This window comes from Campylobacter showae CSUNSWCD (assembly GCF_000313615.1).
GTDB classification, from domain to species: Bacteria; Campylobacterota; Campylobacteria; order Campylobacterales; family Campylobacteraceae; genus Campylobacter_A; species Campylobacter_A showae_A.
In genome coordinates, this window is record NZ_AMZQ01000001.1 from 1 (window position 1) to 57,240 (window position 57,240).

Genomic DNA, 57,240 nt, shown 5'->3' on the forward strand with positions numbered 1-57,240 from the left:
CTTGTCCGCCAAACCCGCACCTTCGCGGCGTAAATTTATCTCCAAACGATATCAAGTTTAATCTCACGAAGTCATGTGTATCATAAACTATGAGAAGTTTTCATTCCCCCTAGTGATAGTTTGTACAAGGGAGGCTATGAAGGATATGCAGACATTTGGCAGATCGGTTTTAGTCTGCGAGTTTTACAAGAATTTTAGCGGGCAAACGATAGTCGCAAGCCGCACGCTAAATACTAAATTTATAGGCAAAAAAGAGCAGATGGACGATACTCTTTTTAACGATGAATTTAGAGTTTTTACAGACGACAAGGTCGAAGCAAGATATCTTTTGACGCCTGCGTTTATGAAGTGCTTGAGAGAGTTCAAGATAAAATTTGCAGGAGAGATGGGAGTGAGCGTGGCGTTTATGGATGATAAATTTTATCTATTTTTAAACGGAGCGAAAAACAAATTTGAGACGACGCTCTTTTCGCCGCCGCCGAGCCTTTATGACGTAAAGCAGATAAAAAAGGAAATTTCAGAACTTTTATCTATCATAGACGAGTTAAATTTACGCCTTGAGATTTTTAAGTGATGGCAAATTTGACGGCTGCGGTTTTTGCAGGCAAAGTTAAGGCGAGAATTTATGAATCAGCTAATATGCTAGTCGCTAGCCTTAATCCGTTTTTAGGCTTTTGATGATATAATTTCTCAAAAATAAGACTTTTGCGGTTTGAGGCGAGGTTTAAAAATCAGCAAATTTAATCAGCTTAAATTTAACGCCCCCAAAGCGCAAATACTCTAAAATTTATCAAAAAAGGAGCCAAAATGAAAACGCTAGTAGTTTTATCCCATCCAAATTTCGCCGCCTCTCGCCTAAACAAGGCGCTGGCAAACGCCGCTAAAAGCGCAGGCGCCCAGGTTCGCCACCTAGAGGGACTATATGGCACCGACGCCCTAAAAATCGATGTCGCGGCTGAACAAGAGGCGTTTTTGCGCACGGATCGCATCGTGTTTTTGTTTCCGATGATGGGCTTTAACGTGCCCTCCATGCTAAAGGCATACATCGACTACGTGCTTAGCCGCGGCTTTGCCTACGGCGATGGCGCGAAGATCGCGGGCAAACAGCTACAAATCGCCGTTAGCGCGGGTGGCGGACTGGGCGAATACTCCAAGCACGGCGCGATCAAATTTACCCTAAACGAGATTTTGCTGCCGCTTCAGTGCTGCGCGAACTTTTGCGAGCTCGTTTACGGACGGATTTTCGCTAGCTGCGGCGTGGAGCCGGGCGTGCCAGATAGCGCGATAGAGGCGCATGCAGCGAGATTTACGAAGCTCTTAAACGACGAGCTTGAAGAGCACGAATATCAAATTTAACGAAGCAAAATAGCGCGCTTGCGAGCTTAAATTTGCTTTTCTAGCGGCGATTTTCTGCGCGGAGTCGCCGCTTTTTCAAATTTAACCGCGTAAAATGCCCGCTTTGGTTTGAGCGAGCGGTTCGGCGTGTTTTTGACGCTTTTGCGTTGTAGTTTTTTGGGCGAGTTTTGCTAGGCGGCCCAGACCCGCACCTTTTTGGTGCGTTGCTTTGGGGCGGATGTATTTTACGGCGCGGATTGGTCAAATTTGCGGTATCGCAGAAAAGCTCGCGACCGTATCTTTTGCCGCGAGCGGTGATTTTGGTTTTATGAAATTTTTACGCATTGGGATTTGGCTTTAAATTTTGGTCGTTTTAAAACGGCGCAAATCCTTATAAATTCGGAGTTTTTATGATTTTTGGCAAGATTGATTATCTAAATTTGCTTCCTTTTCACGTATTTTTAAAGCGCTCGCGCCTAAGCTCGCAGGATAAAAAAATCATCGAATTTAAAAAGGGCGTGCCAAGCAAACTAAACCGTGATCTGCGCTGCCGAAGGATCGACGCTGCCGTGGTCTCAAGCATCGAAAGCCGCAAAAAACGCTATAAAAAAGTGAGTCTGGGTATCGTCGCAAAAGGCGACGTCAAAAGCGTACTCGTGCGAAAGGGCACCGCCGCGCGTCCCGACCCCGCGTCTGCGAGCTCAAACGCGCTAGCCGAAGTGCTGGGGCTTGAGGGCGAGGTGCTCATCGGCGACCGCGCGCTAAAGGCGTATCTGCGGGAGGGCGAGGAGACGTTTTTTGATTTGGGGCGGGCGTGGCGCGAGCGGACGGGCTTGCCGTTTGTTTTCGGGCGATTTTCCTGCGTGAAGGGGCGCGGCGCGTATGAGCGGCTGGCGCGCGAGTTTTTGCGAGCAAATATCAAAATCCCAAACTACATCCTCGCCAAATACGCCCAAACCAGAGGCATCAGCGCGGACGATATCAAATGGTATCTCAAATTTATCAGCTACGAAATCGGCGCGAAAGAGCAAAAGGCGTTGCGGATATTTTTCAAAGAAGTGCGAAAAAACGGGAGCACGGCGAAGCTTTTGGCGCGAGACGAGAAGTAAGCTCAAATTTACTCTAACGCGCCGCTTTTTAAATTTGCCTTTTTATCTCGGGCGACTTTCGCAGTCGCCTCAAATGCCGTAGTTTAAAGCCTAACCGCCGCATAGCGCTAAATTTTAATCACTTTAAGCGACGCATTTTTTAGAAGTTAACAATATTTGGTTAAATTTGAAATTTGGCAGGCAAATTTACGGTCGTTCTCGTCAAATTTACCCGCTTAAATTTAAATTTACGCCCGCCGCGAGCTCAAATTGTATTCGGCCGAATTTACCTTTTTACCTTCTCTATATGCCGAGCATTTGCCGCTTGTCTGCCTGTCCTTTTTTATAGCAAATATGGAATTGACTTTAGTTTGCTCGTTTGACCACGTTATAAACAATCTTGCGCTCTAAAAAGTTCTGTCTGGCTCGGCGCGATGTTTTTCTAATTTTCTTAGCCACAACTACGTAGGAATGTTTTTGTTTTGATGTTAGCTCCTAAATTTATCAAGGCATTAAAAGCGTTTATGCCATTTCTCAAGTTGTTTCGTCAAAAGCCTCAATCTCTTCTTTCGTTACGTATTTGCTTAGCTCTTAGCCTGGGATTATTTTGGTATCGGCGGTAACGGTGAAGTGAGTGGGCGAGACGGCTTTTTGTAAATAAAATTTACGAAATAGTAGCCAAAGGGCGGTTAAATTTGAGTGAAATTGGATGGGAAATTTGGAAAATGCGGGAGTAAATTTAGGCGGGTTAAAGAGGCTAAAAAATTGCGCCGAAAACGGACGGGTTTTTCTAGCTAAATTTAAAGCGCAAATTTGACGAGAAAACGGCCGCTCGGGCGACTCGGGCAAGTTAAATTTGCCTGCCGGCACGAGCCTAGCAAGCAAATTTAAGCGCGCAAGCCTCAGTCGTCGAACTCTTGCGAGATGACGGGCGAGAACTCCTCCCAGCGGAGTTTAGTTTTGGCCGTAGGCATCTTGCTTTGAAACGGTTCTTTTTTCATCGAGGCTACCGCAGCGCTGTCTCCGACCGGCGCAGGAGGAGCCTCCACGCCTAGCACCGCGCGCTCAAGCTCGATAAAATCGCGCAAGATAGCTGCGTAAGAGGCGAAAAAGTCCGCGTTTTTGTGAGAGGATAAAAATTTGATAAATTCGTCGATAAATTTATTCGTAACGTCCGTAAATAGCTTGCTGCTGATATCTGCAGCGCCGGCTGCTTCATCGCGCAAAAAAGTCGCCGTCGCTAAAAATATAAATCCGACGTAGTCCTCGCTGTCTTTGCAGACATTCGCGTCTCTGCGGTACGGGCTTAGCTTCAGGCACTCGATCACTCGCAGCCTAGCCGCGCCGTCGTCGCGCCCGTCCTCGTAAAACGAGGCGTTTAGCGGGATGTTGGAGTAAGAAAAGTCAAAAAGCACGTCGTTTTGCTCTCTAGCGAATTTCTCAAAGTCGAATTTTGCCAAATTTGCAAACGCGGCCTCGCTTTGGGGCGTAACTGGACTAGTCGCTAGGTAGGCTAGCTGCTCGCGCCAGCGGTTAAATTTGGTATCTTGCACGTGAAAAAACAGCGGATAGGCCAAAAACTCGTAAAAATACGCGCGCGCTTTAGTTAAGTTATTATCCATTTAAAACCTCTTCTCTCATTTGATCCATTTGCGCTTTTATCATTACTTTGGCTTTGCAGTCCGAGCAGCAGTACAGCGCTTTTATCTTGGCTTTATCGCCGTTAAATCTAGGCTCCATGATCGAGGCGATCTTCTCGACGGCCTTTTTGGTCGCAAACTCCTTGCCGCACTCGATACAGGCGAAAAGCTCGTCTCTGGCTAGCTCGCTAAACGTAAAGAAACTAGGCTCCAGATCGATCTTGCCCGGGCGTAAAAATATCGTGTCTTTTTCCGCGCAGCTAAGCTCGCAGTATCCGCACGCGGTGCAGACGCTCGGGTTAAAGAGGATGGAGTTTGTTTTCTTGTCCGCAACTAGTGCAGCGACGTTGCAGGCTCCCACGCAGCTTAGGCACAGCGTGCAGGTGTCGCGGTTTATTTCGACGCGGCCGTATCTGATGAGCTCGGTGGTGCTAACCGAGCCTAAATTTTGCCCGTCCACAAGCCACTCTAGGCGCTTGGCGAAAATTTCGCGCTTAGGCAGTGCGTACTCGGTGACGGAGTGCTGCGAGCCCTCGATAAATTTAGCCTGAGATAGGGCGCTTTTTAGCTTGTCTTCGTTTGGCGCGACGAGGACGGCTTTTTCGTTAAATTTGAGCTCGTAAATTTGGTTTAAAATATCCACCGCGTCTTTGGTGCCTTTGCCGATATTTTTCTCGTAGATCACGACCTGCGCGCCGCTTTCTTGAAGCAATGTAAGCAGATGCGTCTCGCTCAAAAATCTCTCGCCGCTAATGGCAAAAGGCAGCACGTTTGCGGGTAAATTTACGCTTAGGTTTTCTAAATTTGCCTTTGCGGGTACGACGAGCGCGATCCGGCCGCGGTAGAGTTTGGCTATCTGGGCAAATGAATTTCTTGGCATATCGGAGTAATCAAGCGCGCCGCTAGGGCAGACGCTCACGCAGCCGCCGCAGTTTATGCAGTCGATGTGGGAGAAAACTAGGTGCTTGGTCTCGTCCTCTTTTAGGATCGCGACCGTAGGGCAGGCCTCGACGCATCTGCCGCAGATCTCGTGTCTGCGCTCGTGGTACTGGCAGATCGTGGAGTCGTAGTGGACGTGGCTTTTAAATTTAAATTTCGGGCTTTGCGCGTCTAGCAGCGCGGCGATCTCGTCATCGCTTTTGCCCGCGATCTCGTAGCAGCCGCTTTGTTTTAGCATGTATTCGCGTGCGTTTTCTACGAGGAAAAAGTCGCAGTCCACCTCAAACTCGCCGTCCGGGCGCAGCACTAGCACGCTTAGCTCGCCTGCTGCTCCGTAGATAAATTTGATCTCAAAATGCGTTAGCTCGATGGTTTTAAAGCCTTTTTCCTTTAGCAAATTCGCCAAATTTTCGCGGCCGCCGTTGCTAACGATAACGACGTTTTTGCCGACGGGTTTTTCGTAGTCGATGTCGCGCGCTAGGTCAAAGGCGCTGGCTCTTGCCTCATAAAGCAAAAGCGTGTTTTTAGCCTTATCCAGCACCGAGTCTGCGGTGTTTTTTAGATAAAAATTTATCTCAGGCGCTACGACGCTTGCCTTTAGTTTGGGCGAATTTGAGACGAGATAGTTGCCTTCGCCGTTTATCTCGATCTGCTCGTTTAGTATCAAATTCTCGTCAAAATCGTTGTAAAAACCAAATTCTTTCATGATTTTCTCCCCGCGCTACGCGTTATCAAAATTGAGCGCATTTTAATACTAAAGGCATTAATAGGCTCTGAAATTTTATATTTATTTTTTTTAATAAGATTAGATTTATCCAAATTTATGCTAAAATCGCGCTCGGTAACACAAATTTACTAGGAGCGAATTTGAACGAACTACGAAAACTCCCGCAGATAGATAAATTTATAAAAAATGAGCGATTTTTCGGGCTTGATATTAGCTTGCTGACCAAGGTCGCTAGGGCCGAGCTAGAGAGCCTGCGCGCGCAAATTTTAGGCGGACAAAACTGCCCAGAGTCAGGCGAGATCGTCCAAAATACGCTCGCAAGGTACGAAAAGGCGTCAAATTTGAGTCTGCGAGGCCTAATAAACGCAACCGGCGTCATCATCCATACAAACCTCGGCCGTAGCGCGATCGATCCTGAAATTTTACGCCGAGCTCAGCCTGTTATCACGGGATACTCAAACCTCGAGTACAGCGTCGAAAAGGGCGGCCGCTCAAACCGCTACGACTACGTGGGCGGGCTGCTGGCGGAGCTTTTCGGATTTGAGGACGCCGTCATAGTAAACAACAACGCAAGCGCCGTATTTTTGGTGCTAAATACCTTCTCAAAAGGCGGCGAAGCTATCATCAGCAGAGGCGAGCTAGTCGAGATCGGCGGGAGCTTTCGCGTGCCCGAAGTTATGGCAAACTCGGGTGCGATCCTGCGCGAAGTGGGCACGACGAATAAAACCAATCTGCGCGACTACGAGGACGCGATAAACGAAAACTCAAAGCTGATTCTAAAGGTGCATAGGTCAAATTTCGACATCGTGGGCTTCAGCGAGGAAGTAGCGATGCAGGGTCTTAGCGCGCTAGCAAGAGAGCGAAATCTCATTGATTATTTTGATCTTGGCGGCGGATTTTACGGTGAGCTGCCATACGGTCTAGAGCGCAACGAGCCTAATCTAAAAAATCTAAAAGACGCCTCGCTCGTTAGCTTTAGCGGCGACAAGCTCTTTGGCTCCGTGCAGTGCGGCATAATCCTAGGTAAAAAGGGGCTCATCGCAAAGCTAAAGAAAAATCAGCTGCTAAGAATGCTGCGCGTGGATAAGGTGATCATCTCAATTTTGGCTGAAAGCGTCAAAGCCTACGCAAACCGCGAATTTGAGCTTATCACGACGGTAAAGCAGCTCTATAAAAGCGTGGATGAGCTGGAAAACACGGCAAATTTCATAAACTCACAGCTAAAAACTCCGCTTGAAATCGTGCGCACGACGACCTTCGTAGGCGGCGGCACGATGCCAAACAAACGCATACCTAGCCTCGCGCTGGCCGTCAAAGGAAACGCGAACGAAAACGAGGCTAAATTTAGGAAAAATCTCGTGATCGGCCGCATCGAGGAGGGCAAATTTTTGCTCGATCTTCGCAGCGTGCTGGACGCGGATGTGCAAAATTTGATAGAAAAAATCAACGAAACGGATGAAAAATGAGCTTAATAATAGGAACGGCCGGGCACATTGACCACGGCAAAACGGCGCTGATAAAGGAACTAAACGGCTTTGAGGGCGACAGACTCGAGGAGGAGCAAAAGCGCGGTATCACGATCGATCTTAGCTTTTCAAATTTGAGCAAAAACGGCGAAAATATCGCTTTTATCGACGTGCCGGGACATGAAAATTTGATCAAAACGATGATCAGCGGCGCGTACGGATTTGACGCGTGTCTTTTCGTCGTGGCGGCAAATGACGGACTTATGCCGCAGTCTTTGGAGCATTTGGAAGTTTTAAATATCCTTGGCGTTCGCTCGCTCATCGTCGCACTAACCAAATGCGACCTAGCTAGCGCGGAGCTAATAGAGCAGCGAAAGAGCGAAATTTACGCCGCCGCGCAAAACTACAAAAATCTGCAAATTTTAGAGATTTTCCCGGTTAGCATTAAAGATAGCGCGAGCATTGATGAGCTGCGAAATTATCTTTTCACGCTAAAGGCGGCCAAGCGCGAGCAAGATGGCGTTTTTAGGTATTACATCGACCGCGTTTTTAGCCTAAAAGGTATCGGAAACGTAGTCACGGGCACCGTGATAGAGGGCAGCGTAACGAAAAACGAGAAGCTGTTTAACTATGACGCGGGCAAAGAGGTGCAAGTGCGAAGCGTGCAGAGTCACGATAATTTCGTCGACCGCGCGGGAGTTAGCAGCCGCGTGGCGCTAAATTTGACGGGAATCGAGCTAAACGATCTAAAAAAAGGCCAACTGCTCAGTAAAAAGGGCTTTTTTAGAGGATTTCGCGAGATAGACGCGATCGTTTTCGCCCGAGAGCTAACGCATGGGCAGAGCGTGACGTTTTGCGTCGGCGCAAAGGCCGCACCCGCAAAAGCGCTGATCCTCAGCGAAAAAGACAGCGGGATATTTGCGACATTTAAATTTGAAAGGGATATGTTTTTAAAATTTGACGAGCCGTTCGTGCTCATCGCAAACGGCCGCGTCATAGGCGGCGGCAGAGTGCTAAACGCCGTGAGCGAGCCGATGAAAAAATCAAGCAAAATTTCGTTTTTAAGCTCGCTGCTCAAAAAAGATTTCGTAAGTGCCTTTGCGATGCTAAAAGATACGCATAAAAACGGCTTTGGCATCATATCGGCCTATCAGCGTTTCGGGCTAAATCACGAGGAAGCCGTTGCTATCGCAAAGCAAGCACCAAATGTATTCGTCGATGAAAAGGCGCTAAATATCTATGATCTAAGCGCGGTCGATAGGATAAAAAGCGCGGTAAAATTTATGATAGAAAAAAACGAATTTGCGGTGTTTTCGGCTACGAGCATCAGCCTAAAGCTCTCGTGGGCTAGCGAAAATATCGCTCAAAAGGCGCTTGACGAGCTAGAAAGCGCGGGCATGATCGCTAAAAACGACGGCGTCTACACCAAAACCGGCGTGGATATGAGCAAGCTAAAAATCAGGCTCGAGGAGAAAATTTACGAAATTTTGCAAAGCGGAAATTTGGCTCCCTTGGCGCCCTATAACATCTACGACGAGCTTGAGATAGACCGCGTTAGCGGCGATAATGCGCTAAAAAAGCTAACTGGCATCGGACGCGTGGTGAGGCTCGCGCATAATCTTTTCGTAACGTCAAAAGCCCTAAACGAGGCGCTTGCGAAGCTAAAAGCCATCATCGCCGCGCAAGGATCCGTAAACGTAACGAACGCGAAAGAGGCGCTAAATTTGAGTAGAAAATACGTAATCGCCTATCTAGAGCAGCTTGATCTGGATCCAAATATAGTAAAAAACGGCACGGACAGAGTTTTAAAAGCGTGATTTTTTATCTATTTATAAAAAGCTAATATAATCCGCGCAAATTTTTAAAAAGGAATGAAATGAAAAAAATAGTTTTGTCGCTAATGGCGGCCTGCGCGATGTTTGCTGCGTCAAACGAGCAAGTAGTCGGTTTTTATTCGCAGATGGTCGGCGAGGGCGTGAAAGTAAATGTAACTGAGCGCAAACCGTTAACCGACGGAATCGAAGCGGTCGTGGTAAATTTGAGCAACGGTCAAGTCAGCCAAGACGAGGTTATCTTTACTAAAGGCGACCTACTTTTCCCTGATATCATCGACCTAAAGGCACAAAAAGCCTACCTGCAAGAGATAAAAAAGGAAATAGCGGCGAAAAACATCTCAAAAGTATATAAAAGCGAGCAAAAAGAAAACATCATCACTCTAGGAAACGACTCTAAAAAGCCTACTATCGTGATGTTTTCGGATCCTGAATGCCCATACTGCCGCCTAGAGCTTGAAAAGATCGAATCGACGCTAAAAGAAAGCAACGTAAAGCTAATCTTAACTCCGGTTCACGACGTTTCGTCTTTGCAAAAGAGCTTTTTGATCTATAAAGATGCCGCAAGCGCAAAAACCGATAGCGACAAGATCAAAATTTTACGAAAATATTTCGCGGACGACTATAAGGTAGCAGACGGCGCCGTTAGCGATGCTGACGTTAAAGCGATGGATAATTTAAGACAAAAATACTCTGCCGCCGGCGTTCGCTCCGTGCCTTTCATAGTAAATTTAAGCGACCTTCAAAAATAACATCTAACGCAAATTTGAGCTAAATTTGATAAATTTGGCTCAAAAGCCCTAAATTTTCATAAAATATACTTTTATAACTTGATATGTAGTATTGAAATTTAAGCTAAATTTCAGGTTATCTTAACTATTTATTAAGTTTCATAATTAATCTAATATTTTTACTTCATTTATTCTCAAAATATGCTAAATTTGCACAGTGATATTTTAAAATATGCTAGTGTCCTAAAATACGCGCCTGTAAGGCGCACTACGCCTAGGAAATGTGCAAAATTTGAACAATATCTTTCTAAAAACGTCTCAAAAATTTCAAATTTGAGATTAATAAGGAGAAAACATGCAAGGATCAAGACGAGATTTTCTCAAAAAATCTCTGAAGGTCGGCGCGGTAGGCGGGACTGTATTGGCCGCTGCAGCTATCGCAAAACCGACCAGCGACGAGCTTGCTCCTGACGACAACGGCGTAGTTGTCGGCAAGTCGAGCAAAAAAGAGGTGCTTTACAAAAAAAGCAAAGAGTGGGAATACTACTATAAGATCGCTTACTAAGGGAGAAAACCATGAGTGATTCACGCATAGGAAGACGCTCGTTTTTAAAGCTTGCCGCTCTTGGTGCCGGTAGCACGATGGCATTTGGCGAAAACGAGACGTTTAGAAAGGCAACCAACGAGGAGATAAAAAATCCTTACGAAGGTTCAAAAAAGGTTAGAACGATTTGTTCTATTTGTTCGGCTGGCTGCGGTATAGAAGCCGAGGTAAAAGACGGAGTATGGGTTCGTCAAGATATGGCGATGTTTCACCCGATCTCTCAGGGCTCGCACTGCTCTAAGGGAATCGATCAGATCGACCTTACGAAATCAAAACAACGCATCAAATTTCCGATGAAAAAAGTAAACGGAAAATGGGAGCGCATCAGCTGGGAACAAGCCGTAAACGAAATCGGCGATAAGATGCTACAAATCCGTAAAGAAGACGGTCCTGATAGCGTAGTTTTCCTAGGTTCAGCCAAATTTAACAACGAGCAGAGCTACTATTTCCGTAAATTTGCGGCGTTTTGGGGCACAAACAGCAACGATCACGTAGCACGCATTTGACATAGCGCAACAGTCGCCGGTGTGGCGAATACTTGGGGTTATGGCGCGATGACGAATCACTTCGGAGATATGACGGCAAATTCAAAAGCGATCTTTTGTATCGGTGCGAATTCGGCTGTAGCAAATCCTGTCGGCGGTATGAAGCATATGTTGCAAGCCAAAGATAGAAACAACGCAAAATTAATCGTAGCGGATCCGAATTTTACTAAAACGGCTGCGCACGCGGATCTTTACTTGCGTCAGCGTTCAGGAACGGACGTGGCTCTTATTTATGGACTTATTCACATTATCCTTAAAAACGGCTGGGAAGATAAAGAATTTTTAGAAAACAGAACCTATGGTATCGAAGAGGTTAGAAAAGAGGCTGAACACTGGACTCCTGAGCTTACTTCGGACGTTACCGGCGTACCGGTAGATAGACTCATAGAGGCTGCTAATATAATGGCGCATACGAAACCAGGAACGGTTATCTGGGCTCTAGGTATCACTCAGCACTCGGTAGGAACGTCAAATACCAGAATTTTACCTATCCTTCAACTAATCCTAGGCAATATGGGTAAACCTGGCGGTGGCTGTAATATCATCCGCGGTCACGATAACGTTCAGGGCTCTACCGATATGGGTAACCTTTCAGACACTCTTCCTATGTATTACGGACTAAGCGATGCTTCGTGGAAATACTACTGCAAAGGCTGGGGCGTTGATTACGACGAGTTTATCAAACGATTTGCGGTTTCGACAAAAGAGCCGAAACAGGGTGGCGCTCCGGTAAAAAATACCGTATTTGAAGAGTATTTTTATCACGATCCGCAAAATCCAGAGGATAGAAACTGGAGAAACGAAAAGGGTTGGTCGCTATCAAAATGGTGGCAAGGCGTTCTAAAAGAGGAAAAGACTTTTACTAGCGGTAAACTTCGCGTTCTTTGGGTTCAAGGAACCGGTATCACCTCTATGGCTCACCTTACAAAAATTCAGCAAGCCGTCGACAAACTAGATATGCTAGTGGTTGCGGAGCCATTTGTAAACGAAGTTGCGATCCTTTCAGATAGAAAAGACGGAATTTACGTACTTCCGGTGGCTACTGCGTTTGAAAACGAAGGTCATATAAGCTCGACTAACCGCTCTGGTCAGTGGAGAACAAAAGTCGTTGAGCCGCTTTACGAAAGTAAGGCCGACCACGAGGTCATGTTCTTATTTGCTAAAAAATTCGGCTTTTATGACGAATACGTAAAAGGCATGAAGATGGCGACCGTTAATCACGAGCCAAAACAAGTTAAAGACGACTTCGTATGGCCTGACGACGCTACAAACGAGATAGCTCGCATGGGTAAATCTATCGGCTACACCGGTAGAACAGCCGAAATGTTTAGAAGACATCAGGCTAACTGGCAAAATTTCGACCCTGATACGCTAATGGGTATCGGCGGCGACGTAAAAGGCGAATACTACGGTAAGCCTTGGCCGGCATGGGACGAAAAACACCCTGGTACGCCGATACTTTATGATATGAGCAAGTCTTACGCAGAGGGCGGTTGCGGATTTAGAAATCGTTTCGGCTTAGAGCATAACGGCGTTAGTCAGCTAGCTAGCGAGGATACGACTTTAGTAGGATCGGACGTAAAAGGCGGCTATCCGCAAATTACCAAAGAAAATATCGAAAAAGTCCTAGGCATAACCTTAACCGAAGAAGAGAAAAGACTGATGGGAGCTACTTGGAGCACGGATCACAGCGGACTTATCTTAGAAAAATGCCGCGAAAAAGGCGTAGTGCCGTTTGGTAACGCAAGGGCAAGAATGATCGTTTGGGAATTCCTAGATCCGATCCCTAAACACCGCGAGCCTATCCACTCTCCGCGCTGGGATTTAGTGCAAAAATACCCGACTTTCGACGATCAGGCTAGAAATTTCCGCGTAGAGACTAAATTTAAAACCGAGCAGCAAGCAAAAGACTGGAGTAAGGAATTCCCTATCGTATTTAGCACATTGCGCCTAGTAAATCTAAGCGGCGCTGGTATGATCGAGCGAACGAGTAAATATCTAGCGGCAATCACGCCTGAGATGTTTGCTAACGTCCACCCTGAGCTTGCTCTAAAATACGGTATCCAAGATCGCGATATGATGTGGATCCACTCTCCGCAAGGCACTAAGATCAAGGTTCGCTGCTATCATACTCAGATGGTTACGCCGGATAGAATTTGTATGCCGTATAACTTCGCGGGCGTTATGCAAGGCGTGAGCTTAGAAGACCGCTATCCTGAGGGCACTAAGCCTTATACGATCGGCGAGAGCTTTAATACCGTAACAAACTACGGCTTTGACCCGGTTACTCAAATTTCGGAATTTAACGCCGGACTTTGCAGGATAGAAAAAGCCGACGGAGAGGGCTTTAACACCTTCTTCCACGAATACGGCGAAAATAGAGTCTAAGGAGTAAGAGATGGCAAGAATGAAATTTTTCGTAGATACAAACAGATGTATCAGCTGCTTTGGATGCCAGGTCGCTTGCTCTTCGGCTCACGAGCTCCCGGTGGGGCTCTACCGCCGCAAGGTCATCACGCTAAACGACGGTATAGAGGGCAAGGAAGTATCGACTACGATAGCCTGCCAACACTGCACCGACGCTCCTTGCGAGCAGGTGTGCCCGGTGGATTGTTTTTACATCAGAGCCGACGGTATCGTGCTCCACGATAAAAACAAATGCATCGGCTGCGGATACTGCCTATATGCGTGTCCGTTCGGCGCGCCGCAGTTTCCTAGAGACGGAGCATTCGGCATCAAGGGCGCTATGGATAAGTGCACGATGTGTGCAGGAGGCCCTGAGGAGACGAACTCTCACGAGGAGCTTCATATGTACGGTCAAAACCGCATCTCAGAGGGCAAAGTCCCTATGTGCGCCGCCGTTTGCGCTACGAACGCGCTACTAGTAGGCGATGCCGCAGACGTGTCAAACGTATATCGCAAACGCGTTATGCTAAGACAAGCGGGCACTACTATCTAACTCAAATTCGGGGGCGACTCGCTCCCGAATTTTCTTTCAAATTTTACCTCTTAAATTTACTCAAATTTCAAAGTCGGATCAATCTGATAATCAAAAAATATAGCTTGTTGATAAGATTGATACTTGATATCCGTTTTTATTTTTGCTAAAGTTTTGAAATGGTAAAATAGCCGCATAAAACATATTTTATCGGAGTTTTTTATGAGCAAATTTTTGAAATTTATACTTGCTTTGTTTATCCCCTTTATGCTAAATGCACAGGACGCCGACTATGGCCCCGAGATACAGAGCATAAAAGATTCATTCGTAAGTATCATGCAGCAGTACAAGGACGGCAAGATCGACGAAGCCAAAACCACCACGCAAAACGCGTATTTTGGGCATTTTGAAAATATAGAAGCTGGCATAAGGATAAATTTAGGACAGAAAAAAGCCTATGCGATGGAGAAGCAATTTGGCGATATAAGAAAAGCCATCGTCGCCAAAAAGCCAGTCGAAGAGATACAAGCGATTATGGATAATCTCTCAAAAGAGATGGACGAGGTCTTGCCTATCATAAATTCAGGACACAAGCTTGTAGCCGAATACTCCGACCCAAAAAATGCTGACACTGCCGCAAATACCGCTACCGACGCGAATGCGCCAGCCACCACGCAAACAGCGAGCACAAACATTGAGCCACACTGGCAAGTCGTTTATAATGATATAAAATCAGCCCTTGACGCCGCGTCCGCCGCATACGAAAAGGGTGATAAAGAAGCCGCAAAACAAGCGATAAACAACAAGGCTAAATTTGAGCTTTATCGCAACACCAAGCTCGAAGAGGCCGTGCGTAAATTTGTAGATGGCGGGCAGGGTATAGATGGCGACATCCAAAAAAGAATGGGCTCGGCGATCATCGCGATAAACGGCGACGTCGCAGCTGATGTGTTAAAGTCAAATTTAGAAGAGCTTGATAAGATCATATTGGAAACCGTAGCAAAGCTGCCTGCCGACTCTGGCGTGCTGGCTACAAATGTAACCTTGCCTGATGATGGCGAGGATAGTGGCGCGACAGACTTTACCCAAGTTGTCGCAAATATCAATGCCAAGATCGCAGAAGCGATACAAGACTACAAGGCTGGAAACGTCCAAAAGGCGATCGCTGACGTGCAGGATTTATATTTTGACGAGTTTGAAGGCAGCGGTATGGAAAACAGCGTCGGAGCTCGCGATGTAAATTTAAAAACCGCTATCGAAGGAAGCTTTGGTGCTATCCCGGCTCTGATGAAATCGGGCGCAAGCGTGGATAAGATAGAAGCCGCCGCAGCCACTATGAGCGACCAGCTAAACACGGCTCTGGGCAAAACCAGCACTCCGACTTCGCCTTGGTTTTTATTTATCTCGGCATTTACTATTATCTTGCGCGAGGGCTTTGAGGCTCTCATCATCGTAGCAGCCGTCGTTGCCTACCTAATAAAAACTGGCAATAACGCCAAAATGGGCAACGTCGTATATAGCTCGGTCGGCGTGGCAGTCGTTTTGAGCTTTGTCATGGCGTGGATCATGAACGTCATCTTTGGTCAAGCAGCCGGTCAAAAGCGCGAGCTGATGGAGGGCATCGTCATGCTCATAGCCACAGGGCTACTCTTTTACGTTGGCTTTTGGCTACTATCAAACACAGGTGCGAAAAAATGGAACGAATATATCAAATCTCATGTCAGCGAGTCTTTAAAAAATGAATCGACTGCGGCACTTTGGTGGACGGTATTTTTAGCCGTGTTTAGAGAGGGCGCAGAGACAGTGCTTTTCTACCAGTCGCTTATCTTTGACGCCAAAGACAGTAGTGGCTACTCGGCTATCGGCGCTGGCTTTGTCATCGGTCTTGTGATACTGCTTGTTGTGTATTTTGTGTTTAAGAAATTTTCTATCAAAATTCCCATCAAGCCGTTTTTCATCTTTACATCAGCGATCATTTTTTATATGTCGATCGTCTTTGTCGGCAAGGGCGTGATGGAGCTGGTTGAGGGTAAAATTTTCGTTCCGACTATCATAAACGGACTAGAATTCCCGCAATGGATGGGCGACTGGTTTGGCTTGAAGCCATACTATGAGAGCTTGATACCACAGATTTTGATGATCACGGCTTTGGTCGTTGGTATCGTTATAATGAAAAGAAAGCAAGCCAAAGAGGCTTAAATTTAACTTTCCTATTTTCGCAGGTTTCCGAAAGATGTAAAATCAAATTTGCAAACCAAATTTAAAGGAGAAAGTATGAACAAATTTGTTAAAACAGCTTTGGCATTTAGCCTTGCTGCTTCAGTTGCCGTTGCAGGCGAGTTTCCTATCGGCGATCCGGTAGAGATCAACGGAATGGAGATAGCTGCGGTTTATCTAGAGCCGATTGACATGGAGCCAAAAGGCATCGACCTTGCACCAAGCAAAGCTGACATCCACTTGGAGGCTGACATCCACGCTATCGAAGGCAACAAAAACGGCTTTGGTGCTGGCGAGTGGATACCGTATCTAAAAATCAACTATGAGCTAAAAAACCTTGATAACGGCAAAGTTAAAAAAGGAACATTTATGCCTATGGTTGCAAGCGACGGTCCTCACTACGGCGCTAACCTAAAAATGGACGCCGGCGTGGGCAACTACGAGCTAAAATTTCATATAGAAAATCCTGAAAAACAAGGCTTCGGTCGCCATGCGGACAAAGAAACAGGCGTAGGTAAATGGTTCGAGCCGTTCACTACGACTTATAAATTCCAATATACTGGAGCGCCTGCTAAATAATTCGGGCTTAGAGCGGCTAAGTCCGCTCTAAATTTTATTCAAAATTCTCAAATTACAGGGCTGATCATGTCTATATATTTCGTCCAAGTTATCTCATCGTTACTGGGATTTATACTTTTTGCAGCGTTAAACAACGACAAAAAGAGCCTAAAAGCGCTGTTTTTACCATCGGTTTTGGGTATAGCAGCTGGCATAGTCGTTTTTAAGATCGCTAGACTCACGCTTCACGACGTAGGCGTGAAAATGGCATTTGATGCGGCTACTTTGGTATTTTTGCTAGTTAGCGCGCTTTGGATTTTTATCAAATTTAACCCTGCAAAGATGATAACGTTTTTCGCTCTCGGTGCGGGCTATGGTTTAACCTACGCTCACGCTAGCGCGAATTTTCCGGTATTTGCCGGCGAGCTACTCGATACGCAGTCCATTATCAGCCTATTTTTGATGATATTTGCGTTTTTGCTTTTACTGATTTTGTTTTTCGTCGTTTCAAATTTAAAAGAATGCCTATGCAAGCACGTCTTATGGACGCTTTCGCTTCTTTTTCTTGCAGTTTTGATAGTGCAGGCTCTTTCAAACACGGGGCTTGAGTTTATGCGAGCGGGCATGATACCTACGTATCCGTGGGCGCTCTCGCTCGTGGCTAAGGGCATTTACTATACGACCTTTTCGCAGTATTTTTTCATCTTTTTAGTTTTAGTTTTGGCGGTTATAAATTTCAAAAAACGCCCCGCCCCACTCGTAAAATCGGTCGTGGGCTCGAATAAATTTAGATTTAACAACGCGGCTAGAAATTTTATGGCGGCAAATTCAAAAAGTAGTGCGGCGATCGTCGTCACGGCTCTAATTTTTGGGCTTTACTACGACCTGCACGCATCTAAGCCGCCCGAGATCTCTGATCCTATCATCGTAGAGCCCGTAAACAACGAGTTTAAATTTGACGTCGAAAAACTCGCCGACAACGAACTTCACCGCTACGCCTATATAAACGACGAGGGCAGGGAGATAAGGTTTTTTCTTTTAAACCGCTTTTCAGACCGCGCTTCGCCGATCATCGTCTTTGACGCGTGCGCGATATGCGGCGATATGGGCTACGTTAAAAAGGGCGGCGATCTCATCTGCATCTCGTGCAATGTACGCATTTTCTTGCCGTCAGTCGGCAAAGAGGGCGGCTGCAACCCGATACCTATGCCTTTTGAATTTGACGGCAAATTCGTAACCGTAACGCTCGATACCATCCAAAGCGGTGCGAACTACTTCTCAAAAGTTGTCGAAAAAATGGTGCTAGATCCGGTAAGCCGCAAAAAAGTAAGCAACATCGGCTCGAAATCTTATTTATACTACAACAGGACGTATTTCTTTGAAAACGAAAAAACTCAGGCGGAATTTGAAGCCAACCCTGAAAAATACGTCGACACGAACGGGACTTTAAAATGAAAAATATGCAACTAAGGCTCATAAAAAGCTCGATCACCGGCTCGAAGGTGCAAAAAGGTATGGCTTTTATCACCATACTTTTGGCGACGGTTTTGATCGCTTGTATGCTAAATATCACGCTAAAAATCGGTGATCAGATCGCTAGCGAGCTGCGCGGCTACGGCTCAAACATCGTCGTCTTGCCAAAGGGCGAAGCGCTAGCCATCGAGATCGAGGGTAAAAACTTCACTCCGCTAAAATCGCAAAACTACCTAAACGAAGAGGATTTGCATAAGATCAAGGAAATTTTCTGGCGAAACAACATCGTGGCTTTTGCTCCGTTTCTAAACGGCGAGGTAAAGGACGCTAGCGGAGAAAAATATCAAATCACGGGCACTTGGTTTGATAAATTTGCAAACGTGGCCGACGAGCCCGAGTTTAAAACTGGCGTGAAAACGCTATTTGGTTTTTGGGCGGTTGATGGCAAATGGATAGAGGACGACGACGTAACAAACGTGCTCGTAGGCGAAAATTTAGCGGCAAAGCGAAATTTGAGCGTCGGCGGCGAGCTAAATTTAAACGGACGTAGCGTAAAAATCGCAGGCGTGCTAAAAGGAGCCGGCGAAGAGAGCTATAAGATCGTAACCTCGCTAAAGCTAGCCCAGGAGCTTTTAGGCAAGCCGGGGCAATACTCAAAAGCCGAGGTTTCAGCAATGACGATCCCGGAAAACGACCTCTCCGTCAAGGCCAGGCGAAATTTAGACAACCTAGACAGCGCCGAGTACGATATGTGGTACTGCTCGGCCTACGTTAGCTCCATAGCCTATCAGATCGAGGAGAACTACGCGGGCGTAGCGGCAAAGGCGATGATGCAGGTAAGCGACGCCGAGAGTAATATCGTGAAAAAAATCCAAAGCCTAATGGGTATCGTTAGCGTCATCGCGCTTGCGGTCTCCTCTATCGGCATTACATCGCTGATGACTAGCGAAATTTACAGACGTAAAAAAGAGATCGGCCTACTAAAAGCCATAGGTGCGAGCAACTTTGAAATTTACGCCCTTTTTGCGAGCGAAAGCCTAGTCGTGGCGTTTTTTGCGGGCATTTTGGGAGCGTTTTTGGGTTACGCGCTAAGCTACATAATCGCTTACAGTATCTTTGGCTACGGCATCGGCATCGCTTGGATCGTGCTTCCGCTTAGTATCGCTTTTGCGCTTCTTATCTCGATCGCGGGCTCACTCGTGCCGATGAGAAGCGTCGTTAAACTCTTGCCTGCGGAGGTGCTATATGATCGCAAATAAGGGCTTTTTTTATAACGTCATCTTTAAAAGTCTGCGCTTTGGCGCGGCTAGAGTCGGCGTCATCATCGTCTCTATCTTGCTTGGCGCGTGCGTGACGGCGGCGTTTGTAAACGTGTATCTAGATATCGATTCAAAAGTAACCAAGGAGCTAAAAAGCTACGGCGCAAACGTGGTTTTTGCTCCAGCAGACCCCGTTAGCGACGCGGTAAACGAGGCTAAATTTAACGAAAAGATCGCCAAAATCCCAAGCGACAAGCTAATCGGACAGAGCGGATACCTTTTCACGCAGGTAAACATAGGCCCAACGACTGCGATTGCTATGGGCGTCAAATTTAGCGATCTAATGCGGGTTAAGCCGTTTTTAGAGGTTAAAGAAGGTCAGGGCATAACGCTAGATTTTGACGAGAGAAACGCGCTAATCGGCACCGATCTAGCCAAACAAAGCGGATTTAAGGTCGGCGACGTGATTGAAGTGAGGCAAATCGGCGCGAATGCAGGCGAAAAGGTAAAGATCCGCGGCATCGTGCAAGACGGCGACAAAGAGGACTCGCTACTCATCATCTCGCTGCCTCTAGCGCAAAAGATAGCAAACGAGCCAAACACGCTAAACTACGCCGAAGCCGTAGTGACGGGCAAATTTGACTACATAAGCGAGCTTGGCAAGAGCCTTAGCGACGAGCAAATTTCGGTTAAACCAGTGGCTAAAATTTCAAAATCAGAGGGTCTGATTTTAGATAAGATTAAGCTTTTGATGGCGCTAGTTAGCTTTGTGATCTTGCTGATTACTTCGATGTGCGTAAACACGACGCTAAGCGCGATTTTGTTCTCGCGCTCAAAAGAGATCGCGCTGCTTAGAGCACTGGGAGCTAGTAAGAAAAATGTATTAAATTTGTTTGGCGTCGAGACCTTCGTTACGGCGTTTGCGGCGGCTTTTGTAGGCGCTATTTTAGGCTACGGCTTGGCGCAAATTTTAGGCTACGCGATTTTTGATTCGAGCATAGATTTTAGATTTATGAGCATACCGATAGCGATGGCGATCTCGCTCGTTTTTGCGGGCGTAGCCTCGATCTATCCGATCAAACGGGCGCTAGAAAACAAGATGGCCGATATTTTAAGAGGAGAATGATATGCAATACGCGATAAGATTAAACGGGATAGAAAAAAGATTCGGAGAAGTAAGGGCGCTAGAGTGTATTACATTTGACGTAAACGCCGGCGAGTGGGTTAGCATAATGGGCCCAAGCGGCAGCGGTAAAAGTACGCTGGTAAATATCCTCTCGCTGATGGATGAGCCCACAGCCGGCACGTACACGCTAGGCGGAGATGACGCTAGCAGGCTTAGCGACGAGGAGACGCTCAAATTTCGCCGCGAAAAGATCGGGCTGATATTTCAGCAGTTTCACCTCATCCCCTACCTAAACTGCGTCGAAAACGTGATGATAGCGCAGTACTATCACAGCAGCGTAGACGAAGAGGACGCTAAAAAGGCGCTCGAGCGGGTTGGACTAGGACACAGGCTAGATCACCGACCTAGCCAGCTTAGCGGCGGCGAGCAGCAGCGTCTGTGCATCGCGCGCGCTCTCATCAACGATCCTGATATCTTGATAGCCGACGAGCCGACTGGCAACCTAGACGAAGCAAACGAACGCGTGGTTTTGGAGCTATTTCAAAAGCTGCGAAGCGAGGGCAAAACCATCCTGCTCATCACTCACAACCCGGATCTTGGGCAGTTTGGCGACAAGATCGTCTATCTAAGGCACGGCAAGATGGAAAACATCCACTACGTGAGCGATGGTGAGCGTGCGGAGGCATGCGAGAGGCTAGCAAGCGAGCCAAAGGGTCAAACCGCCTTTGCGACGGTTTAAATTTGGGAAAATTATGATAAAAAAATATATATTTTTAGTTTTTGCGGCGGTGATGATCGCGGGCTGTGGAAATAGCGGCTTTGACAAACACCACATCAGCCTAAACTCGCCAAAGGGCGTAGATACGCACTATTTCCCCGAGGGCAGACGGCTCAAAACGGACGGCAAGCCTTATATGCTCTTTTTCTTCGGTACTTCTTGCGGCGCCTGCGTAGCGCAAGCCCCGATCGTAAATGAAATTTACTCCGAGCTTAAGGACAAATTCGGCGTTTACGGGATATTTGGACCCAGCCTTGGATTTGATAAAGATATCGACATGGTTAGGCAGCACCATATCGACTACGACGTGATTAGCGATAAAATTTCGGTCGATTATTTCAGCAAAGCAGTTGGCGGCGTGATGGGCGTGCCTGCGATCTTCGTCTTTGACGGCGAGGGCAATCTCAAAAAGCGCTTCATCGGACTCACTCCAAAAGCTACTCTTGAAAACGAGATCAAACTGGTATTATAGATTTACTCAAATGTAAAGATTTAGTAGTAAAATACACTTAAATTTGATCCTAAATTTGACCCGTCCGCGTTAAATTTGCGGCGGTCAAATTTGAGCTAGGAGACGCGAAATGAAACTAAAAATTTTCTCTATTTTGCTATTTGCGATTTTTTTCGTAGGTTGCGGCGAACCGCGCACGCCCGAGCTTTACGCTAGAAGCACGATGCCGATTTTTATCACTAACGGCGACGTGAAAAAAGCCCCTCGTAGCGTCTACGTTTACTTTAAAAACTCCTCAGGCTACGCAAACACGCTAGAAAATACCGTGCGAAACAAGTTACTGCAAAACGGCTTTACTCAAAGCATGGATCAAAAGAGCGCAGATATCGTAATAATGGGCGATTTTGCGAGCTTACAGCGCCTTGAGCGACGCGAACGCCCGCGAGTTTATATGAATATGGGATATGGCTTTGGCAGCTACGGGCGCACGCGAAGCATGGGCTTTGGCATGCTTTTTGGCGACCCGTTTGACGATGATTTTTACGATAGGACGGATTATTATCTTTATAGAGCCTATATCAGCGTGATGATCCGCGCAAACGGCAGCGAACAAAGGACAAATCTCGAGATCGAAAGCGGGCAAAATCTTTATTCGCCAAGTTATATAATCCCATACATAGAAGAAAAGGCAGCGACGCAGATACTTAGTTTCTTTTATCCTTAGCGGCTTGTCTTTTTGCCCTATACTTCGTTACTTTTAAATTTGGCTCGGTCATTACCTACATGGTAACTCCCGTCGCCAAATTTAAAAGTGCCTCGTCTAGAACAAAAATACTTCGCCTTATCGTTTTACGTTCAAATTTGAAGACAAATTTGCAAATTTCGGCTCCAAATTTTACCCATCGAGACCGCACCTTGAAAATGCTAATTTGAGTTTTTAAATTTAACGTATCGATTTAGGCTATTCTCTCTTTGCCTAAAATTTACTTTTATCAAATTTAACTTCGCTAGCGTCAAATTTGCCGTCGTATGCAAACCAAGTCGCGCAAAATTTATAAATCTTATCTTAACGAAAATCAAGAAATACTCAAATATTTTTCTATATAATTATGATACAAAAAATCAAAATTATCATAAAGGATACTAAATGAGACTAGCTATCAGTCTGGCTGCGGCTGCGACGGCGCTATTTGCAAACGGCGCAAATCCCGACGTCATAAAGCCGGTAAAGGATTTTACGCCTCCTCCGCCTTATACGCCAAACATCGCTCAAAGCGCGTTTGCTGAAAATCAATTTGACCGCACGCCCAGGGATGATTATTTTTTCGTGACGGATTTGCTTGATAATTCTATGGATAAATTTCACGTTGCTGGCGGATTTTACGGCAGGACGTTTTACGGCTCGGGACTTTTTAAGTACCGCGGCGCAAATTTCTACACGATTTTAAACACAAATTTCTCTAAAGCCAACCGCTACAAAGACGGCGGCGGCAGGGAGTGGAACTACGGTTACGCTAGGCAGGGGCAAAGCGCAGTCGTGGGCTTCGTGCCTAGCGAGCTAAGCGAGTTTAGATTTACGCTCGTGCACGATAACATCGACGACGACAAGCAACCTCACCACCTAATGGACGCTGTTAAAACCGAGCGATACGTCGGTAAATTTAACGCTCGCATCGGCGCGGAGGATCTATCAAATACGCTAAATTTCGAGCTAATGCTACGCGACGTGAGCAGAAATGCCGACAACTACCGCCTAAGAAGCGCGGCTCAGACGGTCAAGGTCGAGATAGATAGAAAAATCGTAGACGCCGAGCTAAAATACGACGCTGATTTTGGCGACTTTCACAATCTTGCGGGCATCAGCTATCAGCACGATAATCACGAGGGCAAAAGGTATCAGAGGCAGCCCGGCGGATGGGTTTTTAACGGATATAGGTTTGCCGACGTGACAAATAAACGAACGAGGATTTTTGATACGCTAAGCTATAAATTTAACGACTTTCACAAGCTTAGTTTAGCTCTAAACTACGACTGGATGAGGTCAAATTTAAAGGGATTAAATGAGCCTTATTTTGCGCCTGCCGCGCCGCTTCGGACGGTAAAGGGGCTTGTCCGTAGCGTTTACGGATATGATTTTGACGGTAGCGTCAAACAAGACGGGCTAAGCGCCAGCCTAAAATATGACTTCACGCCAAACGAGCTAGATAGCTACTACGCGGTACTTGAGAGCTTGCAGCGCATACCTGGCAATATGGAGCGATTTAACACGCTTTACGGTCCGATGAATAACGGCTGGGTGAGTAACCCGCTGCTAAAACCGGAGCGCCACAACCGCGTAAATTTGGGCTTTACTTACAAGAGTGAATTTTATAAAGATTACTTAAGTTCGCGTCAGGGCGAGGATAGCTTTAGCGTGGGCGGGCACTTTATCGCAGACGACGCGCAGGATCTGGTTATCTACGATCGCCGTCATGCCGCTTCATCCACACCGCCAATAAACAGAAACGCCGTCATCACGCGCAACGTCGACGCTAGGATTTACAGCGTAAATTTGCGCGGCGAGTATAATTTCGCGTGAAATTTCGGGCTAAAAACATCGCTATTTTACAACTACGGACAAAACAAAACTGACGGCAGACCACTCTATCAAATTCGCCCGTTTGAGGCAAATTTGGCCTTTGATTACAAAGACTACGCGAGCTTTGGCAGCTACAACATCGGCACGGCGGTACGCTACGTAGCAAAGCAAAATAGGGGAGATTTCGATAAAACCACCGGCTTTGGCATCGACAAGCGCGAAGCGGCTAGGAGCTTTACGACGATGGACGTTTACGGCGGATTTGAGTTTAAAAACAGCTGGGGCGTGAGGCTTGGGGTCACAAATATCTTTGATAAAGATTACGCCGAGTTTATCAGCGGCGAGCACGTAGGAGCGCTAGATCCTGCGGTGGTGCATGCGCCGGGGAGGGCGGTGTTTGTTAGCTTCCACTCTAGTTTTTAAAATTTGAGCGGCGGCTCGTCTCACGAGTGCTTTTTGTGGATTTTGTTAAAATTTGACTGGGTAGGCCATATGCCTTATCATCGTCAAATTTTAACTTCAAAACCCCAAAAATCATCTCGCGATACTTCGCCTTATTTTTTTGATTCAAATTTGAGGTCAAATTTACAAATTTTACTCGCCCAGACCCGCATCTTGAAAATGCAAATTTAAATTTGCGACGCTTTGCGTCAGCAAAGCAGTGTCGCTACCTCTAACGTGCAGTGGGGTTGGAGAGGGCTTCTGCGTCGCTGCGCTAGCAGCTGCAAGCAGACGGGAGAGGGTCTGCCTTTGGCAGTTGCGAGTGCGTAGCACGACGCAAAGGAATGCGACGCTCTACTTCGCTTCGCTCGTAGCTGCAAGCAGACCGTAAGTAGAACCCCTTCCTCTCCCAAAGTAAAGAGAAAGGTGAACAACAAAGGGAGCTATTTTGCTAGCTTCGCTTCGCCTTGTGCTTGCACTCTCTTTGAGAGCTGCTAGCAGAGCGTAATTCAAGCCCCTTTCCCCATAACAAGAAAGTAAAAGTTGAAAGTCTTTTTATTAAATTTTAAATTTACCGTCCAAATTTAATGAATCAAATCAACAAAAAAACAAGACTTAAATCAAGATTTTTGATTTAAATCTTGGGTATAATTATCAAAAATAAGTTGAGGCAAAGTCAAATTTGCCTCGAGTAAATTTAGCATTTTTGCGGTACGGGTCTGGACGAGTAAAATTTAACGCTCAAATTTATCGTTTAAATTTGATCGTCAAATTTGACGCCCGAAGCCGATCCGCAAAAGCGAAGCGAAATAAAATTTAAAATCTTAATATAAGGAGAAAGCTATGAACAGACGAGGATTTTTAGGACTTGGCGCGGCGCTAGGAGCGACTGCTTTTGCGCCAAATTTGCTTGCTAAAGAGAGATTTGACGTGTGGGGGATGCCCGCGATCCCTAGCACCATGCTAGCCGTGGCGAGCTTGCAAGGCGAGCTAACCAAAACTCACGACATAAAGCTAAGGATCTGGAACAGCCCCGATCAGCTGCGCGCTGGCGTGGCTAGCGGCGAGATGAAACTAACCGCGGCGCCTAGCAACGTGGGCGTAAATTTGGCCAATCAGGGCATGAATTTTGGCCTGCTAAACATCATGACTAACGGCCTTCAAAACATCCTCGTTAAAGACCCTAGCATCAAAAGCATCGAGGATCTAGTCGGCAAAAAACTAATCATGCCGTTTAAAAACGATATGCCAGACCTCGTGCTACGCGCCATCTGCAAAAAACGAGGCATAGATATCTCTAAAATCGAGATCAACTACGTCCAAACCCCGCCCGAAGCCATAGGGCTGTTTTTGCAAAAGGATTTTGACGCGGCCTTGTCGATCGAGCCGATGAGCTCGGCTGCGATACTGCGCGGTAAAAAAATGGGCACGGACGTGCGCGTTGGCTTTGAGCTGCCCGATGTTTGGGGCGAGAGCTTCGGCATCAAGCCATATATCCCGCAAGCAGGGCTCATCGTGGATCTAGACTACTATAACGCAAACAGGGAGGTTTTTGAGATATTTCACAAAGACATGCAAAACGCTCTAAAATGGATCCTAGAAAACAAACAAAGCGCGGCGCAAATCGGCGCGCAGTACCTGCCGGCTCCAGAGTCAGCGCTGGCAAACGCGTTTGAGCGTTCAAATTTGACCGTGACAAAGGCTAAGGATTTAACCGACGAGCTTATGAGCTTTTTTGAGGTGCTTTTTGAGCTAAATCCTAAGCTTCTTGGCGGCAAAATGCCTGATAAGAGCCTGTTTTTATGATACTCGTCGATAACGTCAAAAAAGACCGCGGAGCGCTTTTAAAGGTCGCGGACTACCTTTGGGGCGGCTTTAGCGGCCTTGCGACGATCGCGCTTATCATCGCGCTTTGGCAGATCGGCAGCGAGCTGGGAGGAGAGTTTTTACTCCCCGCTCCGCAGGCTGTTTTCGTGCGGGCTTACGAGCTTTTGGCCGACTATAAAAACAGCGAGATAAACATCACTCTCGTGCGCTCGCTAGTCGGTGTCGGTACGGCCTGTGCCATCGGTATCACGCTGGGGCTGGTTGCCGGAGCGTATAAAAGCTTTGCCGCGTTTTTAAAGCCCGTGATCACCACGCTGCTTTCTATGCCGCCTATTATTTGGATCGTTTTAGCTATATTTTGGTTCGGGTTTGGAAACGCGAGCACTATATTTACGATCATCATCACGGTTTTGCCGCTAACCTTTGCTAGCTCGATGGTCGGCATGATGAGCGTAAGCGAGGAGCTAAAGGAGATGTTTGACGCCTATAAACTAGGCGTTTGGAAAAAAATTCGCCACCTTTACGTTCCGCACCTAACTAGCCACATCATCAGCTCTCTAAGCGTCGCTGTGGGCATGGGCGTAAAGATCGTCATCATGGGCGAGCTGCTAGGCGCAAACGACGGTATGGGCGCAAAGATCGCAAACGCGCGCGTGATGCTAGATACCACCGAGGTGATGGCCTACGTAGTGCTTACTATCGCTATCATTATGCTTTTTGAGTATCTGGTTATCGAGCCGCTCAAGATCACGCTAATGCCGTGGAAAAGGTAGTTTGATATGCTGGAACTTCAAAATTTAGAATACGAAATTTTACGCGACAAGGTCGTGCGCGACTTTAGTTTAAAGGTCGGCGCGGGCGAAGTAGTGACGCTCTTTGGCGCGAGCGGGTGCGGTAAAACCACGATCCTGCGCCTGATCTCGGGCCTCATAGATCCTCGCAAAGGCAAAATAATCAATAAATTTAACAAAACCACCTATCTATTTCAGGAAAATCGCCTGCTGGAGTGGAAAAATGCGCTCGAAAACGTACTGCTCGTGATGGACGAGCCTAGTGAAAAGACCGTGCTACAGCTCTTTGCGAGACTTGGGCTAACAGAGAAAGACGCGCTAAAATACCCTGACGAGCTAAGCGGCGGCATGCGTCAAAGGGTTGCTTTCGTGCGGGCGATCGTGACGAAGCCTGATTTACTACTGATGGACGAGCCGTTTTCGGGGCTTGATTATGATATGAAAGAAATTTTAATCGACATCGTCACGCACCGCGTCGAGGAGGGTATGAGCGTCGTGCTGGTGACTCACGACAGGATGGAGGCTGCGCGCATGTCTAGTAAAATTTGCTTTTTAGCGAGCAAGGGCGCGGTGATCGAGCGCGAGCTGGAGCTTGACCGCACCTTTTCGCAGCGGGATTTTGCCTACGCTAGCGGCGTGATAGACGCAAATTTTAAAGGAAAAATTTATTATGATTAACGACTTTTTTACCCATCCGATGAGAATTTTTTTCCTTACGAGCGCGGTTTGCGCGGTGCTAGGCGGGGTGGTGTTTTTTACGCCCGTGGATTTTGTTAGCTGGCACAAATTTATCTTTTTGCACCTTGTTGCAGCGCTTGCGTATGCTGGATTTTTGCTAACGGGACTAACTGATTGGACGAATTTCGGCGGAGGGCTAAAAAAGCACGCCTACGTTATGTTTTCGTTTTTTGCGGCGAGTTTTGTTAGCGCATTTTTTAGCCTGTTTGCGGCACACTTTTTTATGTCGCTTTTTTGGGCGTATCTGGCCGGGCTTTGCGTTTATATGATCTGGCTCGACCGCAACGACGATCAGCTGGGCGTTTTGGCATTTTTGCTAGGCATTCTTGGCTTTGAGATTTATTATCTGCTTAGCGGTGAGGAGAAGTTTTTAAATTTACAAATCCATCTGCATGTTATCGCGATTTTGCTCGTATCTTTTCGCGTTAGCGTGGTGCTCGGCAAAGAGGCGCTAAACCGCGAGCCTGGCATGCAAGACGCGGCCTTTGTGCCAAATTTCGTTTATAAAAACATCGCGATCGTTAGCGTTTGCGCGTTTTTGTTAGTTAGTGTGTTTTTTGAGGGCAGCAAGGCTGTAAATTTCGCCGCGATAGCCTGCGGTAGCGCGATTTTAGCCAAGCTAAAAGAGTGGCACTACAAGGAGCTTTTGCGTCATAGCTTCGTGATTTATTACTACCTGATGCAGCTTTTGCTGGCGGCGGCTTATGTCGGTTATGGCGCGAGCGGGATTTTGGGGCTTGGGCTGGAGACAAATATGCTGCACGTCATCGCGCTAAACGGCATTATTTTTAGCATTATGCTTATCTTTAACATCGCTGGCCTGCGCCACAGCGGGCAGGAGCTTGAGTTTTTACGCCTTAGCAAGATTGCCTTTGTGCTCGTTATCGCCGCCGGCATTTGCAGGGGCTTTTTGGCTTACGTTTGGAGCGGATTTTATATCCATCTGCCCGCGACGCTTATCGCCGTAGCCTTCGCGCTTTGGTTTATTGATTTTTATAAAATTTTCAGAGATAACGAGTTTAGCGACGATCCGGAGTAGGCAGTTAGATTTTCATATTTATCTTTAAATTTGACTGCATTGTTGCAAGGCGCAGTTTTAAATGGCGTTGTCGGTATTTGGCATATTTGGTATAATGCGCCTCAAAAAAGGAGAAAAATGACGACGAAAGAAAATAAAAAAGGGGCGGTAAGTGCGATATTTTTGGCGGCGGCGCTGTTTGTCGCGGGTTGCGCTGGGTATTTTTATTACGGCATAGGTGGGACCGGCATTTTTACCATGGTCGTTGCCGTGATCTGCGCCGTTTTTTGCGTGAAAAAGATATTTCAAGTTAGCTTTTTGAGCATCGATGACGACGGATTTTTGGTGCAAAAGGGCGGCAAAAACGCCAAATTTTACTTTAAAGATATCGAAGAGATCAGCGTTCGCACGGTAGACGCCAAACGCAAAATCGACGTTTTAAACGTAAAATTTAAAAGAGGCAAACTAGACCGCGACACGGCTGATGGCCTCATGCAGCCTATCGGCGACGACGATGCCGTGATATACGATAAATACGAGCTTTCAAAGCACGAAGTTTTTAAAATTTTAAAGCAGAAATTTGAGGCGTTAAACGCGCAAAAAAGCGAAAATAAGAAAAAGTAAAATTTGCGCGAACGCAAAAAGGGACCGCCGTGAAAGAGGAATTTGAAATAGCCCGTAAAAGAGTCACAATCTACCGCATTAAAGCGCAAAATTTAACGCTAAAGGCGGATGATGACGGTTTGCAAAACGCAGGTGCACCGATAGTATTTTATAGCGCGTTTGCGAACGAAGCAGACGATATCGCGCGAGCTTTAAGCGAGCTTGATGGCGTAAATCTCACACTCGCGGCAGTGGGCGGACTGGAGTGGAGCTCCGAAATGACGCCATGGCCGATGCCTGCTCTTTTTAAGAAGGAGCCGCCTTTTGAGGGCGGGGCGGATGAGTATTTGCAAACGCTAACGCAGCAGATCGCGCCTGCCGTGCTGGCAAAAACGGGCGATGCGGCGTGGCTCGGGATCTCCGGGTACTCGCTAGGCGGGCTTTTCGCGCTTTATTCGCTTTATAAAACGCCTATGTTTACGCGCGTCGCTAGCGTTTCGGGCTCGCTTTGGTATAAGGATTTTCGCGAGTTTGCGCTGGGCTCGCATCTTGCGGGCAAGCCGGAGCGTGCGTATCTCTCGATCGGCGACCGCGAGAGCATGAGCAAAAACGAATACCTAAAAACGGCGCTAGACGCCACACGCGATATTGCCGCGCACTTTGAGAGTTCGGATGTCAGAAGCAAATTTGAGCTAAATCCTGGCAATCACTATGCAGACGAGATAGGGCGCACGGTAAAGGCTCTAGTGTGGTTAGTCGACGGTTAAATTTAACTCTAAATATGCCGCAAAATCGCCGTCAAATTTGAAAATTTAGCCGCAACAGAAGTTAAGATGGCGGGCTAAATTTGCTAACGGACGGCGTTAAATTTAAATTAGAAATTTGAACACACTATAATAAGGTAAAGTATCGCTAGATGGATTGTGGTCACAACTGCTAACAAAAGCAACGAAAATTATAAAAATTTAGGTGCAGAATTTTTCGCTTAGACGAGGCGAAATTTGATTTTTAAGCGGAGCGTATATGCGATACGTGAGCGTTAAAAATCAAATTTCAACGAAGTATAAGTAGAAAAAGGCAAGCCTAATAAGTCTAAATTTTAAACTTCGTATCTCTCTCCTGGCTTCATCTCTATCATCTCCCACGGCAACCCCTGCTTATTTAGCTCATCCATGAAAGGTTTTGCGTCAAAATTTTCCATATTAAAGACGCCTTTGCCGCTCCAGATGCCTTTTGTGACCATTAGCGAGCCTATCATTGCTGGCACGCCTGTGGTGTAGCTAACAGCCTGCGCGCCTGTCTCAGCGTAGCAAGCCTCGTGGTCGCAGACGTTGTAGATATAGACTTGGCGCTCTTTGCCATCTTTTAGACCGCGGATAACGCAGCCGATGTTTGTTTTGCCTTTTGTGCGCGGGCCAAGGCTCGCAGGGTCAGGCAGAAGCGTCTTTAAAAACTGGATCGGCACTATTTTCATGCCGTTATGCTCGACCTCGTCTATGCGTAGCATTCCCACGTTTTCTAGGCACTTCATGTGGGTTAGGTAGCTTTGTCCAAAAGTCATGAAAAAGCGAATTCTCTTTAGCCCTTTGATGTTTTTTACTAAGCTTTCAAGCTCCTCGTGGTAGAGCAGATAGCTATCCTTGACGCCTACTTTTGGGTAGTCCCACTTAAACATGATCTGCATAGGCTTTGTCTCGATCCATTTTCCAGCCTCCCAGTAGCGGCCATTTGCGCTAACTTCTCGTAAATTTATCTCTGGGTTAAAATTTGTTGCAAACGGATATCCGTGATCGCCTGCGTTGCAGTCAAGGATGTCGATCTCGTGGATCTCGTCAAATAAATTTTGCTGTGCATAGGCGCAAAATACGTTTGTCACGCCTGGGTCAAAGCCAGAGCCAAGAAGCGCCATGGTACCAGCGTTTTTAAAGTCACTATCCTTCGCCCACTGAAGCTTATACTCAAATTTAGCAGTGTCTGGGTGCTCGTAGTTTGCGGTGTCGATGTAAGGTATGCCAGCCTTTACGCAAGCGTCCATGAGCGTTAGGTCTTGATATGGCAGCGCGACGTTTAGAAGTAAATCAGCCTTTGTTTGCTTGATAAGCTCTACCACAGCTGCTGTGTCGTCAGCGTCGATCTGCGCGGTGTTTATCTGCACGCCAAGGCGATCTTTTATAAATTTAGCGATCGCATCGCACTTGCTTTTTGTGCGGCTTGCTAGGGTGATATTTGTAAAAACGTCCGAGTTCATCGCACATTTTACGGTTGCGACTTGGCTAACGCCACCTGCTCCGATGATTAAGATATTTGACATTTTTGGCTCCTTAAAATTTTAGTGATTTTATCCAAAGCTTATATAAAATTTGCTTTTAGTAGTTACAATAGCGCGAAATTTTAAGGAAATTTATGCGTCAAATTTTAATTTTTTTGCTTCCGGTTTGGCTGTTTGGGATGAGCTGCGAGGAGGCGATGCAGCTTACGAACGGTCACTAAAAATTTTGCAAAAAGGGCTCGGCAAAGAGTACAAAGGACTAGCAAAGCCCTATCATGGCGTGGCTAGCGCGCAGTCAACACTTGGGAGATACGATGATGCGATAGCGAATTTCGGCTCGGCGATCAGATGCTACGAGCTTGGCGGCGAGAAGATGCAAAAAGATCTGATGAGCTGCTACGCGGGGATCGGCGATACGCTTTATAAAACGGGCGATTTTGAGGGCGCATACGTAAAACACGCCGTTGCGTTTAGGATTTGCGAAGAGGTTTTTGGCGCTGATAGCGTAAATTTGCTGCGAGCGAAGTATTATGCGCTGATGGCTGGCGATCTAGCAGGGCTTGGCAATAAAAAAGAGGCGCTGCAAAACTGCGAAAAAGCTCTTAAAATCGCGAATAAAATTTTAGAAAAAAGTAGCGATAAACACGCAAAAAGCCTAAAAGCAGAGGTGGAAGCAAAGATAAAAGAGCTGTAAATTTAGCGATTGGATCTTGAGGCTGGCTAAATTTATGCCTCAAATTTGGCTCGGTCGTTGCTACTTGGCATTTAACCGCTTTGCCAAATTTGCCGCGCACGCAAACGCAAAATGCAGGTTGTACCCGCCGAGCATCCCCGTCACGTTTAAAACCTCGCCGATGAAATAAAGCCCGCGCACGCCATTTACGCCGCAGTCCGCCTCTAGCGCGTCCGTGTCTACGCCGCCTTTTGTGACTTCGGCTCGCTCGAAGCCAAATGTGCCAGCAGGCGCAAATTCGTAAGCAAATAGCCGCAAGATTTTCGTCGTTTCATCCGCTTTGTACTCGCCGTAAGGTTTGTCACTAAGCCCCGCCGCGCGCAAAAACTCGAGCGTAAATCGTCTAGGCAGCGGCAGGACGGTGCTGAGCTGTTTTTTGCTTTTTTGCGCGGTTTCGATGCTGAAATTTGGGCAAAAATTTATCGTGATCAAGCCCTTTTGCCAAAAAAGCGAAGCGTTTAGCACGGCCGGGCCGCTTATGCCTTTGTGGGTAAAAAGTATGTCGCCTGCAAATTTGCGCGGCGTTTTTAGTTCGCGATTTACAGCGTTTTTGCTCGAGCAAGCTACGCTAATCTCGGCAGGAAAGCAAACCCCGCTTAGATTTTTAAACCAAAACTCGTCTTTTTGCACGGTAAATCCCACGAGCGCCGGAGCTGGCGTGGTGACGCTGGTGCCAAAGCTCTGCGCTATTTTGTAGCCGATGTCGCTGGCGCCCAGGCTTTTGTAGCTTAGTCCGCCGCTAGCTACGACAAGGTTTTTGGCGTAAAATTTATCGCCGTTTTCGGCAACAACTTCAAAAATTTCGTTTAAATTTTGCTCGTTTTGATCAAATTTCATCTCAAAATCTGTCAAATTTTCATCGCGATTTTGCGCGGGAGAAACGTCTAAAATTCCGCCGTTTTCATCAGCCAAAATTTTCCTCGCGCTTTTTACGCAAACTCCGCAAAATATTTGTGCTCCGCTTTGTCTAGCGCGTTTTAAAAGTACGCTCAAAACGTCTTTTGCGCCGCTTTCGCAGAAAAATTGGCTTTGCTTTTGCTCGTTAAATTTTAGCTCGCCAAAAAATTTTAAAACGTCTTTGAAGTCTAGGTTTTTTAGGATATTTTTGACGAAACCAGCGTCGCCTAGATAGTTTGACGCGTCGATACGGCGGTTTGTGACGTTACACCTGCCGCCGCCACTAGCTAGGATTTTCTTGCCGGAAGTTGCGTTTTTTTCGAGTATGGCGACGCTTTTACCGCGTAAATTCGCCGCCAAAAATAGCCCCGCCGCGCCAGCTCCGATTATCAAAACGTCGTAAATTTTGCAAATTTTAGCCATCATAAAACCTTAAAATTTACGCGCGGCAAAGCTAGCTAAAATCAAAAGCTGTTTTTTAGCGCTAGGAATTTTTGCTCTTGCGCTTCGTCTAGTTTCATTTTTTCGTTGCGATTTACGAAAAGCTTAAAGATCACGTTGTGATCCGCGTCGTAAAAGTGCAGGCTGTGCCCGAGAAATCCCATAAATTTAGTGCTTACAAAGCCGATGCTTGCGATTGATTCTTCTTTTAGGTGGCCGCCCAAAAAGCCTGTTTTATCGGTGAAATTTAAAAATCCTCTCGCTTTTTTAGGCATAGGTACGCTCACTTTGATCTCGATGATAAATTCAGGCGTATTTTTGATGAAAAGCATCTCGCCCCAAGTACTGACTTCTTCAAAAATTTTCATCAAATTTTCTGCGCCGACTTCCTTAAATTCGTCATCGCCACGGTATTGCAGGATTTCGTATTCGCGTACGTTTAGCTGTTTGGCCGCATCGTAAACGGACATCTTTTTATCCTGGAAAAGCTCGTCTATTTGTTTTTTTAGATCGCTCATTTTTATCCTTTTTTGAGATTAGATTTTGATAATAGTATTTAAAAATATCTAAAAATCGGCTAAATTTACATGACAGGCGTCGTTGCGTTATCAAACGGCGCACGAGCCGAAGTTTTAGCGCTCGGCAGTGGATGGGTTTAGTAAATTTGCACCACCCGCAAAGCCTGCTAAACGCCTAAAATTCGCTTTATCTCCGCTTCGTTTGTTAGCTTGGAGTTGTATTTTACGACGAGATTTTGCGCGTTTTTATAGCACTCTACGACGCCTTTTTGCTTTTCGATCTCGGCTAGATCGGCGTCCGTGTCAGACGGCAGATAGATATTTTTAAAGATATTTGGATTATCTAGCCATTTTAGCGCGATCAGCCATACGACGCAAAGCACCGTCACGACGGCGGAAAGCGCGCTAAGACCGTAAAATTTAAGCAAAGTACCGCCGCCGATACCGCCGATGAAGCTTCCCATGTAGCCAAATGCGTTAAAGATGCCTAAAACCGCGCCTTTTTGGCTTACTTTGCTAAATTTGGACGCCATTGATTGCAGGATCGGTTCGTGTAGGTTAAAGCCAATAAAAAATATAATCACGCCCGCGTAAAACAGCGGCTTGTGTCCGAGCGAGAGCGCGAAAAGTCCGTAGCAAACGACGAAAAGCGATACGCCGATGACTAAAATTTGCTTTGTGATGCGCTTTGTTTCGCCGATCGCACCGCCGATACCCATCGCGATAAAGCCAAACACCGTCGCAACCGAGTAGATGCCGCTGAGGTCCTTTTTGTCCATGCCAAAATACTTCACTATAGCGATCGGAATCACGATAAAGGCCGCCGACATCAGCATTTTTTGCATGAAGTTGCTGATGTTCATGAGTAGTAAATTTCTGTTTGAGAGTAGCTTTACGGCCGGCGTTTTGGCCTGCGAGTGCGTAAATTTAGGCTCCTCGCCCACGGCCGTGTATAAAAGCACGATACAAACGACCGTAACCGCGATCGAGAGGTAAAAGAGGCTTGAAAGGCCGTATTTGGCGCTAAGTATCGGCGAAAGTATCATAGAAAGCGTAAAGCTAATGCCGATAAACGCGCCCATCATCGCCATCGCATGCCCGCGCACCTCCTCTTTGGTTATATCGCTCATCAGCGCGATCGCCACGGCTCCTATCGCGCCCGCACCCTGGATAAATCTACCAAAAATCATCGTGTAGATATCAGTCGCCACCGCGCAGATCGCAGCTCCAACGATAAAGACGAGCAGGCCTATTAGCATCGAGTTTTTGCGCCCGAAGCGGTCCGAGACGTAGCCAAAAACCACCTGAAACGTGATCTGCGACATCGCGTAAACGCCGATGAGAACGCCGACTAAAAACTCGGTCGCCCCCTCGAGCTCGAGCGCGTAGACGCTGATAACGGGCAAAATGATAAATAGTCCGAAAAACCTGCTGCCGATGATAAAAGATAAAGGTAAAGCGCTTTTTACTATCATAAATTTTCCTTTTTAAAGGAGTAATTTTACCCGAATTTTGATAATACGTAAATTAAAGCCGAATTTGATAAAATGTGAGCGGTAAATTTAAAAAATCGGCAAAGTTATCTTGCGATGAATTTAAATGTTGCGACGAAATTTTCGACCGAAGATAGAACATATAGTTCATCGAGGGAGGAAATTTCTAGCTCATTTAAAGGCGCGCAAGAGAAGCCGAAAAAGGAAAAATTTTGAAAATAGTTTTAGCAACATCCAACTCCGACAAAGTGCGCGAAATAAAAAATTTTTTAAAAGATTACGAAATTTACGCACTGCGCGAAATTTGCGAGCCCTTTGAGATCGTCGAGGACGGCGCGACTTTCGCCGCAAATGCGCTAATCAAAGCTCGCGCGGTGTACGCTAAGCTACGCGAGCTAAATTTGGCAGACGAGTTTATCGCGCTAAGCGACGATAGCGGCATCAGCGTGGAGGCTCTTGGCGGTAGGCCAGGGATTTACTCCGCGAGATTTAGCGATATGAACGAGCTGGGGCAGATAACTGGCAAAAGTGCGACTGATGCTAGCAACCGCGCAAAGCTGATCTCGGAGCTAAAAGCGCTAAATTTAACCAGCTCGCCTGCGTTTTATACTGCTTGTATCGCGGTTAGCTCAAATTTGGGCGACTTTACGGCGCACGGCTTTATGCATGGCACTGCGATAAACGAGGAGCGCGGCAGCAACGGCTTTGGCTACGATAGCCTTTTTATCCCGCGCGGCTTTACGCAGACTCTGGGCGAGCTAGACGACGCTACAAAGCTAAAAATCTCTCACCGCTCAAAGGGACTTGAGCTCATAAAGTACGTGTTAAAGAGCCTTGAGAGAAAATTTGGGCGCTAAATTTAGGGCGCGAAAGAAAAAGCAAATTTGCGCGGCAAAAACCTGGCTAAATTTGCCGTCCCTTAACGCTAGCGCGGTATAATCGCGCAAATTTAAAATTTGAGACGAAGATGAATCTGGTTTTATTCGACTTTGACGGGACGATCACGCGCGACGACTCGCTGCTGGAGTTTATCGCCTACGTCGTGGGATTTAAGAAATTTTTTCGGGGTATTTTTTGGCTTTCGCCCGTTTTGATCGGCTATAAGCTAAAAATTTGCAGCAACAACTACGCTCGCAGGCGGCTGATGACGTACTTTTTCGCGGGGATGAGCGCGGATAAATTTGCTCAAATTTGCAAAAAATACTCAAACACGCACATCGAAGATATCGTGAAATTTTCCGCGATGGCAAAGATCGCCGAGTATAAGGCAAACGGCGACAAAGTCGTGATCGTGACGGCGTCGCTCGAGGACTGGCTAGCTCCGTGGTGCAGGGCGCAGGGGCTTGAGCTACTGGGCACTCGTATCAAGAAAAAGGGCGGCGTGATAACGGGCGAGATCGACGGTGCCAACTGTTATGGCGCTGAGAAGGTGCGCCGCGTGCGCGAGGCGTACGACACGGATGCCTTTGATCGCGTGATCGCATACGGCGACAGCAGGGGCGATAAGGAGATGCTGGAGTTTGCCGACGAGGCGCATTATAGGGTGTTTGATTGAGTCGTAAAACCGTAGGACAATCTCAACCTGAATTTCTTTTTTGATTAAATTTACATTTCATAAAAATCTTTTTGAGCAAAATAGCGTATTTTTTAGAAGCGTTTTATGATTTTAAAGTTCAAATCGAGCAATCGTTCAAACGGTGTTTTGTAGTTTTTGTAAATTTTTAAAGCTTGTATATTTACCTCTTTGATGAGTCTTGCGATATTTAAAACCTTATTTTTTTGCTTATTAAGCGTGAGAAAAGGAGCTTTTCGGTACTCGCTGCGTTAAGGCTTCGTTTATAATAAAACCTACAGTGTTATCATTTTAGTATCCTGTCTCTAAAACGAAATGAATGTCTTTTGTTTATTCGAAATGTTGCAAAAATAGTAATTTGTTTTTTGAGAATACTTCTAGTTTGTGTCGGTTTTATTGCACCGATATTGCGTTGTATTTTAGCTCTTGCTTAAAAATCTTATAGCTGATTTCCTAGCTTTTTCTATTTTTTCTTCATTTTTGTTTTCAACTGAGGTAGATGATATCCATTTTTTACCAAATAAAATTTGGGCTGCTTCTACCATGATCCCGCAAGCGTACAGATCTTTTTCGGCTGAAATGCTTTGAATAAATGCGGTTTTTGTTTTGATGCGTAATATCTCTTGTTTGACTCGGTGAAAGGACATTTGCATGAGGCTCGCTGCCGACCATGCCCTACAAAGGCTATCTTTGTTGCTTAGCATCTCTCCCGTCAAGATATCTATCTCCTCTTGTCTGCCTATCCAGCCTAAGGCTATTATGAGCTTTTGGCGAAGTATATTATCGGCGTTCATAAAAGAGAGGATCTGCGGGATAAGGCGGTCGCAAAACGGTGCGTAAAAATCTCTATGCTTGGATCTAGAAAGGATCTGCGCCGCAAGATAGATAGTTGAAATTTTTAGATTTTGATCGGCTGTTTTGGTTAGCTGCTCAAGTAAAAACTCTATCCCATCTCCTCCATGCTTATCAAAGCTGCTTTCTAAATTTAGCCTCTTATCTTCTCGCCACTGCTTGCAGATGAGCTCATAGTGGTAGGCTACCTCGTCGCTGTCGCCTAAATTTGCAATAAATTCGATCCTTTTATTGTCTGGGAAATTTTCTTTTCCTAAATTTAAGTAGATTTTTTCAAAATCCGCTCTTGTAAGATTTTCATGGCTTATTCCCTGCTGCTTAAGCTCTTTTGAAATTTCGTCGGCTAAATTTGACATAACTTTATTCCATTTTATTTTAATTCGTTGCACATGTTTTATGTAAATATATTTTAAAATTAAATATGCATCATAAAATACTACAATGCCTTTTAAGTTTACAAAAATCTAATTTTATAATCTGTTTTTGGCTTTTTAACAGCAATCCCAATACATCCACGTCTTATCGAAATTCCTGTTTTTCAAATCGTCTTTATTGATAAAAAAATGAGCCGTGCCGGTATCGCCGAACATAATCTTATCATCGCTGTCGATTTGCAAAAGCGAAACATCATTCTTATGTTCTTGCCCGTAATCGCGCGGATCGGTCTGCGCAAAATACGAGTAGCCGCCTATCTTGTGCCCAGTGCCGTAAAATAAATCATCAAATGCTTCTTTTTGGGCAGATTCAAGCGTATCATAAAGATCCCACGGACTTTTTCCGTTGAACATACAGTTGCACCGAAAATCTTCGGTACCGCCGTACTCTTCAGCTTCTTTAAACTGCAAACGGTGCCCGCACCATATCGGGCAGTCTTCGTACAAATCTTCGGTTAAGAACGGAAAATCAGTTTGAGGCGGCGCGTCCGTATGCTCGTGGAAAAGTACTTTTATTTCTTCGCAATCGTACCACCCATCCGCCGAAACGAAAAACTGCATAATACCATTTTTGGGATAATCGTCCAAATGCGGAATTTCCGAAAAATTTAATTGCGCCCATAAAATAAGCGGCTTGCCATCCTTGTCTTTTGGATAGTCCGTACCGATAGGCAAATAAGGGGCTCCCAAAAACTTGGAACTTTTTATATTCGTTGTTTCACCGCTTTTTAGGGGTTCGGCAAGAATTCGGGCAGAACGCAGTTTGTATTTTTGCAGGGTGGGTTCGTACTCTCTTAGAAAATCCGGAAATTGTTTCATGGTTATACTCCTTAAATTTGGCGCTGGAGGAATTTACCCTGCGCCCCTAAGTTGCAAAACTAAATTTAACCTCAAATTTAAACCATTTTGAGCACTTCGACTATCTCGCCCTTTGCGATAAATTCGGTTTCTTTGGGGATGATTAAAAGCGCGGCACCCCCTGTTAGATTGTTTACAATCGCCGAGCTGCCCAGCTTTTTGCCGTCTAAATTTACGTAAATTTTGCCGCCCAGATTGACTAAATTTACCGCCGTAAACTCCAAAAACGGCGAGCGTTTTTTGTAATTTAATATCAAAGCGGCTAAATTTTAGCCTCTACCCACTCGCCTAAAATTTTACTAAAATCCTCTATCATCGCGGCAAAATCATACTCAAGCTTGCTTTGTTTGCGCGCGATCTGTTTTAGCGCCGTTAAAAAATACTCGCCTATTTTTTGCTTTTGCTTTGCGTGTGAAAGCTCGCTAAACTCGCGCTCAAAATATATCTGCGCGCCCGTTTTGCCCGTATCTTTTCTAAACGGCGCATACTCGAATCTATTTCGCAGATAGTAGCCCCCAGCACGGCGCTCCTCCTCGCTCATCATTTCGCGTATCAGCTCCCATGCGCGCTGCGAGCTTAGGCGCGGCTTATCGGGCGTGATGATGTAGTGTGTTTTGCAGCCGTCATCCGAGAAGCTAAATGCGCACGATAGCTTGATGTAGTTGATCGCACAGCCGTAAATTTTAGGGCGCATTTTGGCATTTAGCGCCGGTTGTAGATCCGCAAAGTGCTGATAGCGCGCGTGATGCGGACCGGATTTTTGGCTATCCAGTTGCGCTGGCTGTTTAATTTGACGTCTTGTATGTCCTCTTTTACTGGGCGCGAGAGCGTTTTGCCCGCCGCATCCGGGCTTTCGTGAAAGAACGTATCGCCGTCTTGCATGCTTAGCCCGGTTTTGCGTTTCGACCACGTAGCTTCTACAAAGCGCGGCTCGCCGTGCGCATTTAAAAAATAGGTCATCGCATAACCGTTGTAAAATTTCCCGCGCAGCGCTTCTAAGCTCTCGCGCTCGCCCCAGCCTATGATCGCTAGGCATTCGCAAATTTTAACGGCCCTGTTCCACTCGCTAGCGTTTTTATAAAAGGCGTAGCGGTCAAATTCGCCCAGCAGCCGCTCGCGGATTAAAATTTGATCCTGGGTGCGCAGAAAAATTTCTAGTTCGGCGAGGTTTTCTATTTCGTAAATTTGCTCTAAAATTTCACTCATTATCAACCTTTAAATTACTTAAATTTAAACCATTTTTAGCACTTCGACTATCTCGCCCTTTGCGATAAATTCGGTTTCTTTTGGGATGATTAAAAGCGCGGCGCCTCCCGTGAGGTTATTTACGATCGCCGAGCTACCCATCTTTTTGCCGTCTAAATTTACGTAAATTTTACCGTCGCGATTTACTAAATTTACCGCCGTAAACTCCAAAAACGGCGAGCGCTTTTTGTAGTCCTCGTCCATGATCGCCGTGATTTTAGGCTCACTAGCACCAAACCACGCGTTTAGCAGCACTCGCACGTAGAGCACGCACATCACTATCGCCGAGTACGGAAAGCCCGGCAGCGCAAAAATGTATTTTTCGCCCGCTTTTGCTACTTTGATGTGGCGGCCCGGCTTGATCGCGGCGCTGTCGATGATAATGTCGAAATTTTCGCCCAGCGCGCCCTTGACGAAGTCGTAGTCGCCCATGCTGATGCCGCCGGTGGTGACGAGCACGTCGGCTGATTTTAGCGCGCGGACGATGGCGTCTTTTACGAGCTCGGCGCGGTCGCGTACTATCTCGCACAGCACGGGTTCGCCGCCCATTTTGCGCACCATGGCCGCGATGCCTACGTGGTTTGAGCTGTGGATCTGCGCGGCGTTTTCTAGCGGTTCGCCGAGGTCTTTTATCTCGCTTCCAGTCGCCAGTACCGCAACGCGCGGCCGCACGAATACGCTAACGTTAAAGATCCCAAGCTCGGCTAGCAGCGCAGTCTCGGCGTAGCCTATCGTCGCGCCTTTTTTGATTAGGATTTCGCCTTTTTTGTAGCTTTCGCCCACTTCGCGTACGGCAAAGCCCTTTGCGACGGATTTTTTGATCACGACCTTGCTACCTACGACCTCGACGTTTTCGACCGGGATTAGCGTGTCGGTACCTTCGCTCATCAGCGAGCCGGTGAAGGTTTTGACGCATTTTACGCCCTCGACTTTTAGCCCTTTGTCGCTGCCTGCGGGCAGATCGGTGATGAGCTCAAGCTCGCTCAGCCCCTCTTGCCACGCAAACGCGTAGCCGTCCATAGCGGAGACGGGACGCTCCGGGTAGTTATCCTGCGCCGCGATATCTACGGCGATACGGCGATCAAGTGCTTGCGTGAGCGTGACCTTTTCCACGCGGTCCCACGGAGCCAGCGTAGAGCGTAAAATTTCAAGAGAGGCCTCATAACTCATAAATTCTTTCATTTTTTTCCTTTTTGATTCCCCGGCTCGGCTGGATTTTAAATAGTTTTCGGCTAGGATACTCGGGTCACGGACGACTGGTCCGCTCCCGTCGTATCCGCCGCAAACTATTTAAACTACACACAATCCGTCTGGAATATTTTTCCGATTTTACTAAATTTAATCGTAAATTATGCTAATAAGGCATAGAAGTTTATTATTAAGCCTGCAAAAAGCGTACAAATTTAGTTATAATAACTCTCAAATTTAAGCAAAGGACAAGCTTTGAATCAAATCGCTAAAACTCCACAAGACGTCGTCGCTCTACTTATCGAAAAAAGGAAAGAATTTACCGATCCCAAAGAATTTATCGTATCGTTTGGCAAGGATGAGCTCGGCGAGTTTGAAAAGCTAAACGGCGATATGGATATGAAGGTCGGCGACTTGCTTAGTATGAGCCAAAGCGTAGGAAGCTCGGTTGGCGAGTCGTTAAAGTCGGTCAAAAAATACTCCGCCGAACTCATCAAAGCAAGCGACAAGATGAAAGAGGGCGGACTGGGGGCGAAATTTATAAATTTCTTGCTCGGCAAAGACCTGGCCGCCGAACTAGCTAGCAAATATCAAAGCGTGTCAAGCTTGTTTGAAGAAATCACGGCAAATTTAAAACACTCCATAAATGTTTTAGAAGCTAGAAACGCCGAAATCTCCGAGAAGCAAAAGGAACTTTCACTCATCATCGAAAGCATAAAAGGCAAAATAGAAATTTTAAGCAAAACAGACGAGCTCATCGAAAATTTAGCGGCAAATCAAACAGACGAAGAGCAGAAAAAATTCCTCCTCGAAGAGGCGCTATTTTACATCCGTATGCATTTGCAAAATTTGCAACAGGTACTGGTCGTGATGCAGCAAAGCCTCGCAAACTACGCTACTATCAAACACAATAACTCGCTTTTGAGTTTCGCCACGCAAAACACGATCACAACGAGCATCACGGCGCTAAAAACCAACGTCTACATCGCAAGCGCAGCGCAAGAAGGCAAGAAGCAGTTAAAAGCGGTTTCTGAGATGGATAAGCTCGCAAACGACATCATCTTAAAAAACGCGCAGGACGTAAACGATACGGCAACGGACGTGATGGCAAAGGTCGCAGGCGGCGCGCTAGATAACGAGAACCTTGAAAAAGCGATAAATTTGATGATAGATTCGCTAGATAAGATAGAAAATTTCAAAAACGAGGCGCTACCGAAGATGAAAGAAAATATCGCTAAAATCGCGCAGATGAGCAAGACGCTGGAAAGCAAGGTAAATAAACTCGAAAAGATCGAGCAAAGCGACGTGTATAGCATAGAGTAGAGCGGCGCGAAGGTCAAATTTGACGCAAGGCGCGATGAATTTTGGGTTCTCTAGCGGTAAACGTCAAATTTGTATCTAGCGAGTAAATCCACGTTTAAATTTGATTTTGAAAACGGCAAAATTTAAAAACAAAAAGGTAAAAGATGGATCAATTTTTAACGCTTATTGGCAACAATCTCATATTTTCCGTTCCGCTGGTTATCGTTGTAGTTTTTGCCTTGCTTGAGGTTATTTTGATGATGACCGGATTTTCGGTGCTTGAGCCGATAAACGGGCTGTTTGACGGAGCCGAGGGCATCGACGCTCCTGGTACCGAGCTACTAGCGTGGGCGAACAAAGGCGGCGTGCCTAGCACCGTTTTTTACGGGATTTTGCTTATGAGCTTCGGAGCGTGCGGGCTTTTTATCGTTAGCGTTTTTTATGGATTTGCGGCGCCAGCGTGGTACATGAGCGCGGTTATTGCCGCGGTTTCGTTTTTTATCGCTTTGACTTGGACTAGATGGGTTAGTCTGCTCGCGGCAAAATACCTGCCTCAAGTGCAAAGCGCTGCGTTTAGCAAAAAGGAGCTTCTTGGCTGCGAATGCGAAGTAAAGGACTATAAAATAACCAAAGAGCAAGGCGGCGACGTTAAGGTTGCGGATAAAAACGGAAAAGAACGTTTCGTTTTTGCACGAGCTACCGGCGATGATGAGCTTGTAAAAGGCGATATCGCGCTCATCGTTAGAGTCGAAAAAAATAACTTTTACATTAAGAAAAAACAGTAAATTTAATCAAAGGAGAATAGCATGAACATTGACGCAATGACTTCTATGGCCGTATTTGCCGGCATAGGACTTTTTTCTATCATTATCTTAGGTATCGTTTTTTCGAGGCTTTACCGAAAAACGACAAAGGAGCTTACGTTCGTGCGAACGGGCTTTGGCGGTGAAAAGGTCGTCGTGGACGGCGGCGCGCTGATACTGCCGATACTGCATGATTATATCGACATAAATATGCAGTCGATGAAGGTCACGGTAGCTCGCTCTAAAAGCGATAGCTTCATAACCAAAGATAGAATGCGCGTGGATATCACGGCTGATTTTTACATCAGAGTGGGCGAGGATAGAGAGTCTATCTCGCGCGCGGCGCAGACGTTAGGTAAAAAAACGATTGATCTACGCGAACTAACCGGTCTTATCGAAGGTAAGCTAATCGCCACGCTCCGCTCGGTAGCAAGCTCGATGGAGATGAAGGAGCTACACGAAAAAAGGGATGAATTTAGTTCGCAGGTAAAAAACGCTATCGAAGCCGACCTATCTAAAAACGGCCTTCAGCTAGAGTCGGTTTCGCTTACTTCGCTAGATCAAACGGCTAAAGAGTTTTTTAACGAAAACAACGCTTTTGACGCAGAAGGTTTAACGAGCCTAACGCAAACTATCGAAGAGCGCAAAAAGCTACGAAACGATATCGAACGCTCTACCGAGGTGCAAATCGCGCAGAAAAACTACGAAACGCAGTCGGAGAAATTTGAAATCCAAAGAAAACAAGCCGAGGCTGAAGCGACGCAACAAACCAAGATAGCAAATTTCCAAGCCGAGCAAGAAGCGCTAAGGGCAAAAGAGGCCGAAAGTAGGCGAAAAGAGGCCGAAGAAGCCAAGATCGTCGCAAACAAAGCTATCGAAGAGGCGCAGATAAACAAAGCGCGCGCTATCGAAACCGTCGAGATAGAAAAGGCTAGAGCTATCAGGGAAGCCGAGATCAACAAAGAAAAAGCCGTCGAGCTCGCAAATCAGAGCAAAAACATAGAAATCGCCAAAAAAGTCGAGGAAGAGGCCGCGGCTAAAACGCTAGCCAACGAGAAAAAGGCGCTAGAAGCCGCATCTTTTGAGAAGATTAAAACATCGTCCGAGACTGAGCAGGCCGAGCGCGCTAAAAAGCTAGCGCTAATCGAAGCGCAAAAAGAGGCCGAGCAACTCTCTATCGAAAAAACGGTTGCCGCAAAAGCTGAAAAAGAAGCCGAAGAAAACCTAGCCGAAGCCGCTAAAATCAAAGCAATGGGTGCAAGCGAAGCGCTAAAAATCAAGGCCACCGCAGAAGCCGAAGCTATAAAGATAACGGCTGAAGCCAACAGGCTAAACTACGAGGTTGAGGCTAAGGGTAAAACCGAGATAAATAACGCAGAAAATATCGTCTCGGCGGAGATTTTGGAAAATAGATTTAAACTCGCATTGGTCGAGTTTATGCCGCAAATAATCGCCCAGGTCGTAAAACCCGCAGAAAAAATCGACTCTATCAAAATCGTGCAAATGGCAGGCCTTGGTGGCGCAAATCAAGGCGGAATCGGTTCAAATACTAACGGCGTTGTTAGCAATGCGGGCGCGTCTCTCTCCGATCAAATCGTAAACGCGTCTTTAAACTATAAAGTAAATGCACCGATAATCGACGATCTTATGAAGCAAGTAGGTATCGATCTAAACGGCGGGATACAAAATATCGCCTCGCCCCTGCTAGATGGTTGCGAAAAAGCTAAAGACAAGTCAAATTTTAGCGCAAAAGAGACTGAGAAATTTAATGCTGCAAGCGAACAAAAAGACAGCAAGAAAAAGTAAATCTAGCCTCAAAATTGATTAAAGTTGTGTGAGGGGGCGGCACGCTAGCGCGGTAAAGCCAGCTAAATTTGGCCGTCCTTTTTTACAATCAAAACAATAGCTACTTTTTGTGGTTGTTTTTGGCATATTTTGAGCTGTCTACACGGCTGTAAATTTAACATCTGCAAATTTTAAACACGTTTAATATTTATGTAAATTTAACTGCTTAAGTTAAATTTTATATTCCCTTTCAAATTTGATTAAATCGCAAGTAAATTTTATTAATTTTTTATTTTAACATCAGTAAAATAACGCTTAAGAAATCGGGTCGATTTTACTTTTTCAAAGGACACTTCATGAATTTTTCAAATTCAAAATGGTTTATCGTTTCAGGTGCAGCGCTCGGCGCTCTAGGCGCATTGCTCGTGTATTTTGGCAACCCCGGCAACATGGGCGTTTGCGCGGCTTGCTTTTTGCGCGATACGGCGGGAGCGCTGGGCTTTCACCGCGCAGGAGTCGTGCAGTACGTGCGCCCCGAGATCATCGGGCTCATTTTGGGCGGCTTTTTAGCCAGCGTGCTTTGGACGAAGGAGTTTAGCGCGACCACGGGCTCTTCGCCTTTCGTGCGCTTTTTTCTCGGATTTTTCGCGATGATCGGTTGTCTCGTGTTTTTGGGCTGCCCGTGGAGAGCGTTTTTGCGTCTCGGCGGCGGCGATATGACGGCGATTGCGGGAGTCGTCGGTATTTTTGCAGGCGTGTGCGCGGGCGTATTTTTCAAAAAGCTCGGCTACGGCCTCACGCACGAGACTAAAGCTCAGGCCGCGATAGGCGTTTTGCCGACGGTTATGGGTATTTTGCTGCTTGCGGCGCTGGCTCTTGGGCTAAAGCTTGGCGAAAACGGCGCGCTTTTTACCTCCGCAAAAGGCCCTGGCTCCATGCATGCTCCGATCCTGATCTCGCTTGGATTTAGCATCGTCGTGGGCGCGCTAATGCACAAAAGCAAATTTTGTAGCGTAGGGGCGTTTAGTAGGCTTTTAAAAGGGGATTTTTCGATGTTTACGGGCATTGTCAGTATCGTGGTTTTTGCCAGCATCGTAAATTTAGCGCTTGGGCAGTATAAATTCGGCTTTGAAGGCCAGCCTATCGCGCACAACGACGTGCTTTGGAACTTCCTTAGCATGACGCTAGCAGGGCTTTGCTTTAGCCTGAGCGAAGGCTGCCCGGGCAAGCATCTCGTGCAAATGGGCACGGGAAATCTAAGCTCGGTAATCTTTGTCATCGGTATGGCGGCTGGCGCGGCCGTAGCGCATAACTTCTTGCTCGCTAGCTCTCCTAGCGCCATAACGGCGGCGGCTCCGTGGGCGGTGGCGATGGGGTTTATTTTTGCGGCTTATGTGGGATTTTTTCACAAAAAAGCAGCTTGATTCCCCATAATTTTGCTTCGACTTCGTCTCGCAACCGCTAATCGCTTCGCTGCGGACGAACGGATTTCAAGCTTTAAAATTTTAAACCCGTTTTGGTTACGTATTTCATATACGCGCCCTAACGGGTTAAAATTTTAAAGTTAAACTACGCCTATTGCGTCTGGAATATTTGTCGCATATCTTGCTAAATTTATAAATTTGACATTTTCGCGGCGCGGGTCTGGGCGAGTAAAGAGACAAGGTGCCGAGTTCTTAAATTTGAGTTAATATGAAAAGCGAGCTGGAATTTGCCAAATTTTGATGGCGATCCAGAGTAAAAAGCGGGCTAAACATCATAGTCTAGCCCGCAAGAAACAAATCTTTTATCTAAAAAGTCGTAAAATTTGCTCAGGCGCGCGTGATAAGGCCGCGCCGAGAAATTTTATCCTAAAAGCCCGGCGCCTTTGATCGCTTGACTGCGCTCTTTTGCGTAGATACGCTCGCCTCCCACTACGTCGTATTTCCAGATCGGCGCGTTAGCCTTAAAGTCCTCGACAAACTCGTTTATCAGCTGCAAGGCGACCTTTCTTTGTGGGCTTACCACGCCTGCGACGTAGGAGCTCTCGTGCACCGGCACGTCTCCGCGAGAATGTGCGAAAAGCACATATGCACCCAGATCCTTTGCCTTTTGCTCCCAACTAGATAGCCATTTGCGCAGGATCGGCTCGTAGATGTCAAAGCTAAGCGCGCCGATGCCGCCTTCCTCGCGCACGATGCCTGTAAACGTGATGAGCGCGCCGCAGTTTTTGTCCCTAAACTCGTCGTACCAGGCGTTTGTGATCGCTTTGGCGTCGAGACTTCCTTCAAATATCTGCATATTAACCTCCGCAAACTGGCGGTAAAATGGAAATTTTATCTCCGTCTTTTAGCGGCGCGTCAAGAGAGCTTGCGATCTCGTCGTTTACGGCGACGGCGCAGATTTTTAGCCACTCGGACAACTCCGCATACTCGCCTAGTTTTTCTTTTACTTCGCTTAAATTTGCCGCTTCCAGCTTTAAATTATTCATCTTTATCGGGCCCAAAAACTCGATTTCTACCATAAATTCGCCTTTGAAATTAAATTTTTTTCTTGATTTTACTTAAAAAAATATTTAGATATACTTACGCCAAATTTTAAACGAAAGAGCCGTAATGAACGAAATCTTAAGCAAAATAAAAACGCCCGCCTACGTCTGCGAAGAGGCCAAGGTGCGCGCAAATCTCGAAATTTTAAAACGCGTCAAGGTTGAGAGCGGCGCAAAGGTGTTAGTCGCCCTAAAAGGCTTTGCATTTAGTGGCGTGATGGGGCTTGTGGGCGAGTATCTAGACGGCGCGACATGCAGCGGCCTACACGAGGCTAAATTTGCCGCAAAATACGTTCGCGGCGAGATCCATACCTATTCGCCTGCATTTAAAGACGAGGACATAGATGAGGTGCTAGCGCTTTCAAAGCACGTGGTTTTTAACTCCTTTGCGCAGTGGGCTAAATTTAAAGAAAAAGCTCTAGCCGCGGGCGTTACCTGTGGGCTTCGCGTAAATCCAGAGCTATCCGTCGCACCAACTGATGCTTATAATCCTTGCGGCAGGTATAGCCGACTAGGCATCACGCGCGCAAATTTCGACGCTGACGCGCTTGATGGTATCACGGGGCTACATTTTCACGCGCTTTGCGAGGAGAGCGCGCAAAGCCTGGAGACCGTGCTGATGGCGTTTGAGGAGAAATTCGGTGAGTTTATACCGCGTATGAAGTGGGTAAATTTCGGCGGCGGACATCACGTCACCAAAGAAGGCTACGACGTGGATCTGCTCATAAGTTTGATCAAAAATTTCCGCAAAAAGTACGGCGTCGAGGTCTACATCGAGCCAGGTGAAGCGGTGGGCTGGCAGACGGGATTTTTGGCTGCTTCGGTGCTTGATTTCGTGCAAAACGAAAAAACCATAGCGATCCTGGACGTCTCAGCTGAGGCGCACATGCCAGACACTGTGCTGATGCCGTACCGACCGGCTGTGCGAGGTGAGAGCAGGGGCGGTAAATTTAGCTACCGTTTTGGCGGAAATACCTGTCTAGCCGGCGATATCGTAGGGCTTGACGCCGGCGAGCCCGAGTATAAATTTGACGCGCCGCTAAGCGTGGGCGACAAAGTGATCTTTGAGGATCAGATCCACTACACGATCGTGAAAAACACGACCTTTAACGGCATCAAGCTGCCCGATTTGCTGCTTTTAAAAGAAAACGGCGAGCTTGTAACCGTACGGGAATTTGGCTTTGAAGAGTATGAGAGACGAAACTAGATTTGCTTCCTGAAACTGCGCCCTTTAGAGTGTAAATTTGATGTTTGAGGGCGCCTTTTTGGTCGTAAATTTAAGTCAAATTTGGTGTCGATTTTTTGCCTGAAATGCGGATGCGCTAAACCCGCGCCTTTTCAGCTTTAAATTTAAAATTTGGTTTATTGTCCGTCAAATTTGCTGCAAATTTAATCCCAAACGAAGTTAAATTTAAGATAAATAAAATCTAGCTTATATAAATGAATTAATATAGTAGATTATAAATTTGACTCCTATTTTGATAAAAATACGCCCGAACTACCTAAAAAAGCGATGTTTCGACGCTAAGCTTGTATTACGTTATTTTTTGATATAATTTCATAAAAATCCGCACAATTTAGCCTTTGGCTGGATGCCGACCACAACAAGCTTTTTAAGACGGAAAACAAAAACCAAAGGGAGATAGCATGACGAGAATTTTTAGTTTGCTTTCAGTTTTCGCCTGTTGGGCCTTCGCTATCGAGGCGAGTCCTAGCACGAACCAGTACCAGAGCAATATCTGGGCTGCGGGCAGAATCGAGAACATTAAGCCTTACGAAGACGGTTTGGGGCCGATTTTTACGTTTCTTCAGGGCAACGACTACTTCGCGATAGCGGCCTTGTCGCTTATTTTGGCTGTTATCGGCGCGTTCGTTCTGCACTTTTTGATCATCGGACCGAAACACTTCAGCCACGACGGCAAAAAAGTCTATGCGTTTAATATGATAGAGCGCGTATCTCACGGCGCTGCGGCGATCGCATGGATAGTGCTCATACCGACGGGCGTCATCATGATGTGGGGCGCAGAGCTTGGTGGAGGCGCGTTTGTTAGATTTTGTAAAGACATCCACGGATTAGCTACGATTTTATTTGCCGTTTCGGTGCCTCCGATGCTGATAGCTTGGACAGTGAGGATGCTACCTGCGGTTTATGATATCAGATGGATGCTGATCGTCGGCGGATATCTCTCAAAGATTAAACGTCCAGTACCTGCGGGCAAATTTAACGCCGGCCAAAAGGCGTGGTACTGGGTGGCTATCCCTGGCGGTATCGTGATGATACTAACAGGTGCAGCTATGTTTTTCCTTGACTTTAGAGCTCCAGACGTTGCGAGCTGGCTTGGCGTATCGCAGATTGAAATTTTAAGAGCTTCTGCACTAATTCATAACGTGCTTGGCATCGTGTGCGCGGTATTTTTCCTAGTGCACATCTACATGGCGGCCATTGCTATTCACGGCGCTATCTGGTCGATGATAACTGGCTATAAAGAAGAAGAAGAGGTTTACGTACTTCACCACTACTGGTATCAGGAACTCATCTCTAAAAACAAAATCCCCGTATCTGAATACGAAAAAACTTACGCGAAATTAAAATAATAAAAAAGGAGAAGTTTTTCTCCTTTTTTATTTTAAAGCCCAGGCTGAAATCCGCCTTTTTATACAAAATTTAAAATCTTTTAGATAAAATCTCTCCCTAGACTTCAGGTTGAAGAGTAATAAATTTTAAGGAAAAATCAATGCAAATCGATTGTAGAAATTTGGCTTGCCCTGAGCCCGTCATCAGGACGAAAAATGCGCTTGAGAGCCTAAAAGTCGGCGAAAAGCTTGAGATTTTAGTAAATTCTATCGCTCCAAAAGAAAACATTAGCCGTTTTTTAAAAAATCAAAACGTCGAATTTAGCGTAGAACAAAACGGCACCGAGACAAAAATCACTGCCGTTAAGGGCGAATCAAAGCTGGAGCTAGCAAATTTTGACGAATTCGTCTGTGAAATCACGCCAAAGGCTAAAAAAACAGCCCTTTATCTAAATGAAGAGCGTGCCGGTAGCGGCGACGTAGGCGTTAATTTGCTGGCTAAATTTTTAGGCGCGCTTTTGCAGGTAAAAAATAAACCCGAATACGTAATCTGCGTAAATAACGCCGTCAAAATGACGACGAACCGCGCGCATGCGAGCTTTAAACCGCTTAAGGATTTAGAGGCTGCGGGCGTTAAAATTTTAAGCTGCGGCAGCTGCCTCGAGGCATATAAACTCGTAAGCGATCTAAGCGTCGGAGAGATATCAAATGCCTACGAAATCATGCAAATTTTAACTACGCACGAGCAAATCAAACTATGATCTATAACGACAAACGTCTCACGAAATTCGTCCGAGCGGCGGGTTGAGCGGCCAAGCTTGACCCGTCGGGTCTACACAAAACTATCGGCGATTTAAATTTAGCTCACCCAAATTTGCTCTCAAACATCGGTACAAACGAGGATGCGAGCGTATTTAAGATCACGAACGACATCGCGCTAGTGCAGACGCTAGACTTTATTACGCCGGTAGCGGACGATCCGTTTATATTCGGTCAGATTGCGGCTGCAAACAGTCTAAGCGACGTGTTTGCGATGGGCGGTAAGGTGCTAAACGCGCTAAATATCGTCGGTTTTGATAGCTGTAATCTAAGCGGCGAAATTTTGGGCGAAATTTTACGCGGTGGGCAGGACAAAGTCGCCGAATGCGGCGGCGTGATCGTCGGCGGACACACGATAGAGACGCAGCAGATGTATTATGGACTCAGCGTCACGGGCGTCGTTTCGCCAAGCTCTTTTTGGTCAAACAACACCGCGCGAGATGGCGACGCGTTCATACTCACAAAGCCGCTGGGAACGGGCATTTTAAGCACGGCGATCAAGGCCGATCTGCTAAATTTAACCCAAATCAAGCAGGCCGTCGAGACGATGCGGCAGCTAAATTTCTATGCCGTGGACGCGCTAAAAGATATCAAAGTAACGGCGGCGACCGACATTACGGGATTTGGCTTTTTGGGGCATTTAAGCGAAATGCTAAACGACAAAATCAGCTTTGAAATTTACGCGGATAGCGTGCCCGTGATAGCTGCTGCGCGCGAGTTTGCCGATATGGGCATCATCCCCGAGGGCAGCTACAAAAACCGCGAATTTGCGAGTAAATTCGTTAGCGGCGAGGCAGATATATTGCTCTACGATGCGCAAACTTCGGGTGGGTTGCTGCTAGCGGTACCGCAAAGCGAGGCAAATTTGGCTCTATCTCGCTTAAAAGAGGCGGGTTACGAGAGCTCGGCGATCGTAGGCATAGCTAAAAAGCGCGGCGAATACGGCATAAATTTAAGGTAATTAAGCCTTTAAATTTAAACGCGCAAATTTAATCAAATTTGACGGGTTTAAATTCGGTCAAATTTTGAAATATCAAGTTTAAAACGGCAAGCCCGCCAAATTTATTTATATAAACTGACAAAGCCCCCGAGTTTATAAATTTAGTCAAATTTGAGCCGTCTAAAATACAAAAAAGCTAAAATCCTTAAAAATGAAATTTAACTAAAATAAAAAATCATAGCAAAATAAAATAGCAAATTTATGCGTAATCCCGTGTTCAAATATCCGTAAATTTAGCTATTTGTTCGCAAACCAAATCCGTTAAATTTCTAAAATATTTACCCAAATTTTAGAGTAATCTGCAATGTATTATCAAAAAAATTCCGTATTTTAGGCGAAAATATAAAAGAATTAAATTAAAATGACAATCTAATCTTAATGAGATAAAGGAGATAAAATGGAATTTTTATCGTTTCTCTTTCTGGTCATAGCCGTTTTCATCGCATGGAAAAAGCCAGAGAAAGAGGGCTTAGCCTTTGGTGCATTTGCCGTGGAGACGGCGATATGCTTTATCATGTTTTTCATCGCCAGCTGGGCATCTCTTTTACCTTTTGCAGCATACTAGGAGAGCAATTGAGTTTTTTTAACGAGAAAAATTTCGACTTTATCATGGCCACCGCGGTCTTGCTCGTGCTTGCTATCCCTGTTGGTATCGCAAACATCTATCTTGGCTACGTCATCGGCGAGGGGCCTTGCACGCTTTGCTGGTGGGAGCGTATCGGCATGGTCGTGGTCGGCGTCGCGGGTATCTTGATACTGCGCTACGGACTAAAGGCGCGCTACATAGCCGCCGTGCTTTTTGGTGCAGCATATGGAATCTTTATGACGCTAAGACACGCTAGCTTTAGTTTATATAGAGATGTTGGCATGGGCTTTGGCGGCGATATATTTGGCGCTCACACATATACGTGGGGTATTTTGGTGTACTGAGTCGTGGTTGTAGCGATGGGGCTTATGATGCTTTTTGCCAAAGACAAGGTTGTCTCGGACGATATTTCGCGCTCGGACACTAGGATAAAGCCTCTTAGCGCGTATTCAAAATTTGTGATCGCATTAAGCCTATTTGTTATCCTATCAAATGCCGTTCAGACGCTCATCTCAGCAGGCATCCCGCCGTATAGCGGCAAGGACGATCCTGAGCGTATCAGTCTAAATAACACTTGGACCTCAGGCGTTTGGAAAAGGTTTGAAAAGCCGTTTTCATTTGTCGGCGCAAATGTCGTCGAGGATCCGTTTATAGCGGGCGAGCCTAAAGATATAAGCGTCAAATTTAACTCTGATCCAAGCGCTGGCGCGTTTGTTGACGTAAAGCCCGCGCTTAGCGTGAAAAATAGCTTCCCGCTTCCTTTTGAAACAAAGGGAATTTTTGGCAAAGGCGTAACGAGCGGACTTGCGTATAACGCTAAAAGCGATACTTTTGGCATCTCAAACACCGAAGGCGGAGTTTATTTTACGGACGCGAATTTTAAAGAGATCGCTCATGCTATCATCGACAAACCAAACGGCCGCAATATCAAAAAGGCCGTCGCATCGACCTTTGTCGGCGATATGCTGGTGACTACGGGCTTTAACAAAACGACATTCGCCGTTAAGCCTGCCCAAAATGTGGACGCGTATCACGAGTGGAGATATTTTAGAGAGAGTAGTGGCGGACTCGAGTCTGCATGGAAATTTGACCGCCCGGCGCTTTTAACGATAAGAGCGAAAAAACAATACGTCCTAACGCTCGCAAAAGACCCGCAAAGCACATATCTGTATATGATCACGGTGCCAAACGAGCGCGCCAAGAACTTGATCCTCATAAAAGTCGATAGCAAGGATAAAATGCTAAGCGGCGAAGCTATCGTGACATCAGCCATTGCACTAAAAGATAAGCACGATCTAAAAGACTACTACGTCACGGCTGGCGATATCGTGGGCGGTAAATTTTTAGCCTACTCTAAAAATTATAACACCTTGCTCGTGATCGACCTTGCAGATGCGAAGGTGACTGACGCATACGCTATGCCGCAAATTGGCGACATCTCGGGCATGGCGATAAAAGGCGGCAGTATCTACGCTCTAGCTCATAAAGACGGCAAAGTAAATGTCGTAGAGCTAAATAACCCTTTGGCTCAGTAAATTTAGCCCAAAATAACAAATTCGTCCGCACAAAGCGGGCGAATTTGGATTGTTTACATTTAAAGCCGGCCTTTTTTGCTGGCTACTAAATTCCCTTTAATTTACCTAACCGCTCTATAATTTCAAGAAATTTAACAAAGGAGATATGATGAACTATCTTGAAATTTTAAAATTTCGTCACGCTTGCAAAATTTTTGACGAGAGCAAAAAGATAAGCGCTGGCGAATTTGACTTTATACTAGAGGCTGGCAGACTAAGCCCAAGCTCGACTGGCCTTGAGCAGTGGGACTTTTTGGTCGTGCAAAACAAGGAGCTTAGAGAAAAGATAAAAGCCGTTTCGTGGAACCAAGTGCAAATCACTTCTTGCTCGCATTTGGTGGTCATCTTAGCAAAGATCAAAGAGATAAAATTTGGTAGTAGTTATGTTGATAAAATGATCGCTAGACGTGCAGATAAAGATCCTGAAGCCATCGCTGCGAGGCAGAAATTTTACAACGACTTTTTGCTAGGAAATTTCAAAAACGACGATGAGCTAACATTTCAGTGGTCGCACGAGCAGTGCATGATAGCTGCGACAAATATGATGAACGCAGCCGCAAGCCTTGGGATTGACAGTTGCCCGATCGAAGGCTTTGACAGACACGCTTTAAATGAAATTTTAGGGCTTGATGAGAGCGAGCAAAGAGTGGCTATCGTAGTGCCATTTGGCTACCGCCTAAATCCACAGCCTGAAAAATATCGCCGCGAAATAAGCGACATCGTGAAGTGGATATATTAAAATTCGGTAGTTGCGTAAATTTGAAATTTGACGCGGTCGGCGCGAGTTAAATGCGTTTTTGGCGCTGGCCGAGTTAAATTTGAGTTTTGTCGCTCAAATTTTTGCAAATTTATTTGCTAAGGCGACAAATATGCAGTTGGGGCATGTACGACGCAGGCGACATGAAAACGCAAGCTACAGCCGGTCTGGCGAGTGGTCATATCTAGGTTGATCGCAATAGACGCTAGCGATCTAGACTGGATAATCGTTTGTGACAACTTGTTTTTTGTGGCATTTTATTTTAGGCGAGCGAGTATTTACTCGCGCTATACGATGAAAATCGGTATGGGCTAATTAATGTGAATACGTATTTGTTTTGCAAACAGCTGACAAATCCACAAAGTTCAAATTGCAAAAATTGACAACAGCTAAAATTTGCCAATACTCCAAGTTAGGTTAATTATCGCTCTGCCCGTTTAGCAGCTTATCCACGACGTAAAGAGCGACCTTTTTGGCGCCGTTCATGCTGATGTGCATGCCGTCGTCCTTGCGCAGCGGCTTTTTGTCGGCGCCTTCTTTTAGATACTTGCCGTTATCGCAGATCGCGTCGCTGATATCGATGTAGCGCGCGCCGTATTTTTGCGCCGAGTCCTTGTAGATCAGGTTTAGCGCCTTCATTTTTTTGTCGAATTTCTCGCTCTTCATGCACGGCACTCCCAGCCACACGACCTGCGCGCCGTACTCTGTGGCGATCTCGTAGATCTCGGCGATCCTGCCTTCATACGCCTCGCGCCACGCATCGGTGCCAAAGTCCAGCGCCTGCTCGTCAAAGGTGTAGCTATAAGCATCGTTTGCGCCAAAAAGCGCGAAGATTAGCAGATTTCGCGGGCGATTTTCTAAGCCTGCTAGCGCCGCTTTTAGCTCCTCGCTCCAGTCGTAAAATTTCTTATTTGTTAGCCCCGTGCTTGCTTTTGCCATATTTTTGATTGAGATTTTGCTCGTTTTTAGCGCGTTTTCAAACCCCCAGCCAAAGCCTTGCATTATGGAGTCGCCTATCAAAATGACGCCTAAATTTTCATTTAGCTCGATATCAAAAGTTGCGGATTTGTTTGTTTTGTCTGGAGTGCTCGGCGTTAAATTTGACGCTAGCGAGCCGTTTTTATCTAAATTTAAAGCGGTTTTAGCGGGATAAATTTGAGCGGTTTGCGCCGTCAAATTTGCTTCTTTTACCGTGCCGATAGTAGGCGTTAAATTTTGCGTATTTTGAGCGTTTAAATTTGCCGGTTCGGTTTGTAAGGCGGTTAGATTTTGCTCTGTTTTAGGGCTAGTCGCGACCTGTTTTTTATCG

Annotated in this window: 54 protein-coding genes and 1 pseudogene (1 of these 55 only partly in view); 40 read left to right on the forward strand and 15 right to left on the reverse strand. The window is 46.2% G+C overall.

What is annotated here, in order from left to right; all coding sequences use genetic code 11:
* Window positions 1-136: 136 nt before the first annotated feature.
* From CSUNSWCD_RS00005 to CSUNSWCD_RS00015, 3 genes are all read left to right on the forward strand, one after another.
* On the forward strand, window positions 137-574 hold the full coding sequence (locus tag CSUNSWCD_RS00005) for a DUF3137 domain-containing protein (protein ID WP_009492279.1): 438 nt from the start codon (window positions 137-139) through the stop codon (window positions 572-574).
* Window positions 575-807: 233 nt separating this feature from the next.
* Window positions 808-1,356, forward strand: a complete 549-nt coding sequence (locus CSUNSWCD_RS00010) for an NAD(P)H-dependent oxidoreductase (RefSeq protein ID WP_009492281.1) — start codon at window positions 808-810, stop codon at window positions 1,354-1,356.
* Between the two features lie 389 nt (window positions 1,357-1,745).
* Window positions 1,746-2,444 (forward strand): MqnA/MqnD/SBP family protein, encoded by a 699-nt coding sequence (locus CSUNSWCD_RS00015; RefSeq protein ID WP_009492287.1) that lies wholly within the window; start codon window positions 1,746-1,748, stop codon window positions 2,442-2,444.
* An 881-nt stretch (window positions 2,445-3,325) separates the two neighbouring features.
* Here the strand turns inward: CSUNSWCD_RS00015 and CSUNSWCD_RS00025 are convergent.
* Both CSUNSWCD_RS00025 and CSUNSWCD_RS00030 read right to left on the reverse strand, forming a co-directional pair.
* Window positions 3,326-4,045 carry a TorD/DmsD family molecular chaperone gene (locus CSUNSWCD_RS00025; protein ID WP_009492292.1) on the reverse strand — a complete coding sequence of 240 codons (720 nt, stop codon included), beginning with the start codon at window positions 4,043-4,045 and terminating at the stop codon, window positions 3,326-3,328.
* Window positions 4,038-5,708, reverse strand: coding sequence for a 4Fe-4S binding protein (locus CSUNSWCD_RS00030; protein ID WP_009492294.1), 1,671 nt, complete (start codon window positions 5,706-5,708; stop codon window positions 4,038-4,040). The genes CSUNSWCD_RS00025 and CSUNSWCD_RS00030 overlap by 8 nt, the downstream gene beginning before the upstream one ends.
* Before the next feature lie 161 nt (window positions 5,709-5,869).
* Between CSUNSWCD_RS00030 and selA the strand changes: the two genes are divergently transcribed.
* The 22 genes and pseudogenes from selA (at window position 5,870) to CSUNSWCD_RS00145 (ending at window position 30,470) form a co-directional block, all read left to right on the forward strand.
* Window positions 5,870-7,195: an L-seryl-tRNA(Sec) selenium transferase gene (gene selA / locus CSUNSWCD_RS00035; RefSeq protein ID WP_009492296.1), complete on the forward strand. Its 1,326-nt coding sequence runs from the start codon at window positions 5,870-5,872 to the stop codon at window positions 7,193-7,195.
* Window positions 7,192-9,012 carry a selenocysteine-specific translation elongation factor gene (selB, locus tag CSUNSWCD_RS00040; RefSeq protein WP_009492299.1) on the forward strand — a complete coding sequence of 607 codons (1,821 nt, stop codon included), beginning with the start codon at window positions 7,192-7,194 and terminating at the stop codon, window positions 9,010-9,012. Before selA ends, selB begins: the two co-directional genes overlap by 4 nt.
* Before the next feature lie 59 nt (window positions 9,013-9,071).
* Window positions 9,072-9,779: a thioredoxin fold domain-containing protein gene (locus CSUNSWCD_RS00045; RefSeq protein ID WP_009492301.1), complete on the forward strand. Its 708-nt coding sequence runs from the start codon at window positions 9,072-9,074 to the stop codon at window positions 9,777-9,779.
* Window positions 9,780-10,113: 334 nt separating this feature from the next.
* Window positions 10,114-10,323: a twin-arginine translocation signal domain-containing protein gene (locus CSUNSWCD_RS00050; RefSeq protein ID WP_002948952.1), complete on the forward strand. Its 210-nt coding sequence runs from the start codon at window positions 10,114-10,116 to the stop codon at window positions 10,321-10,323.
* Between the two features lie 11 nt (window positions 10,324-10,334).
* On the forward strand, window positions 10,335-13,295 hold the full coding sequence (locus CSUNSWCD_RS00060; RefSeq protein WP_277418896.1) for a formate dehydrogenase subunit alpha: 2,961 nt from the start codon (window positions 10,335-10,337) through the stop codon (window positions 13,293-13,295).
* 10 nt (window positions 13,296-13,305) lie between these two features.
* Window positions 13,306-13,866, forward strand: a complete 561-nt coding sequence (gene fdh3B, locus CSUNSWCD_RS00065; protein WP_002948963.1) for a formate dehydrogenase FDH3 subunit beta — start codon at window positions 13,306-13,308, stop codon at window positions 13,864-13,866.
* Window positions 13,867-14,067: 201 nt separating this feature from the next.
* A complete protein-coding gene (locus CSUNSWCD_RS00070; RefSeq protein ID WP_009492317.1) occupies window positions 14,068-16,044 on the forward strand; it encodes an FTR1 family iron permease in 1,977 nt (658 codons plus the stop codon).
* A 75-nt stretch (window positions 16,045-16,119) separates the two neighbouring features.
* Window positions 16,120-16,641: an iron transporter gene (locus CSUNSWCD_RS00075; RefSeq protein ID WP_009492319.1), complete on the forward strand. Its 522-nt coding sequence runs from the start codon at window positions 16,120-16,122 to the stop codon at window positions 16,639-16,641.
* Between the two features lie 66 nt (window positions 16,642-16,707).
* Window positions 16,708-18,075, forward strand: coding sequence for a Fe-S-containing protein (locus tag CSUNSWCD_RS00080; RefSeq protein ID WP_009492320.1), 1,368 nt, complete (start codon window positions 16,708-16,710; stop codon window positions 18,073-18,075).
* Entirely contained in the window at window positions 18,072-19,352 is a 1,281-nt protein-coding gene (locus CSUNSWCD_RS00085) for an ABC transporter permease (protein ID WP_009492322.1), read from the forward strand. The genes CSUNSWCD_RS00080 and CSUNSWCD_RS00085 overlap by 4 nt, the downstream gene beginning before the upstream one ends.
* On the forward strand, window positions 19,339-20,478 hold the full coding sequence (locus tag CSUNSWCD_RS00090; protein ID WP_009492324.1) for an ABC transporter permease: 1,140 nt from the start codon (window positions 19,339-19,341) through the stop codon (window positions 20,476-20,478). Before CSUNSWCD_RS00085 ends, CSUNSWCD_RS00090 begins: the two co-directional genes overlap by 14 nt.
* Before the next feature lies 1 nt (window position 20,479).
* Window positions 20,480-21,217 carry an ABC transporter ATP-binding protein gene (locus tag CSUNSWCD_RS00095; protein ID WP_009492326.1) on the forward strand — a complete coding sequence of 246 codons (738 nt, stop codon included), beginning with the start codon at window positions 20,480-20,482 and terminating at the stop codon, window positions 21,215-21,217.
* A gap of 13 nt (window positions 21,218-21,230) precedes the next feature.
* Complete coding sequence (locus CSUNSWCD_RS00100) at window positions 21,231-21,728, forward strand: TlpA family protein disulfide reductase (RefSeq protein ID WP_009492328.1); 498 nt, start codon at window positions 21,231-21,233, stop codon at window positions 21,726-21,728.
* Between the two features lie 109 nt (window positions 21,729-21,837).
* Window positions 21,838-22,431, forward strand: coding sequence for a complement resistance protein TraT (locus CSUNSWCD_RS00105; RefSeq protein WP_009492330.1), 594 nt, complete (start codon window positions 21,838-21,840; stop codon window positions 22,429-22,431).
* A 423-nt stretch (window positions 22,432-22,854) separates the two neighbouring features.
* On the forward strand, window positions 22,855-24,285 hold the full coding sequence (locus tag CSUNSWCD_RS00110; RefSeq protein WP_009492334.1) for a TonB-dependent receptor: 1,431 nt from the start codon (window positions 22,855-22,857) through the stop codon (window positions 24,283-24,285).
* A 45-nt stretch (window positions 24,286-24,330) separates the two neighbouring features.
* Window positions 24,331-24,708 (forward strand): annotated as a pseudogene (locus tag CSUNSWCD_RS11590) (TonB-dependent receptor domain-containing protein); the annotation flags it as partial.
* Window positions 24,709-25,569: 861 nt separating this feature from the next.
* Window positions 25,570-26,532, forward strand: coding sequence for an ABC transporter substrate-binding protein (locus tag CSUNSWCD_RS00120; protein ID WP_009492343.1), 963 nt, complete (start codon window positions 25,570-25,572; stop codon window positions 26,530-26,532).
* Window positions 26,529-27,326: an ABC transporter permease gene (locus tag CSUNSWCD_RS00125; protein ID WP_009492345.1), complete on the forward strand. Its 798-nt coding sequence runs from the start codon at window positions 26,529-26,531 to the stop codon at window positions 27,324-27,326. Before CSUNSWCD_RS00120 ends, CSUNSWCD_RS00125 begins: the two co-directional genes overlap by 4 nt.
* Before the next feature lie 6 nt (window positions 27,327-27,332).
* Complete coding sequence (locus CSUNSWCD_RS00130; RefSeq protein ID WP_009492347.1) at window positions 27,333-28,022, forward strand: ABC transporter ATP-binding protein; 690 nt, start codon at window positions 27,333-27,335, stop codon at window positions 28,020-28,022.
* Window positions 28,015-29,121, forward strand: a complete 1,107-nt coding sequence (locus CSUNSWCD_RS00135; RefSeq protein WP_009492349.1) for an NnrS family protein — start codon at window positions 28,015-28,017, stop codon at window positions 29,119-29,121. The genes CSUNSWCD_RS00130 and CSUNSWCD_RS00135 overlap by 8 nt, the downstream gene beginning before the upstream one ends.
* A gap of 117 nt (window positions 29,122-29,238) precedes the next feature.
* Window positions 29,239-29,724, forward strand: coding sequence for a hypothetical protein (locus tag CSUNSWCD_RS00140; protein WP_009492351.1), 486 nt, complete (start codon window positions 29,239-29,241; stop codon window positions 29,722-29,724).
* A 29-nt stretch (window positions 29,725-29,753) separates the two neighbouring features.
* A complete protein-coding gene (locus CSUNSWCD_RS00145) occupies window positions 29,754-30,470 on the forward strand; it encodes an alpha/beta hydrolase (RefSeq protein ID WP_009492353.1) in 717 nt (238 codons plus the stop codon).
* Between the two features lie 332 nt (window positions 30,471-30,802).
* On the opposite strand, the gene CSUNSWCD_RS00150 is transcribed toward CSUNSWCD_RS00145, so the two are convergent.
* Complete coding sequence (locus tag CSUNSWCD_RS00150) at window positions 30,803-32,014, reverse strand: saccharopine dehydrogenase family protein (protein ID WP_009492355.1); 1,212 nt, start codon at window positions 32,012-32,014, stop codon at window positions 30,803-30,805.
* Window positions 32,015-32,063: 49 nt separating this feature from the next.
* On the opposite strand from CSUNSWCD_RS00150, the gene CSUNSWCD_RS00155 reads away from it, so the two are divergent.
* Window positions 32,064-32,666, forward strand: a complete 603-nt coding sequence (locus tag CSUNSWCD_RS00155) for a tetratricopeptide repeat protein (RefSeq protein ID WP_009492357.1) — start codon at window positions 32,064-32,066, stop codon at window positions 32,664-32,666.
* Window positions 32,667-32,726: 60 nt separating this feature from the next.
* Here CSUNSWCD_RS00155 and CSUNSWCD_RS00160 read toward each other — a convergent pair whose 3' ends face one another.
* The 3 genes from CSUNSWCD_RS00160 to CSUNSWCD_RS00170 form a co-directional block, all read right to left on the reverse strand.
* Window positions 32,727-34,025 carry a BaiN/RdsA family NAD(P)/FAD-dependent oxidoreductase gene (locus CSUNSWCD_RS00160; RefSeq protein WP_009492359.1) on the reverse strand — a complete coding sequence of 433 codons (1,299 nt, stop codon included), beginning with the start codon at window positions 34,023-34,025 and terminating at the stop codon, window positions 32,727-32,729.
* A gap of 41 nt (window positions 34,026-34,066) precedes the next feature.
* Complete coding sequence (hutX, locus tag CSUNSWCD_RS00165; RefSeq protein WP_009492361.1) at window positions 34,067-34,561, reverse strand: heme utilization cystosolic carrier protein HutX; 495 nt, start codon at window positions 34,559-34,561, stop codon at window positions 34,067-34,069.
* 167 nt (window positions 34,562-34,728) lie between these two features.
* Window positions 34,729-36,033, reverse strand: a complete 1,305-nt coding sequence (locus tag CSUNSWCD_RS00170) for an MFS transporter (protein WP_034964086.1) — start codon at window positions 36,031-36,033, stop codon at window positions 34,729-34,731.
* A gap of 233 nt (window positions 36,034-36,266) precedes the next feature.
* On the opposite strand from CSUNSWCD_RS00170, the gene CSUNSWCD_RS00175 reads away from it, so the two are divergent.
* Together CSUNSWCD_RS00175 and CSUNSWCD_RS00180 are read left to right on the forward strand one after the other, a co-directional pair.
* The gene (locus CSUNSWCD_RS00175) at window positions 36,267-36,911 is read left to right on the forward strand and encodes a non-canonical purine NTP pyrophosphatase (protein ID WP_009492368.1); all 645 of its coding nucleotides are present in this window, start codon (window positions 36,267-36,269) and stop codon (window positions 36,909-36,911) included.
* Between the two features lie 110 nt (window positions 36,912-37,021).
* Entirely contained in the window at window positions 37,022-37,609 is a 588-nt protein-coding gene (locus tag CSUNSWCD_RS00180; RefSeq protein ID WP_009492372.1) for an HAD-IB family hydrolase, read from the forward strand.
* A 437-nt stretch (window positions 37,610-38,046) separates the two neighbouring features.
* Here CSUNSWCD_RS00180 and CSUNSWCD_RS00185 read toward each other — a convergent pair whose 3' ends face one another.
* The 6 genes from CSUNSWCD_RS00185 to CSUNSWCD_RS00205 all read right to left on the reverse strand — a co-directional run bounded on the left by CSUNSWCD_RS00185 (window position 38,047) and on the right by CSUNSWCD_RS00205 (window position 42,198).
* Window positions 38,047-38,835, reverse strand: a complete 789-nt coding sequence (locus CSUNSWCD_RS00185) for a HEAT repeat domain-containing protein (protein ID WP_009492375.1) — start codon at window positions 38,833-38,835, stop codon at window positions 38,047-38,049.
* Between the two features lie 135 nt (window positions 38,836-38,970).
* Window positions 38,971-39,732 (reverse strand): YwqG family protein, encoded by a 762-nt coding sequence (locus tag CSUNSWCD_RS00190; RefSeq protein ID WP_009492378.1) that lies wholly within the window; start codon window positions 39,730-39,732, stop codon window positions 38,971-38,973.
* Window positions 39,733-39,809: 77 nt separating this feature from the next.
* Window positions 39,810-40,028, reverse strand: a complete 219-nt coding sequence (locus tag CSUNSWCD_RS00195) for a molybdopterin-binding domain-containing protein (protein ID WP_009492380.1) — start codon at window positions 40,026-40,028, stop codon at window positions 39,810-39,812.
* Between the two features lie 5 nt (window positions 40,029-40,033).
* Window positions 40,034-40,465 (reverse strand): hypothetical protein, encoded by a 432-nt coding sequence (locus CSUNSWCD_RS11495; protein ID WP_009492383.1) that lies wholly within the window; start codon window positions 40,463-40,465, stop codon window positions 40,034-40,036.
* Between the two features lie 8 nt (window positions 40,466-40,473).
* Entirely contained in the window at window positions 40,474-40,977 is a 504-nt protein-coding gene (locus CSUNSWCD_RS11500) for a hypothetical protein (protein WP_009492385.1), read from the reverse strand.
* Between the two features lie 24 nt (window positions 40,978-41,001).
* Window positions 41,002-42,198, reverse strand: coding sequence for a molybdopterin molybdotransferase MoeA (locus CSUNSWCD_RS00205; RefSeq protein WP_009492387.1), 1,197 nt, complete (start codon window positions 42,196-42,198; stop codon window positions 41,002-41,004).
* Window positions 42,199-42,459: 261 nt separating this feature from the next.
* Between CSUNSWCD_RS00205 and CSUNSWCD_RS00210 the strand changes: the two genes are divergently transcribed.
* From CSUNSWCD_RS00210 to yedE, 4 genes are all read left to right on the forward strand, one after another.
* Window positions 42,460-43,527, forward strand: a complete 1,068-nt coding sequence (locus tag CSUNSWCD_RS00210; protein WP_009492388.1) for a toxic anion resistance protein — start codon at window positions 42,460-42,462, stop codon at window positions 43,525-43,527.
* A 143-nt stretch (window positions 43,528-43,670) separates the two neighbouring features.
* On the forward strand, window positions 43,671-44,291 hold the full coding sequence (locus tag CSUNSWCD_RS00215) for an OB-fold-containig protein (protein ID WP_009492391.1): 621 nt from the start codon (window positions 43,671-43,673) through the stop codon (window positions 44,289-44,291).
* A gap of 21 nt (window positions 44,292-44,312) precedes the next feature.
* The gene (locus CSUNSWCD_RS00220; protein ID WP_009492393.1) at window positions 44,313-46,115 is read left to right on the forward strand and encodes a flotillin family protein; all 1,803 of its coding nucleotides are present in this window, start codon (window positions 44,313-44,315) and stop codon (window positions 46,113-46,115) included.
* 335 nt (window positions 46,116-46,450) lie between these two features.
* A complete protein-coding gene (gene yedE / locus CSUNSWCD_RS00225; RefSeq protein ID WP_009492395.1) occupies window positions 46,451-47,518 on the forward strand; it encodes a YedE family putative selenium transporter in 1,068 nt (355 codons plus the stop codon).
* Between the two features lie 421 nt (window positions 47,519-47,939).
* Here the strand turns inward: yedE and CSUNSWCD_RS00230 are convergent, their stop codons facing one another.
* On the reverse strand, window positions 47,940-48,374 hold the full coding sequence (locus tag CSUNSWCD_RS00230; protein WP_009492398.1) for a molybdopterin synthase catalytic subunit: 435 nt from the start codon (window positions 48,372-48,374) through the stop codon (window positions 47,940-47,942).
* A 1-nt stretch (window position 48,375) separates the two neighbouring features.
* On the reverse strand, window positions 48,376-48,597 hold the full coding sequence (locus CSUNSWCD_RS00235; protein WP_009492400.1) for a MoaD/ThiS family protein: 222 nt from the start codon (window positions 48,595-48,597) through the stop codon (window positions 48,376-48,378).
* Window positions 48,598-48,688: 91 nt separating this feature from the next.
* Between CSUNSWCD_RS00235 and nspC the strand changes: the two genes are divergently transcribed.
* The 8 genes from nspC to CSUNSWCD_RS00265 all read left to right on the forward strand — a co-directional run bounded on the left by nspC (window position 48,689) and on the right by CSUNSWCD_RS00265 (window position 55,913).
* Window positions 48,689-49,828, forward strand: coding sequence for a carboxynorspermidine decarboxylase (nspC, locus tag CSUNSWCD_RS00240; protein ID WP_009492402.1), 1,140 nt, complete (start codon window positions 48,689-48,691; stop codon window positions 49,826-49,828).
* Window positions 49,829-50,268: 440 nt separating this feature from the next.
* A complete protein-coding gene (locus CSUNSWCD_RS00245; RefSeq protein ID WP_009492405.1) occupies window positions 50,269-51,216 on the forward strand; it encodes a formate dehydrogenase subunit gamma in 948 nt (315 codons plus the stop codon).
* Window positions 51,217-51,356: 140 nt separating this feature from the next.
* Window positions 51,357-51,956, forward strand: a complete 600-nt coding sequence (yedF, locus tag CSUNSWCD_RS00250) for a sulfurtransferase-like selenium metabolism protein YedF (RefSeq protein WP_009492407.1) — start codon at window positions 51,357-51,359, stop codon at window positions 51,954-51,956.
* A complete protein-coding gene (gene selD / locus CSUNSWCD_RS00255) occupies window positions 51,953-52,975 on the forward strand; it encodes a selenide, water dikinase SelD (protein ID WP_420866736.1) in 1,023 nt (340 codons plus the stop codon). Before yedF ends, selD begins: the two co-directional genes overlap by 4 nt.
* A gap of 436 nt (window positions 52,976-53,411) precedes the next feature.
* Window positions 53,412-53,579: a hypothetical protein gene (locus tag CSUNSWCD_RS11825; RefSeq protein ID WP_163026383.1), complete on the forward strand. Its 168-nt coding sequence runs from the start codon at window positions 53,412-53,414 to the stop codon at window positions 53,577-53,579.
* Window positions 53,580-53,587: 8 nt separating this feature from the next.
* Window positions 53,588-53,944 (forward strand): disulfide bond formation protein B, encoded by a 357-nt coding sequence (locus tag CSUNSWCD_RS11600; protein WP_009492415.1) that lies wholly within the window; start codon window positions 53,588-53,590, stop codon window positions 53,942-53,944.
* 24 nt (window positions 53,945-53,968) lie between these two features.
* A complete protein-coding gene (locus CSUNSWCD_RS00260) occupies window positions 53,969-55,135 on the forward strand; it encodes a disulfide bond formation protein B (RefSeq protein WP_244263897.1) in 1,167 nt (388 codons plus the stop codon).
* A gap of 148 nt (window positions 55,136-55,283) precedes the next feature.
* Window positions 55,284-55,913, forward strand: a complete 630-nt coding sequence (locus CSUNSWCD_RS00265; RefSeq protein WP_009492418.1) for an NAD(P)H-dependent oxidoreductase — start codon at window positions 55,284-55,286, stop codon at window positions 55,911-55,913.
* Between the two features lie 435 nt (window positions 55,914-56,348).
* On the opposite strand, the gene CSUNSWCD_RS00270 is transcribed toward CSUNSWCD_RS00265, so the two are convergent.
* Window positions 56,349-57,240 carry the 3' portion of an SGNH/GDSL hydrolase family protein gene (locus CSUNSWCD_RS00270; RefSeq protein ID WP_009492425.1) on the reverse strand. The gene runs 215 nt beyond the window's last position, so 892 of the gene's 1,107 nt are visible here — the last part of the coding sequence; its start codon lies beyond the right edge, outside the window — the gene reads right to left on this strand; its stop codon occupies window positions 56,349-56,351.

What these genes read in the sequence shown, in the direction of transcription:
- CSUNSWCD_RS00005 (WP_009492279.1), top strand. Translation starts at nt 137, where the DNA reads ATGAAGGATATGCAGACATTTGGCAGATCGGTTTTAGTCTGCGAGTTT.
- CSUNSWCD_RS00010 (WP_009492281.1), top strand. Translation starts at nt 808, where the DNA reads ATGAAAACGCTAGTAGTTTTATCCCATCCAAATTTCGCCGCCTCTCGC.
- CSUNSWCD_RS00015 (WP_009492287.1), top strand. Translation starts at nt 1,746, where the DNA reads ATGATTTTTGGCAAGATTGATTATCTAAATTTGCTTCCTTTTCACGTA.
- CSUNSWCD_RS00025 (WP_009492292.1), bottom strand. Translation starts at nt 4,045, where the DNA reads ATGGATAATAACTTAACTAAAGCGCGCGCGTATTTTTACGAGTTTTTG.
- CSUNSWCD_RS00030 (WP_009492294.1), bottom strand. Translation starts at nt 5,708, where the DNA reads ATGAAAGAATTTGGTTTTTACAACGATTTTGACGAGAATTTGATACTA.
- selB (WP_009492299.1), top strand. Translation starts at nt 7,192, where the DNA reads ATGAGCTTAATAATAGGAACGGCCGGGCACATTGACCACGGCAAAACG.
- CSUNSWCD_RS00045 (WP_009492301.1), top strand. Translation starts at nt 9,072, where the DNA reads ATGAAAAAAATAGTTTTGTCGCTAATGGCGGCCTGCGCGATGTTTGCT.
- CSUNSWCD_RS00050 (WP_002948952.1), top strand. Translation starts at nt 10,114, where the DNA reads ATGCAAGGATCAAGACGAGATTTTCTCAAAAAATCTCTGAAGGTCGGC.
- fdh3B (WP_002948963.1), top strand. Translation starts at nt 13,306, where the DNA reads ATGGCAAGAATGAAATTTTTCGTAGATACAAACAGATGTATCAGCTGC.
- CSUNSWCD_RS00070 (WP_009492317.1), top strand. Translation starts at nt 14,068, where the DNA reads ATGAGCAAATTTTTGAAATTTATACTTGCTTTGTTTATCCCCTTTATG.
- CSUNSWCD_RS00075 (WP_009492319.1), top strand. Translation starts at nt 16,120, where the DNA reads ATGAACAAATTTGTTAAAACAGCTTTGGCATTTAGCCTTGCTGCTTCA.
- CSUNSWCD_RS00080 (WP_009492320.1), top strand. Translation starts at nt 16,708, where the DNA reads ATGTCTATATATTTCGTCCAAGTTATCTCATCGTTACTGGGATTTATA.
- CSUNSWCD_RS00085 (WP_009492322.1), top strand. Translation starts at nt 18,072, where the DNA reads ATGAAAAATATGCAACTAAGGCTCATAAAAAGCTCGATCACCGGCTCG.
- CSUNSWCD_RS00090 (WP_009492324.1), top strand. Translation starts at nt 19,339, where the DNA reads ATGATCGCAAATAAGGGCTTTTTTTATAACGTCATCTTTAAAAGTCTG.
- CSUNSWCD_RS00095 (WP_009492326.1), top strand. Translation starts at nt 20,480, where the DNA reads ATGCAATACGCGATAAGATTAAACGGGATAGAAAAAAGATTCGGAGAA.
- CSUNSWCD_RS00100 (WP_009492328.1), top strand. Translation starts at nt 21,231, where the DNA reads ATGATAAAAAAATATATATTTTTAGTTTTTGCGGCGGTGATGATCGCG.
- CSUNSWCD_RS00105 (WP_009492330.1), top strand. Translation starts at nt 21,838, where the DNA reads ATGAAACTAAAAATTTTCTCTATTTTGCTATTTGCGATTTTTTTCGTA.
- CSUNSWCD_RS00110 (WP_009492334.1), top strand. Translation starts at nt 22,855, where the DNA reads ATGAGACTAGCTATCAGTCTGGCTGCGGCTGCGACGGCGCTATTTGCA.
- CSUNSWCD_RS00120 (WP_009492343.1), top strand. Translation starts at nt 25,570, where the DNA reads ATGAACAGACGAGGATTTTTAGGACTTGGCGCGGCGCTAGGAGCGACT.
- CSUNSWCD_RS00125 (WP_009492345.1), top strand. Translation starts at nt 26,529, where the DNA reads ATGATACTCGTCGATAACGTCAAAAAAGACCGCGGAGCGCTTTTAAAG.
- CSUNSWCD_RS00130 (WP_009492347.1), top strand. Translation starts at nt 27,333, where the DNA reads ATGCTGGAACTTCAAAATTTAGAATACGAAATTTTACGCGACAAGGTC.
- CSUNSWCD_RS00135 (WP_009492349.1), top strand. Translation starts at nt 28,015, where the DNA reads ATGATTAACGACTTTTTTACCCATCCGATGAGAATTTTTTTCCTTACG.
- CSUNSWCD_RS00140 (WP_009492351.1), top strand. Translation starts at nt 29,239, where the DNA reads ATGACGACGAAAGAAAATAAAAAAGGGGCGGTAAGTGCGATATTTTTG.
- CSUNSWCD_RS00150 (WP_009492355.1), bottom strand. Translation starts at nt 32,014, where the DNA reads ATGTCAAATATCTTAATCATCGGAGCAGGTGGCGTTAGCCAAGTCGCA.
- CSUNSWCD_RS00160 (WP_009492359.1), bottom strand. Translation starts at nt 34,025, where the DNA reads ATGGCTAAAATTTGCAAAATTTACGACGTTTTGATAATCGGAGCTGGC.
- hutX (WP_009492361.1), bottom strand. Translation starts at nt 34,561, where the DNA reads ATGAGCGATCTAAAAAAACAAATAGACGAGCTTTTCCAGGATAAAAAG.
- CSUNSWCD_RS00180 (WP_009492372.1), top strand. Translation starts at nt 37,022, where the DNA reads ATGAATCTGGTTTTATTCGACTTTGACGGGACGATCACGCGCGACGAC.
- CSUNSWCD_RS00185 (WP_009492375.1), bottom strand. Translation starts at nt 38,835, where the DNA reads ATGTCAAATTTAGCCGACGAAATTTCAAAAGAGCTTAAGCAGCAGGGA.
- CSUNSWCD_RS00190 (WP_009492378.1), bottom strand. Translation starts at nt 39,732, where the DNA reads ATGAAACAATTTCCGGATTTTCTAAGAGAGTACGAACCCACCCTGCAA.
- CSUNSWCD_RS11495 (WP_009492383.1), bottom strand. Translation starts at nt 40,465, where the DNA reads ATGCGCCCTAAAATTTACGGCTGTGCGATCAACTACATCAAGCTATCG.
- CSUNSWCD_RS11500 (WP_009492385.1), bottom strand. Translation starts at nt 40,977, where the DNA reads ATGAGTGAAATTTTAGAGCAAATTTACGAAATAGAAAACCTCGCCGAA.
- CSUNSWCD_RS00205 (WP_009492387.1), bottom strand. Translation starts at nt 42,198, where the DNA reads ATGAAAGAATTTATGAGTTATGAGGCCTCTCTTGAAATTTTACGCTCT.
- CSUNSWCD_RS00215 (WP_009492391.1), top strand. Translation starts at nt 43,671, where the DNA reads ATGGATCAATTTTTAACGCTTATTGGCAACAATCTCATATTTTCCGTT.
- CSUNSWCD_RS00220 (WP_009492393.1), top strand. Translation starts at nt 44,313, where the DNA reads ATGAACATTGACGCAATGACTTCTATGGCCGTATTTGCCGGCATAGGA.
- yedE (WP_009492395.1), top strand. Translation starts at nt 46,451, where the DNA reads ATGAATTTTTCAAATTCAAAATGGTTTATCGTTTCAGGTGCAGCGCTC.
- CSUNSWCD_RS00230 (WP_009492398.1), bottom strand. Translation starts at nt 48,374, where the DNA reads ATGCAGATATTTGAAGGAAGTCTCGACGCCAAAGCGATCACAAACGCC.
- CSUNSWCD_RS00235 (WP_009492400.1), bottom strand. Translation starts at nt 48,597, where the DNA reads ATGGTAGAAATCGAGTTTTTGGGCCCGATAAAGATGAATAATTTAAAG.
- nspC (WP_009492402.1), top strand. Translation starts at nt 48,689, where the DNA reads ATGAACGAAATCTTAAGCAAAATAAAAACGCCCGCCTACGTCTGCGAA.
- CSUNSWCD_RS00245 (WP_009492405.1), top strand. Translation starts at nt 50,269, where the DNA reads ATGACGAGAATTTTTAGTTTGCTTTCAGTTTTCGCCTGTTGGGCCTTC.
- yedF (WP_009492407.1), top strand. Translation starts at nt 51,357, where the DNA reads ATGCAAATCGATTGTAGAAATTTGGCTTGCCCTGAGCCCGTCATCAGG.
- CSUNSWCD_RS11825 (WP_163026383.1), top strand. Translation starts at nt 53,412, where the DNA reads ATGGAATTTTTATCGTTTCTCTTTCTGGTCATAGCCGTTTTCATCGCA.
- CSUNSWCD_RS00260 (WP_244263897.1), top strand. Translation starts at nt 53,969, where the DNA reads ATGATGCTTTTTGCCAAAGACAAGGTTGTCTCGGACGATATTTCGCGC.
- CSUNSWCD_RS00265 (WP_009492418.1), top strand. Translation starts at nt 55,284, where the DNA reads ATGAACTATCTTGAAATTTTAAAATTTCGTCACGCTTGCAAAATTTTT.